This window comes from Gordonia sp. SL306 (genome assembly GCF_026625785.1).
GTDB lineage: Bacteria > Actinomycetota > Actinomycetes > Mycobacteriales > Mycobacteriaceae > Gordonia.
Map to the genome: position 1 here is coordinate 4,988,608 of NZ_CP113063.1, position 57,671 is coordinate 5,046,278.

General features: G+C 67.8%; 52 protein-coding genes and 1 riboswitch (1 of these 53 running past the window's edge). Of the genes, 38 read left to right on the forward strand and 14 right to left on the reverse strand.

Annotation, left to right across the window (positions count from 1 at the left end; genetic code table 11):
• A protein-coding gene (gene mshC, locus OVA31_RS22865; protein ID WP_267628814.1) for a cysteine--1-D-myo-inosityl 2-amino-2-deoxy-alpha-D-glucopyranoside ligase crosses the window boundary here: on the forward strand, positions 1-1,013 show its 3' portion. The gene continues 229 nt to the left of window position 1, outside the view; only the last 1,013 of its 1,242 coding nucleotides appear in the window; the start codon falls outside the window, past its left edge; its stop codon occupies positions 1,011-1,013.
• A 70-nt stretch (positions 1,014-1,083) separates the two neighbouring features.
• Entirely contained in the window at positions 1,084-1,392 is a 309-nt protein-coding gene (locus tag OVA31_RS22870) for a hypothetical protein (RefSeq protein ID WP_267628815.1), read from the forward strand.
• Positions 1,393-1,410: 18 nt separating this feature from the next.
• Here OVA31_RS22870 and OVA31_RS22875 read toward each other — a convergent pair whose 3' ends face one another.
• Positions 1,411-2,310 carry a PAC2 family protein gene (locus OVA31_RS22875; RefSeq protein ID WP_190268631.1) on the reverse strand — a complete coding sequence of 300 codons (900 nt, stop codon included), beginning with the start codon at positions 2,308-2,310 and terminating at the stop codon, positions 1,411-1,413.
• Positions 2,311-2,361: 51 nt separating this feature from the next.
• Here OVA31_RS22875 and metH point away from each other — a divergent pair, with 51 nt between their 5' ends.
• The 4 genes from metH to OVA31_RS22895 all read left to right on the forward strand — a co-directional run bounded on the left by metH (position 2,362) and on the right by OVA31_RS22895 (position 9,495).
• A complete protein-coding gene (metH, locus tag OVA31_RS22880; protein WP_267628816.1) occupies positions 2,362-5,946 on the forward strand; it encodes a methionine synthase in 3,585 nt (1,194 codons plus the stop codon).
• Between the two features lie 59 nt (positions 5,947-6,005).
• A complete protein-coding gene (locus OVA31_RS22885) occupies positions 6,006-6,470 on the forward strand; it encodes a MarR family winged helix-turn-helix transcriptional regulator (RefSeq protein ID WP_267628817.1) in 465 nt (154 codons plus the stop codon).
• Complete coding sequence (locus OVA31_RS22890; protein ID WP_267628818.1) at positions 6,467-7,930, forward strand: MFS transporter; 1,464 nt, start codon at positions 6,467-6,469, stop codon at positions 7,928-7,930. Before OVA31_RS22885 ends, OVA31_RS22890 begins: the two co-directional genes overlap by 4 nt.
• A 110-nt stretch (positions 7,931-8,040) precedes the next feature.
• Positions 8,041-9,495, forward strand: a complete 1,455-nt coding sequence (locus OVA31_RS22895; RefSeq protein ID WP_267628819.1) for a hypothetical protein — start codon at positions 8,041-8,043, stop codon at positions 9,493-9,495.
• Here OVA31_RS22895 and OVA31_RS22900 read toward each other — a convergent pair.
• Positions 9,396-10,244 (reverse strand): serine aminopeptidase domain-containing protein, encoded by an 849-nt coding sequence (locus OVA31_RS22900; RefSeq protein ID WP_267628820.1) that lies wholly within the window; start codon positions 10,242-10,244, stop codon positions 9,396-9,398. The two genes, OVA31_RS22895 and OVA31_RS22900, sit on opposite strands and share 100 nt — an antisense overlap.
• Positions 10,245-10,329: 85 nt before the next feature.
• On the opposite strand from OVA31_RS22900, the gene OVA31_RS22905 reads away from it, so the two are divergent.
• From OVA31_RS22905 to hisG, 4 genes are all read left to right on the forward strand, one after another.
• On the forward strand, positions 10,330-11,130 hold the full coding sequence (locus tag OVA31_RS22905; protein WP_267628821.1) for a helix-turn-helix domain-containing protein: 801 nt from the start codon (positions 10,330-10,332) through the stop codon (positions 11,128-11,130).
• Complete coding sequence (locus tag OVA31_RS22910) at positions 11,127-11,870, forward strand: HAD family hydrolase (protein ID WP_267628822.1); 744 nt, start codon at positions 11,127-11,129, stop codon at positions 11,868-11,870. Before OVA31_RS22905 ends, OVA31_RS22910 begins: the two co-directional genes overlap by 4 nt.
• Positions 11,871-11,876: 6 nt before the next feature.
• Positions 11,877-12,140, forward strand: a complete 264-nt coding sequence (locus tag OVA31_RS22915) for a phosphoribosyl-ATP diphosphatase (protein ID WP_164309662.1) — start codon at positions 11,877-11,879, stop codon at positions 12,138-12,140.
• An 80-nt stretch (positions 12,141-12,220) separates the two neighbouring features.
• Positions 12,221-13,066, forward strand: coding sequence for an ATP phosphoribosyltransferase (gene hisG, locus OVA31_RS22920; protein WP_267628823.1), 846 nt, complete (start codon positions 12,221-12,223; stop codon positions 13,064-13,066).
• Positions 13,067-13,068: 2 nt separating this feature from the next.
• On the opposite strand, the gene OVA31_RS22925 is transcribed toward hisG, so the two are convergent.
• Positions 13,069-13,779: a response regulator gene (locus OVA31_RS22925; RefSeq protein ID WP_267628824.1), complete on the reverse strand. Its 711-nt coding sequence runs from the start codon at positions 13,777-13,779 to the stop codon at positions 13,069-13,071.
• 2 nt (positions 13,780-13,781) lie between these two features.
• Positions 13,782-14,903, reverse strand: a complete 1,122-nt coding sequence (locus tag OVA31_RS22930; protein ID WP_267628825.1) for a sensor histidine kinase — start codon at positions 14,901-14,903, stop codon at positions 13,782-13,784.
• Between the two features lie 227 nt (positions 14,904-15,130).
• Between OVA31_RS22930 and OVA31_RS22935 the strand changes: the two genes are divergently transcribed.
• Positions 15,131-15,697 carry a hypothetical protein gene (locus tag OVA31_RS22935; RefSeq protein WP_267628826.1) on the forward strand — a complete coding sequence of 189 codons (567 nt, stop codon included), beginning with the start codon at positions 15,131-15,133 and terminating at the stop codon, positions 15,695-15,697.
• On the opposite strand, the gene OVA31_RS22940 is transcribed toward OVA31_RS22935, so the two are convergent.
• Both OVA31_RS22940 and OVA31_RS22945 read right to left on the reverse strand, forming a co-directional pair.
• Positions 15,637-16,482 carry a thioesterase family protein gene (locus OVA31_RS22940; RefSeq protein ID WP_267628828.1) on the reverse strand — a complete coding sequence of 282 codons (846 nt, stop codon included), beginning with the start codon at positions 16,480-16,482 and terminating at the stop codon, positions 15,637-15,639. The two genes, OVA31_RS22935 and OVA31_RS22940, sit on opposite strands and share 61 nt — an antisense overlap.
• 57 nt (positions 16,483-16,539) lie before the next feature.
• Positions 16,540-17,430 (reverse strand): RecB family exonuclease, encoded by an 891-nt coding sequence (locus OVA31_RS22945; RefSeq protein ID WP_420714105.1) that lies wholly within the window; start codon positions 17,428-17,430, stop codon positions 16,540-16,542.
• A 74-nt stretch (positions 17,431-17,504) separates the two neighbouring features.
• Here OVA31_RS22945 and OVA31_RS22950 point away from each other — a divergent pair, with 74 nt between their 5' ends.
• Together OVA31_RS22950 and arc are read left to right on the forward strand one after the other, a co-directional pair.
• Positions 17,505-18,350, forward strand: a complete 846-nt coding sequence (locus tag OVA31_RS22950; RefSeq protein ID WP_164309912.1) for a tRNA (adenine-N1)-methyltransferase — start codon at positions 17,505-17,507, stop codon at positions 18,348-18,350.
• Between the two features lie 291 nt (positions 18,351-18,641).
• A complete protein-coding gene (arc, locus tag OVA31_RS22955) occupies positions 18,642-20,369 on the forward strand; it encodes a proteasome ATPase (protein WP_420714230.1) in 1,728 nt (575 codons plus the stop codon).
• A 72-nt stretch (positions 20,370-20,441) separates the two neighbouring features.
• Here arc and glgP read toward each other — a convergent pair whose 3' ends face one another.
• Entirely contained in the window at positions 20,442-23,102 is a 2,661-nt protein-coding gene (glgP, locus tag OVA31_RS22960) for an alpha-glucan family phosphorylase (protein ID WP_267628830.1), read from the reverse strand.
• 67 nt (positions 23,103-23,169) lie between these two features.
• Here glgP and dop point away from each other — a divergent pair, with 67 nt between their 5' ends.
• From dop to OVA31_RS23015, 11 genes are all read left to right on the forward strand, one after another.
• The gene (gene dop / locus OVA31_RS22965) at positions 23,170-24,675 is read left to right on the forward strand and encodes a depupylase/deamidase Dop (RefSeq protein WP_267628831.1); all 1,506 of its coding nucleotides are present in this window, start codon (positions 23,170-23,172) and stop codon (positions 24,673-24,675) included.
• 141 nt (positions 24,676-24,816) lie between these two features.
• Complete coding sequence (locus tag OVA31_RS22970; RefSeq protein WP_161059114.1) at positions 24,817-25,008, forward strand: ubiquitin-like protein Pup; 192 nt, start codon at positions 24,817-24,819, stop codon at positions 25,006-25,008.
• On the forward strand, positions 25,005-25,892 hold the full coding sequence (prcB, locus tag OVA31_RS22975; RefSeq protein WP_267628832.1) for a proteasome subunit beta: 888 nt from the start codon (positions 25,005-25,007) through the stop codon (positions 25,890-25,892). Before OVA31_RS22970 ends, prcB begins: the two co-directional genes overlap by 4 nt.
• Entirely contained in the window at positions 25,889-26,713 is an 825-nt protein-coding gene (gene prcA, locus OVA31_RS22980) for a proteasome subunit alpha (protein WP_267628833.1), read from the forward strand. Before prcB ends, prcA begins: the two co-directional genes overlap by 4 nt.
• Positions 26,714-26,809: 96 nt before the next feature.
• Entirely contained in the window at positions 26,810-28,168 is a 1,359-nt protein-coding gene (gene pafA, locus OVA31_RS22985) for a Pup--protein ligase (protein WP_267628834.1), read from the forward strand.
• Between the two features lie 16 nt (positions 28,169-28,184).
• A complete protein-coding gene (locus tag OVA31_RS22990) occupies positions 28,185-29,177 on the forward strand; it encodes a helix-turn-helix transcriptional regulator (RefSeq protein ID WP_267628835.1) in 993 nt (330 codons plus the stop codon).
• Positions 29,174-30,148: a helix-turn-helix transcriptional regulator gene (locus tag OVA31_RS22995; protein ID WP_420714231.1), complete on the forward strand. Its 975-nt coding sequence runs from the start codon at positions 29,174-29,176 to the stop codon at positions 30,146-30,148. The genes OVA31_RS22990 and OVA31_RS22995 overlap by 4 nt, the downstream gene beginning before the upstream one ends.
• An 81-nt stretch (positions 30,149-30,229) precedes the next feature.
• A complete protein-coding gene (tatA, locus tag OVA31_RS23000; RefSeq protein WP_267628838.1) occupies positions 30,230-30,502 on the forward strand; it encodes a Sec-independent protein translocase subunit TatA in 273 nt (90 codons plus the stop codon).
• A 32-nt stretch (positions 30,503-30,534) separates the two neighbouring features.
• Positions 30,535-31,524 carry a twin-arginine translocase subunit TatC gene (gene tatC / locus OVA31_RS23005; protein ID WP_267628839.1) on the forward strand — a complete coding sequence of 330 codons (990 nt, stop codon included), beginning with the start codon at positions 30,535-30,537 and terminating at the stop codon, positions 31,522-31,524.
• Entirely contained in the window at positions 31,521-34,337 is a 2,817-nt protein-coding gene (locus OVA31_RS23010; protein ID WP_267628840.1) for a DEAD/DEAH box helicase, read from the forward strand. Before tatC ends, OVA31_RS23010 begins: the two co-directional genes overlap by 4 nt.
• 207 nt (positions 34,338-34,544) lie before the next feature.
• Entirely contained in the window at positions 34,545-35,513 is a 969-nt protein-coding gene (locus tag OVA31_RS23015; protein ID WP_267628841.1) for a DUF4333 domain-containing protein, read from the forward strand.
• A gap of 29 nt (positions 35,514-35,542) precedes the next feature.
• Here OVA31_RS23015 and OVA31_RS23020 read toward each other — a convergent pair whose 3' ends face one another.
• Both OVA31_RS23020 and OVA31_RS23025 read right to left on the reverse strand, forming a co-directional pair.
• On the reverse strand, positions 35,543-35,842 hold the full coding sequence (locus OVA31_RS23020; RefSeq protein WP_267628842.1) for a putative quinol monooxygenase: 300 nt from the start codon (positions 35,840-35,842) through the stop codon (positions 35,543-35,545).
• Complete coding sequence (locus tag OVA31_RS23025) at positions 35,839-36,822, reverse strand: 5'-3' exonuclease (protein ID WP_267631669.1); 984 nt, start codon at positions 36,820-36,822, stop codon at positions 35,839-35,841. Before OVA31_RS23025 ends, OVA31_RS23020 begins: the two co-directional genes overlap by 4 nt.
• Positions 36,823-36,874: 52 nt before the next feature.
• Here OVA31_RS23025 and OVA31_RS23030 point away from each other — a divergent pair, with 52 nt between their 5' ends.
• Positions 36,875-37,987 (forward strand): M24 family metallopeptidase, encoded by a 1,113-nt coding sequence (locus tag OVA31_RS23030; protein WP_267628843.1) that lies wholly within the window; start codon positions 36,875-36,877, stop codon positions 37,985-37,987.
• A gap of 159 nt (positions 37,988-38,146) precedes the next feature.
• Here the strand turns inward: OVA31_RS23030 and OVA31_RS23035 are convergent, their stop codons facing one another.
• On the reverse strand, positions 38,147-38,548 hold the full coding sequence (locus OVA31_RS23035) for a PPOX class F420-dependent oxidoreductase (protein ID WP_267628844.1): 402 nt from the start codon (positions 38,546-38,548) through the stop codon (positions 38,147-38,149).
• Positions 38,549-38,585: 37 nt separating this feature from the next.
• Between OVA31_RS23035 and OVA31_RS23040 the strand changes: the two genes are divergently transcribed.
• From OVA31_RS23040 to OVA31_RS23055, 4 genes are read left to right on the forward strand one after another with little or no spacing between them, the layout of a single operon-like run.
• Positions 38,586-39,353 (forward strand): SDR family NAD(P)-dependent oxidoreductase, encoded by a 768-nt coding sequence (locus OVA31_RS23040; RefSeq protein WP_267628846.1) that lies wholly within the window; start codon positions 38,586-38,588, stop codon positions 39,351-39,353.
• On the forward strand, positions 39,350-40,576 hold the full coding sequence (gene cbiE / locus OVA31_RS23045) for a precorrin-6y C5,15-methyltransferase (decarboxylating) subunit CbiE (protein WP_267628847.1): 1,227 nt from the start codon (positions 39,350-39,352) through the stop codon (positions 40,574-40,576). Before OVA31_RS23040 ends, cbiE begins: the two co-directional genes overlap by 4 nt.
• Complete coding sequence (locus OVA31_RS23050; protein ID WP_267628848.1) at positions 40,573-41,340, forward strand: cobalt-precorrin-4/precorrin-4 C(11)-methyltransferase; 768 nt, start codon at positions 40,573-40,575, stop codon at positions 41,338-41,340. The genes cbiE and OVA31_RS23050 overlap by 4 nt, the downstream gene beginning before the upstream one ends.
• 10 nt (positions 41,341-41,350) lie before the next feature.
• Positions 41,351-42,118 carry a cobalt-precorrin-6A reductase gene (locus OVA31_RS23055; protein ID WP_267631670.1) on the forward strand — a complete coding sequence of 256 codons (768 nt, stop codon included), beginning with the start codon at positions 41,351-41,353 and terminating at the stop codon, positions 42,116-42,118.
• A gap of 1 nt (position 42,119) precedes the next feature.
• Here OVA31_RS23055 and cobJ read toward each other — a convergent pair whose 3' ends face one another.
• Genes cobJ through OVA31_RS23070 form a run of 3 tightly spaced genes read right to left on the reverse strand, consistent with a single transcriptional unit; the run spans position 42,120 to position 45,415 of the window.
• Complete coding sequence (gene cobJ, locus OVA31_RS23060) at positions 42,120-43,613, reverse strand: precorrin-3B C(17)-methyltransferase (protein ID WP_267628849.1); 1,494 nt, start codon at positions 43,611-43,613, stop codon at positions 42,120-42,122.
• 5 nt (positions 43,614-43,618) lie between these two features.
• Complete coding sequence (locus tag OVA31_RS23065) at positions 43,619-44,242, reverse strand: precorrin-8X methylmutase (RefSeq protein WP_267628850.1); 624 nt, start codon at positions 44,240-44,242, stop codon at positions 43,619-43,621.
• A gap of 12 nt (positions 44,243-44,254) precedes the next feature.
• Positions 44,255-45,415 (reverse strand): precorrin-3B synthase, encoded by a 1,161-nt coding sequence (locus tag OVA31_RS23070; RefSeq protein ID WP_267628851.1) that lies wholly within the window; start codon positions 45,413-45,415, stop codon positions 44,255-44,257.
• Between the two features lie 39 nt (positions 45,416-45,454).
• Positions 45,455-45,591, forward strand: a riboswitch (cobalamin riboswitch).
• A 59-nt stretch (positions 45,592-45,650) separates the two neighbouring features.
• Between OVA31_RS23070 and cobN the strand changes: the two genes are divergently transcribed.
• The 5 genes from cobN (at position 45,651) to OVA31_RS23095 (ending at position 54,128) form a co-directional block, all read left to right on the forward strand.
• Positions 45,651-49,277, forward strand: a complete 3,627-nt coding sequence (gene cobN / locus OVA31_RS23075; protein ID WP_267628852.1) for a cobaltochelatase subunit CobN — start codon at positions 45,651-45,653, stop codon at positions 49,275-49,277.
• A 144-nt stretch (positions 49,278-49,421) separates the two neighbouring features.
• A complete protein-coding gene (locus OVA31_RS23080) occupies positions 49,422-49,922 on the forward strand; it encodes an FxsA family protein (protein ID WP_267628853.1) in 501 nt (166 codons plus the stop codon).
• A gap of 36 nt (positions 49,923-49,958) precedes the next feature.
• The gene (locus OVA31_RS23085) at positions 49,959-51,599 is read left to right on the forward strand and encodes an amidohydrolase (RefSeq protein ID WP_267628854.1); all 1,641 of its coding nucleotides are present in this window, start codon (positions 49,959-49,961) and stop codon (positions 51,597-51,599) included.
• Entirely contained in the window at positions 51,530-53,299 is a 1,770-nt protein-coding gene (lnt, locus tag OVA31_RS23090) for an apolipoprotein N-acyltransferase (protein ID WP_420714106.1), read from the forward strand. The genes OVA31_RS23085 and lnt overlap by 70 nt, the downstream gene beginning before the upstream one ends.
• A gap of 64 nt (positions 53,300-53,363) precedes the next feature.
• Complete coding sequence (locus OVA31_RS23095) at positions 53,364-54,128, forward strand: polyprenol monophosphomannose synthase (RefSeq protein WP_267631672.1); 765 nt, start codon at positions 53,364-53,366, stop codon at positions 54,126-54,128.
• A 95-nt stretch (positions 54,129-54,223) separates the two neighbouring features.
• Here the strand turns inward: OVA31_RS23095 and OVA31_RS23100 are convergent, their stop codons facing one another.
• Positions 54,224-54,568 (reverse strand): RNA polymerase-binding protein RbpA, encoded by a 345-nt coding sequence (locus tag OVA31_RS23100; protein ID WP_124707309.1) that lies wholly within the window; start codon positions 54,566-54,568, stop codon positions 54,224-54,226.
• Between the two features lie 232 nt (positions 54,569-54,800).
• Between OVA31_RS23100 and OVA31_RS23105 the strand changes: the two genes are divergently transcribed.
• The 4 genes from OVA31_RS23105 (at position 54,801) to OVA31_RS23120 (ending at position 57,583) form a co-directional block, all read left to right on the forward strand.
• Complete coding sequence (locus OVA31_RS23105; RefSeq protein ID WP_267628856.1) at positions 54,801-55,082, forward strand: hypothetical protein; 282 nt, start codon at positions 54,801-54,803, stop codon at positions 55,080-55,082.
• Positions 55,079-56,227, forward strand: coding sequence for a DUF475 domain-containing protein (locus OVA31_RS23110; protein WP_267628857.1), 1,149 nt, complete (start codon positions 55,079-55,081; stop codon positions 56,225-56,227). The genes OVA31_RS23105 and OVA31_RS23110 overlap by 4 nt, the downstream gene beginning before the upstream one ends.
• A gap of 81 nt (positions 56,228-56,308) precedes the next feature.
• Positions 56,309-57,139 carry an adenylate/guanylate cyclase domain-containing protein gene (locus OVA31_RS23115; RefSeq protein WP_420714107.1) on the forward strand — a complete coding sequence of 277 codons (831 nt, stop codon included), beginning with the start codon at positions 56,309-56,311 and terminating at the stop codon, positions 57,137-57,139.
• A gap of 222 nt (positions 57,140-57,361) precedes the next feature.
• Positions 57,362-57,583, forward strand: a complete 222-nt coding sequence (locus OVA31_RS23120) for a DUF3263 domain-containing protein (protein WP_267631674.1) — start codon at positions 57,362-57,364, stop codon at positions 57,581-57,583.
• The last annotated feature ends 88 nt before the right edge of the window (positions 57,584-57,671 follow it).

The following is a 57,671-nucleotide window of genomic DNA, read 5'->3' on the forward strand; positions in this document are numbered from 1 at the left end:
ACTACGTGCAGAACGTGACCGACGTCGACGATCCGCTCTTCGAGCGGGCCGAACGTGACGGCATCGACTGGCAGGACCTGGGTGCGCGCGAGACCCAGCTGTTCCGCGACGACATGACCGCGCTGCGGGTGCTCCCGCCACGCGATTACATCGGCGCCATCGAATCGGTCGGTGAGGTCATCGAGGTGGTCGGCAAGCTGTTGGCGTCCGGGGCGGCCTATGTCGTCGACGATGCCGAGTATCCCGACGTGTACTTCCGCACGGACGCGACCGAACAGTTCGGCTACGAGTCCGGGTACGACCGCGCGACGATGGAGAAATTCTTCGCCGAGCGGGGCGGCGACCCCGACCGGGCAGGCAAACGAGACCCGCTCGACGCATTGTTGTGGCGCGCGACGCGCCCCGGGGAGCCGTCCTGGGACTCGCCGCAGGGGCCGGGACGTCCGGGCTGGCACATCGAGTGCTCGGCGATCGCATTGAACCGCCTCGGCGTCGAATTCGACATCCAGGGCGGTGGCAACGACCTCATCTTCCCGCATCACGAGTTCTCCGCCGCCCACGGTGAGGCCCTGACCGACTCGCGCCGGTTCGCCCGGCACTACGTGCACACCGGGATGGTCGGCCTCGACGGCGAGAAGATGTCGAAGAGCCGTGGCAATCTGGTGTTCGTCTCCGGCCTGCGCCGTGAGGGTGTGGACCCGGCTGCGATCCGGGTCGCCCTGCTCGCAGATCACTATCGAGCCGATCGGATGTGGACGGATGCGGTTCTCGACGAGGCGCGCGAGCGTCTACAGCGGTGGCGCACCGCGACGTCGGCGCCCACCGGTCCGGATGCGGCACCGGTCATCGCGCGGGTGCGCCAGCACCTCGCCGACGATCTCGACACCCCGAAGGCACTGGCCGCGATCGACGCGTGGTGTCGCGATGTGGCCCAGGGGATCGGCGGATCCACCGGGGCTCCCGGAGAGATCGAGCAGGCCGTCGACGCATTGCTCGGCGTCGCCCTGTCCTAGCAACACGCGTCCGGGCAGGACGAGCCGACGTCGTCGCGAAGGTCGGAAACGGGATCGGTACAGTTCTCCCGTGGCACGCGCTCAGCAAATCGATCCCGACACCGCTGCCGGGGTGTGGACGGTGGTGACCCGCACATCGACCTACCTGCTGGACTTCGACGACATGACGTTGCTCAGGGCGCCGGGGGTGGGCGGCACCGAGAGTGACGAATGGGCCGTCAGCCGGCTGCGTCGTGATTCCGAAGACATCCCGCTCCTGGGCGTGAAGTCCTGCCGGGTCGGTGAATCCGCCCAGTTCTGGGTTCGGGCTGCCGACGATCCGGACGTGCGCACCTGGCGGATCACGACGCCGGTCGTGTCGATCGAGCGGATCGGCTGACGGCCGACCCGATGTCCCTCAGCTCCCGAACGACCCCTGGCCGCGGCCGGTCCCGCCCGGTCCGCGTCGCTTGAGGTAGCGCTCGAACTCGGCGGCCAGGGCGTCCCCGTCGATCTTGGCCATCACGTCGTCGGCGTCGATCTCGGCGTCGCCGCGCTCTTCGAGCCCGCGAACGTAGTCGGCGATCTCCTCGTCGTCCTCGGTCATCTCGGTGACCGCGCGCTCCCACTCCTCGGCCTGCTCGGGCAGCGTCGCCAGGGGTACTTCCACGTCAAGGACCTCCTCGACCCGGTTCAGCAGTGCCACCGTCGCCTTCGGATTCGGGGGAGTGGAGACGTAATGGGGCACCGCGGCCCAGAACGACACCGCAGGCAACCCCGCCTGGACGAACAGATCCTGGAGCACTCCGGTGATCCCGGTGGGCCCCTCGTAGCGGCTCTCCGCGAGGTTGAACTGTGCAGCGGACTCACTGCTGTAGGCCGTGCCGGTCACCGGAACGGGACGCGTGTGTGGTGTGTCGGCGAGTAGCGCGCCGAGCATGACCGTCGTCTCCACATCCAGCTGTCGGGCGAGGTCCACGATCTCCGCACAGAACGCCCGCCAGCGCATGTTCGGCTCGATGCCGCGAACGAGTACGATGTCACGGTCCGCACCTTGGGGGGTGCAGTAGGAAATGGACGTGGTGGGCCAGTCGATCCGTCGGGTGACCCCGTCGATCTGCTTGACAGTGGGTCGATTCACCTGGAAGTCGTAATAGTCCTCGGAGTCGATGTCGGCGAGCGGAACGGCATCCCAGGTGAGCGCCAGATGCTCGATCGCGCTGCTGGCAGCGTCCCCCGCGTCATTCCACCCCTCGAAGGCGGCCAACAGGATGGGCTTGCGCAGCTGGGGAAGGTTCGACCTCTGCTCAGCGTTCACTGAACCAGCCTACGACCGAACCCCGAGAGAGGGCGAACTACGCTGACAACCATGTCGACCCGCACCACCGACCCGGCCGCCTACGACACGACATTCCTCACCGCGATGTCGCGCCGTGTGCTGATCGGCGATGGGGCCATGGGCACCATGCTGCAAGCTGCCGATCTCACCCTCGACGACTTCAACGGTCTCGAGGGCTGTAACGAGATCCTCAACGACACCCGCCCCGATGTGCTCGCCGGCATCCACCGCGCCTACTTCGAGGCCGGTGCGGACGCGGTCGAGACCAACACCTTCGGCTGCAACCTCTCGAATCTCGGTGACTACGACATCGCCGACCGCATCCGCGAGCTGTCCTACAAAGGCACCGGCATCGCGCGTGGCGTGGCCGACGAGATGGGTCCGTCGGCCGATGGGACCGCGCGCTTCGTGCTCGGCTCGATCGGGCCCGGCACCAAACTGCCCAGCCTCGGCCACACGACCTTCGCCGTGATCCGCGACGCGTACTACGAGTGCGTCGCCGGGATGCTCGACGGCGGCGCCGACGCGATCCTGGTCGAGACGTCGCAGGATCTGCTGCAGGTCAAAGCGGCGATCGTGGCGGCACGTCGCGCCATGAACGATCTCGGGCGATCGATCCCCATCATCAGTCACGTCACCGTGGAGACCACCGGCACCATGTTGTTGGGCTCGGAGATCGGTGCCGCACTGACCGCCATCGAACCGCTCGGCGTCGACATGATCGGGTTGAACTGCGCGACCGGGCCCGCCGAGATGAGCGAACACCTCCGGTACCTGTCCAAGCACGCGCGGATTCCGGTGTCGGTCATGCCGAATGCCGGTCTGCCCGTGCTGGGCGCCAACGGCGCCGAATATCCCTTGCAGCCCGACGAGCTGGCGAACGCCCTGGGTGATTTCGTCTCCGACTTCGGACTGGCATTCGTGGGCGGCTGCTGCGGAACGACACCCGAACACATCCGCCAGGTCGCCGACCGGGTGGCCGACGTGACCGCGGCGCAGCGGAAACCCGAGCACATCGCCGAGACGTCGTCGCTCTACAGCGCGGTCCCGTTCGATCAGGATGCGAGCTTCCTGGTGATCGGTGAGCGGACGAACACCAACGGCTCCAAGGCTTTCCGTGAGGCGATGATCGCCGAGGACTATCAGAAGTGCCTCGACATCGCCAAGGATCAGACCCGCGACGGCGCGCACATGCTCGACCTCAACGTCGACTATGTGGGCCGCGACGGTGCGGTCGACATGACGGAGCTGGCCAGTCGGTTCGCGACGTCGTCGACGCTGCCGATCATGCTCGACTCCACCGAACCCCCGGTCATCAAGGCCGGTCTGGAAGCGCTGGGCGGCCGCTGTGCGGTCAACTCGGTCAACTACGAGGACGGCGACGGGCCCGAGTCGCGGTTCACCCGCATCATGGAGCTGGTGGTGGAGCACGGCGCCGCCGTGGTCGCGCTGACCATCGACGAAGAGGGACAGGCGCGGACCGCGGACTGGAAGATCCGGATCGCCGAGCGGCTGATCACCGACATCACCGAGAACTGGGGTCTGTCCGAGGAAGACATCATCATCGATGCCCTCACGTTCCCGATCTCCACCGGGCAGGAAGAGGTCCGACGCGACGGCATCGAGACCATCGAGGCCATCCGCCGCCTCCACGAGGCGCACCCGGACGTGCACTTCACACTGGGTATCTCCAACATCTCGTTCGGCCTGAACCCGGCCGCCCGGCAGGTGCTGAACTCGGTGTTCCTGCACGAATGTGTGCAGGCCGGGCTCGACACCGCGATCGTGCACGCGTCGAAGATCCTGCCGATCGCCCGGATCCCCGAAGAACACCGCAAGGTCGCGCTCGATCTCGTCTATGACCGGCGTCGTGAGGGCTACGACCCGCTGCAGAAGCTCATGGAGTTGTTCGAAGGGGTGTCGGCGGCGTCCGCACGCGAATCCCGCGCGGCCGAACTGGCGAAACTGCCGCTGTTCGATCGTCTGGAACGCCGCATCGTCGACGGTGAGCGCAACGGCCTCGAGGACGACCTCGACGAGGCGATGACCGAGAAGCCGCCGCTGGAGATCATCAACGAGACACTGCTCTCGGGCATGAAGACCGTCGGAGAACTGTTCGGGTCGGGGCAGATGCAGCTCCCGTTCGTGCTGCAGTCCGCCGAGGTGATGAAAACCGCTGTCGCGCATCTGGAACCGCACATGGAAGCGACCGGCGAGGACGGCAAGGGCCGCATCGTGCTCGCCACCGTCAAGGGAGATGTCCACGACATCGGCAAGAATCTCGTCGACATCATCCTGTCCAACAACGGGTATGAGGTGGTGAACCTCGGTATCAAGCAACCGATCAACACCATTCTGGAGGCTGCCGAGGACAAGCGGGCCGACGTCATCGGCATGTCCGGGCTGCTCGTCAAATCGACAGTGGTGATGAAGGAGAACCTCGAGGAGATCAACTCTCGCGGGGTCGCCACGAGCTTCCCGGTCCTGCTCGGTGGGGCCGCGCTCACCCGTACCTACGTCGAGAACGATCTGTCCGAGACATACGACGGCGATGTCCACTATGCGCGCGACGCCTTCGAAGGTCTGCGGCTCATGGACGAGATCATGGCGACCAAACGCGGTGAAGGTCCGGATCCGAACAGCCCGGAGGCGATCGCCGCCAGGCAGAAGGTGGAGGAGCGCAAGGCCCGGCACGAACGTTCGCGGCGGATCGCCGAGAAGCGCAAGGCCGCGGAGACCCCGGTCGAGGTTCCGGCCCGATCGGATGTGGCCGCCGACAACGCGATCCCGACACCTCCGTTCTGGGGCACCCGGATCGTCAAGGGCGTGCCGGTGGCGGACTATCTCCAGCTGCTCGACGAGCGCGCGTTGTTCCTCGGACAGTGGGGACTTCGCGGCGCACGTGGGGGAGAGGGGCCGTCGTACGAGGAGCTCGTCGAGACCGAGGGTCGCCCACGGCTGCGCTACTGGATCGACCGACTCGCAACCGAGGGCATCCTCCAGCATGCCGCCGTCGTCTACGGCTATTTCCCGGCGGTGAGCGAGGGCGACACGGTCCACGTGCTGGCCGAGTCGCGACCGGACGCCGAGGTGCGCCACAGTTTCGAGTTCCCGCGGCAGCAGCGTTCCAGGTTCCTCTGCGTCGCAGATTTCATCTCGTCGCGCGAGCAGGCGAAGGCCGCAGGCCAGGTCGATGTGCTCCCGTTCCAGCTCGTCACCATGGGCCAGCCGATCGCGGACTTCGCGAACAAGCTGTTCGCCGAGGACGCCTACCGCGACTACCTCGAGGTGCACGGCATCGGTGTGCAGCTGACCGAGGCGTTGGCGGAGTTCTGGCATCAGCGGGTGCGCAGTGAGTTGACCGTGGCGGGAACGTCGTTGGCGGGGGAGGATCCGGAGAACGCACAGGGCTTCTTCGACCTCGAGTACCGGGGCGCCCGCTTCTCGTTCGGCTACGGTGCCTGCCCCGACCTCGACGATCGCGCGAAGATGATGGAGCTGCTCGAGCCCGAACGGATCGGTGTGGTGCTGTCGGAGGAACTGCAGTTGCATCCCGAGCAGTCGACGGATGCGTTCGTGCTGCATCACCCGGAGGCCAAGTACTTCAACACCTGACCTACTTCAACACCTGACCTGAGTCGCGTGCGAGACAGTTGTGTGTATACAATCGTTGTATGCGTACAACTGATTCGCGGAAAGGCGCGCCATCGGTGGCAGCCGTACCGACTGCCACCGAACTCTGGTTCGCGATGAACAGCCTCGTACGCGACCACGCCGTGGAGTCGCGCGCCCGGATCGACGCGCGCGTCGACATGCCGTTCAGCCGATTCCGTGCGCTGCGCCGGATCGCCGTGCGCGACCTGACCCAGAGCGATCTGGCCAAGCGTCTCGGCATCGATGCACCTGCGACCAGTGGCATCGTCAACGACCTCGTCGACCGGGGGCTGGTCACGCGCGAGCCCCATCCCACCGACCGCCGATACAAGGTGGTCACCATCACCGATGACGGTCGCCGGATCGTCGATTCGGTCATCGCCGACCCGGCCATCGCCCCCACGATGTTCGCCTCGCTCGACGACGAGCAACTGCGCGATCTGGGCTCGCTGCTCGACGCCCTCCGAGAGGCGGCCGAATCATGAACCTTCCGACCATGGCCGGACCCGTGGCGGACATCTCCGAGCTCGGTACGCGCCGCCGCATGGCGATCCTGGCGACGTGCTGTCTGAGCCTGTTCATCGTCGGGATAGACACCTCGGGCGTGAACGTCGCCCTACCGGCGATCGGCTCCGAACTCGGCGCGACGGCATCCCAACTGCAATGGGTGATCGACGCCTACACCCTGGTGCTCGCCAGCCTGCTGATGCTGGGCGGGTCATTGGGCGACCGACTGGGTCGCAAACGAGTCTTCCAGGTGGGACTCACCGTCTTCGGGCTCGGTTCCATCCTCTGCTCATTGGCCGTGTCGCCGGAGATGCTCATCGGTGCGCGCATGCTCCAGGCTGTCGGTGGCGCGATGATGAACCCCGTCGCGATGTCGATCATCACCAACACCTTCACCGAGCCGAAGGAGAGGGCACGGGCGATCGGCATGTGGGGCACGGCAATCGGCGTGAGCATGGCACTCGGCCCGCTCGTCGGCGGTGCGCTGGTCGATGGCATCGGCTGGGAGGCGATCTTCTGGCTGAACGTCCCGGTCTGCCTGGCCGCCTGCATCCTCACCGCGATCCTGGTGCCGGAGTCGAAGGCGGCCCGTGCGCGCAGGCCCGATCCCGCCGGTCAGTTCTTGATCCTCGTCTTCCTCGCCACCCTCACGTACGGCATCATCGAGGGCCGCGGTCTCGGATGGGACTCCGGTCTGGTCGTCGGCGCGTTCACCGCCGCGATCGTGGCGCTCCTCCTGTTCCTGCTCGTCGAATCGCGCAGGCATGAGCCGCTCCTGGATCTTCGCTTCTTCCACAGCGTCCCGTTCAGCAGCTCGGTGATCGGCGCCGTTCTCGCGTTCAGTGCGATGGGTGGATTCCTGTTCCTCAACACGCTCTACCTTCAGCAGGTGCGCGGGTTGAGTCCACTGCAGGCCGGGTTGATGACGTTGCCGATGGCGGTGGCGAACGCGGTGTTCTCGCCGCTGTCGGGCCGACTGGTCGGCGATCGGGGCGCGCGCGTGCCCATGGTCGGGGCCGGTGTGATGGTCCTGGCGAGCGGCGTGATGCTGACGCAGGCCGGTCACGACACCAGCATGTGGTATCTCGGTGTCGCCTACCTTTTCCTCGGGGTGGGTATGGGATTGGTCAACGCCCCGATCACCAATGCGGCCGTCTCGGGTATGCCACGATCGCAGGCAGGCGTCGCGTCGGCGATCGCCTCGACCAGCCGACAGGTCGGGATCTCGTTGGGCGTCGCGATCTTCGGTGCCGTCGCGTTCGCCGGCATCGAGGGTCCGGTCTCCGACGGACTGGCGACGGCGTCACATCCGGCGTGGGTCCTCATGGCGCTGTGCGGTGTCGGGATCATCATCGTCGGCTTCGTGTCGACGGGTCGCTGGGCCGCACGTACCGCCGAGCGAACCCGGGAGCAGATCGTCGCGACGACCGCCCCGTGAACGATCCGATGTCATCGATTCGGGGCGGACGCTCCGGCGTGGGCGAGTCCGCGTGAACCTCCCAGCGGGCTGACACCGGGTCCACAGCTTCGCCACCCACAGTGGTGACCATGACCTTGGCTGCCCCTGCCCTCACGCCTGTACCCGACGACACGGTCGAGTCGCGCGCCGTCACCGGGACACCGCGATGGATGCGGTGGCTCGTGCTCGGCGCGATCATCGCCGTCGCCATCGGAATCCGTTGCTGGTTCCTCGATGTCGAGACCCTCGACTACCGAGCGTTTCTCAGCCGGTGGTACGACACCCTCGACACGCAGGGTTTCGGCGCGTTCCGTGAGAAGTTCGCCGACTACAACTATCCGTACCTCTATCTGATCTGGATCCTCACCGCCCTCAACATCCCGGCGCTGGTGGGCATCAAGGCGATCTCGATCATCTTCGATTTCCTGCTCGGGTTCTTCGCGTACCGTATCGTCGGCCTCCGCACCGACCGATTCTGGTTGCGCGCCTTGGCGTTCGCGGCGATGGTGCTGTTGCCGTCGGTGATCGCCAACAGCGCCTATTGGGGTCAGGCCGACGCCATCTACTCGGCGTTCGCGCTCGGCGGCGTGTACTTCCTGATGAGAGCCCGGCACGAGTCGTACCGCTGGAACTCCTTCTGGGCATGCGTCCTGTTCGGCCTGGCCATCTCGTTCAAGTTGCAGGCCGTCTTCGTGCTGCCGGTGCTGGCCTGGATGCTGCTCCGGCGCCGCGTGCCGTGGTATGCGTTGGCGGCCATCCCGGTTGTCTACCTGCTGCTCGACGTCCCGGCGCTCATCGCGGGCGCCCCGTGGCAGACCGCACTGTCGGTGTATCTGGATCAGACCGACAGCTATCAGCAACTGACCCTGGGTGCCGCGAATCTGTATCAACTCATCCCGATCTCCGGGGATGCGACCTGGCTCGCTCATCTCGGGATCGCTGCTGCGGCCGCCGTCATCGTGGTGTTCCTGGCCTGGTCGGTCTGGAAGAAGCCCGAGGTGACCCCGACCTCGATCCTGGTGGTCGCGACCGCCTCATCGGTGATCGTGCCGTTCCTGCTCCCGGCAATGCACGATCGCTACTTCTTCACGGCGGAGATCCTGAGTGTGGTCATGGCCTTCTACCTGCCGCTTCGCTTTGTCGTGATCCCGATCCTCATCCAGGCGGCTGCGATCGGTGTGTACCACTCCTCGCTGACCGGCGACCAGGGACAGGGGATGGGTGGTCCCGGCGGCGGCGGGCATCCAGGCGCGCCGGGTGGCGGCCAGGGGGTTCAAGGTGGGCAAGGCGGCGGCCGGGGCACTGGCGGCCACGGCCAAGGTGGCGGCACCGGCGGCGATCCGGGATCCGGCCACGGCGCCCGCGGTGACGCAGCGCAGGGCGGCGGACCCGGCGGGGGTGGTGGCGGCTACAGCTCGGGCCGTGGCGATACCGCATTGTCGATCTACGCGTCGATGATGGGCCTCGCCGCGCTCGGTGTCGTCGTCGCCGTGATCGACACGTTCCGGCGGGGGCGTCTACGGGTGACGTCCTCCCCGGGCTGAGACGTCCACCAGTCGACGACCCGATCGACCACCGCGTCCGGTGTCCGGGCCCACTGGACGTGGCCCACCGACCCGCCCGGCGGGCAGTCCTCTGCCGAGTAGGTCCACGTGGTGCGGGCGGCCGGATGAAACGCGCGCTCGAAGCGTTCGGCCGCTCGCGCGGTGACCAGGCGGTCGCCGGCGAGACGGACTGCGAGCGTGGGGATCTCGATCGGATCGCCACCGTCGAACGGGGTGACTCCGGTGCGAACCATGCGAGCCCACTCGCGCATCAGCGTTCGAGGTGCGGGGGCGCCGAAACCCGGGGTGGGCCAGTGGCCGACCACCGCGGTGATGATCGGGACGGCTGCCGCGGTGCACCACTCCACCACACCGCCCCGCGCGTAGTGACGGAAGTAGGGGACCGAGGCGGCGACCGTGGCGATGGCGTCCGGGGCGCCCTCGTCACCGCGCTGTCCGAGGACCGCACACAACTGGGCACCCAGACTGTGCCCGAGGATCATGACCGGTGCTCCGGGCGTCTGCGCACGCGCACGGCGAACCGCCGCGGAGAGATCGTCCGCCTCATCGGCATAGGTCCAGTCCTCGGCCCGCGAGGGCGCACCGGTGCCGGCGTCGATCCCACGTCGCGGAATCGTCGTCGCAGACCACCCGCGCCGCGCGAAGGCGTCGACGACCGGTTGGTAATAGCGCGACGGCACCGCCATCGCCGGGGAGATCAGCACGTTCGGTGAGGTGTGGTGGGTCATGGGTGCAGCCTGCTCGTCGTCGTGCGGCGAATCCACTACCTCCGAGGTAGTCGGATCCGATCCCCGCCCGCTCTAGGATGGCCAGATGGCGGCCGATGCGGGAACGATGTTGCGGCAGTGGCGTTCGCAGCGGTCGATCAGTCAACTCGACCTGGCCTACGACGTCGGTGTCTCACCGCGGCATCTGAGCTTCGTCGAAACGGGGAAATCGCGACCGAGCCCGGCCTTGCTCGAGGCGCTGTCCACCCGCCTCGACATCCCTCTGCGGGAACGCAACGCGCTCCTGCTCGCGGCCGGGCATGCGCCGCGATACTCCGAGGAGTCGCTCGATGCGGTCGCGATGCAGCGGATTCGGGCCTCCGTGCAGCGAATTCTCGATGCGCACAATCCCAATCCGGGCCTTGCGCTCGATCGGAGCTGGAACGTCGTGTTGGCCAACGACTCCGCAGCATCGCTCGCCGCTCTGCTGCCGGCACACCTGCAGGGGCCGCCGTTCAACGTGTTCCGTGCGTCCCTGCACCCCGATGGTTTCGCCCGCATGACGGAGAATCTCGACGTCTGGGCGTCGTACCTGATGGACACTCTTCGTCGGCTGGTCCGGATCACCGGCGATCCTCGCCTCGCCACCATCGAACGTGAGGTGGGGGAGTACTCCACGGTTGCCGACCTCGACCGCCGCGCGATGCGATCAGCGGAACGTAGTGGTGCCGAACCGCCCCTGCTGGTGCCGTTCGTACTCCGCCTGGGCGACGACGTGTTGTCGTTCTTCACCACGCTCACCACCTTCGGGACGCCCCGCGACATCACACTCGAGGAGCTGACCATCGAGCTGTTCTACCCGGCGGACGAGGCGACCGAGGAGGCGGTTGCGAGAATGCAGGGGTGAACAGCACTCCGAGCGTCTCCTCGTCCCGTACCGCCCGTTCGGGTCCGGCCGCCGTGCTCTGGGATATGGACGGCACGCTGCTCGACTCCGAGCCGTTGTGGGACATAGCGATGGCTGATCTGGCACTACGGCACGGCATCATGATGTCGCCCGCCCTGCGGGAGTCGACGCTGGGTAACTCACTTCCCGATGCGATGACGAAGGTCTACGACGCCGCCGACATCGCCGAACCGGACCGGGACCGGGACGGCGACTATCGGTGGCTGCTCGACCACGTCGCCGGACTCTTCGCCGCCGGGCTGCCGTGGAGACCGGGCGCGGCGGCGGCGCTGGACCTGGTGGCCGGGGCGGGACTTCCGATGGTGCTGGTCACGAACACTGTCCGCGAATTGACCGACACCGCTCTGGCGACTCTGGGGCGCGACCGATTCACCGCGACGGTCTGCGGCGACGAGGTCCCGGTCGGGAAGCCAGCGCCGGACCTCTACCTGCGCGGGGCGGCACTGCTCGGCCTGACGCCCGACGAATGCCTGGCCGTCGAGGACTCGCCGACCGGCACCGTCGCGGCGACCGCGGCCGGGTGTCCGACGCTGGTCCTCCCGTCGGCGGCGCCGGTGCCGTCCGGGAATCTGCGTACCTTCCGGGAATCGTTGGTGGGTCTCACCCTCGACGACCTCACCGATGCCTGGACCGGGCAGCACCCCGGCCATCGTTCCGACCACCGTGACATGCCAAGATAGGGGATCGTGAAGACATTCGAGGAGCTGTTCGCCGAACTGAGCGACAAGGCGCAGCATCGACCCGCCGGGAGCGGGACCGTCGCGGCCCTCGACTCCGGGGTGCACACCCTCGGCAAGAAGATCATCGAAGAGGCCGGCGAGGTGTGGCTGGCCGCCGAATACGAGTCCGACGAGTCGCTGGGTGAGGAGATCTCCCAGCTGGTCTACTGGCTGCAGGTGATGATGATCAAGCGTGGACTCTCGCTGGAGGACGTGTACCGCCATCTGTAGGGGTCGGCATCGGATGTCACGTACCGGCCCCCGGATCGCCTCCACAGATCACTCGGCAATCAGTTAGGACACCACAGAACATGTTGCGCGTAGCCGTGCCCAACAAGGGATCGCTCTCCGAATCGGCGGGGGCCGTGTTGGCCGAAGCCGGATATCGCAAGCGTTCCGACCCCAAGGATCTCACCGTCCTCGACAACGCCAACGACGTCGAGTTCTTCTTCCTGCGGCCCAAGGACATCGCCATCTACGTGGGGTCCGGCACGCTCGACCTCGGCATCACCGGACGGGACCTCGCACTCGACTCGGGCGCCACCGTCGACGAACAGATCTCGATGGGCTTCGGCTCCTCGACCTTCCGGTACGCCGCCCCCGCCGGGAAGGGCTGGACCGTCGAGGAACTGGCGGGCAAGCGGATCGCGACGTCGTACCCGAATCTGGTGCGTGCCGACCTCGGCAGGCGCGGGCTCGACGCCGAGATCATCCGTCTCGACGGAGCCGTCGAGATCTCGATCCAGCTCGGAGTGGCGGATGCGATCGCCGACGTCGTGGGATCGGGCCGCACGCTGCGCCAGCACGGATTGGCCGCGTTCGGCGACTCGCTGTGCGACTCGGAGGCCGTGCTGATCTCGCAGGGTGGCGCGGAGCGGACCAGGGCCGCCAAGCAGTTCATCGCCCGCGTCCAGGGCGTCGTCTTCGGGCAGCAGTACGTGATGATCGACTACGACTGCCCGCGCACCATCCTCGAAGAGGCGTCTGCGCTGACTCCGGGACTGGAATCGCCGACCGTGGCACCCATGGCGGATCCGGACTGGGTGGCCGTGCGCGCGATGGTGCCACGCAAGGAACACCAGGGTCTCATGGACGAGCTGTCCGAGCTCGGGGCGAAAGCGATTCTCGCCACGGACATCCGATCCTGCCGGTTCTGACGTCAGCCGCCACCGAGGCCGTGATCGATGGCGATGCGCATGGCGTGCGCGCGGTCGCGAAGCGCAAGTTTGGCAAACAGATTGTTGATGTGGGTCTTGACGGTGGCTTCGCTGATCACCAGGCGGCGCGCGATTTCCCTGTTCGTGAGCCCCTCTGCGATCAAATCGAGGACCTCGGTCTCCCGTGCAGTGAGCGCGTCTAGAGGCGACTGAGCGTCAGGGTTCGGGGAAGCGCCGGTGGCCGAGATCGAACCGGAAGGCTGCTGGCCGATCGCGGCGATCAGCCGTGTCTGCACAACCGGGTCAAGCACGGACTGGCCACCTGCAGCGACCCGGATGGCGGTGGCGATCTCGTCGCGTCCCGCGTCCTTCGTGAGATATCCGCGTGCCCCGGCCTGGAGGGCCGACAAGATGGACGTCTCGTCGTCGTAGGTGGTGAGCAGGACAACGACGGTCTCGGGAAAGTGCGCGCAGACCTCGGCGGTGGCGGTGGCGCCGTCCATCACCGGCATCCGCAGGTCGGTCAGTAGGACGCGGGGGCGGTGCTCGGCTACCGCGGCCACCGCTTCCTGGCCGTTGCTCGCCGTCGCGAGCACGGTGATGTCGGCGACGAGATCCAGCATGGTGGCCAGAGCGTGGCGGATCGTCGTCTGGTCGTCCGCGACGATCACGGTGATCGGCTCTGCCGCGGCCTGCGAATCGCCATCGGTCATCGTTACTCCTCGTGGTTTGCACACGGAACACGCAGTCGTACAGACCAACCGCCTGGGTACCCGTGGTCGTCCGCGGGCAATGGGCCCACGTCCAGGGTGGCCCCGATCGACTCGGCACGCTCACGCATGCCGACGAGCCCCAGGCCGGAACTCGCGGTCGTATGCTCGGCCGCCTCGCGGGGTCGTGCGCCGCTGCGCGCGGTGAGGTCGATGGTGGACGGAGCGAAGGTGAGTGCGACATGCAGTGGTGCTCCGGGTGCGTGGCGGCGGGCGTTGGTCACCGATTCCTGCGCGATGCGCACCAGGGTGTGTGCCCATCGGCCAGGCATCGGGCGGGCGGTGCCGATCACGGTGAAGGTCTCGGTCGGACCGGAGACGATCCGGCTGATCGCGGAGACCGGGTCGATGGTGTCGCCGCGCAGGGTCTGGACCGCCGCGCGGGCCTCGTCGAGACCGCTGACCACCAGCTGGCGGGCCGTGCGCACTGCGACACGTCCCTCGTCGGTACGGTCCGAGTCGAACAGCGCATCGGCCAGCGACAATTGCATGCTCACGCCGGACAGGGAGTGGGCCAGGACATCGTGGATGTCTCGGGCGATCGCGGCACGCTCGCCGAGCGCGCGTGTCCGGGCCTCGGACTCGGCGGCGCGTTTCGTTTGTCGCACAACTTCATCGGCCGCGGCGAGTGTCTGCCGCCTGGTGTACCTGGCCATCCCGGGAATCACGCTCACGAAAACGAGCAGATTCGCCCACCACGGTGTGATGTCCACGGGCGCCCAGGACAGCTGGACGACGATCGCGACGGTCACGTTGAGCGTGATGATCGCAGCGGCGATCCGCGGCTGGAAGCGAATGCTCGCGTGTAACGCAACCATGTACGAGAACGTGCCGGGCCACCCTTGTCCCCCGATACCCATGATCACGCCTGCGCAGATCGCGGCCAGGATGGCGATGATCAGCCGGGACCGGCTGCCGATGACCGAATCGGGCACCGTGACCGTCAGCAGCAAGCTCGCCGACACGACGATCAGCACCACCTGGAAGGCTCCGCCCTCTGCGTCTCTCTGGCGCAGGGTCACGATCGTCGCGAAGGCGAATGCGACCACCAAGAATGGTTGGAGCACCCGCGTCGCGCGATCCCACTCGGTCTCGCCTGGGATCCCGCTCTCGAATCTCTGAACCTCCCACCAGCGCATTGTTCCATCGTCTCAGTCGATCCGAATGGCGGCCAAGCATCCGTGGGTGGAGAGCGATCTCCACCCAATCTCTATCTCCACGCCGATGTCTCCGATCGCGGCCGCGAGTTCACTCATGTCAGCAGACAAACACACACCTCCCGAAAGGTACGACGATGTCGGAACTCGCTCAGGCCGCACTCATCAGCGGCGGGATCTTCTTCGTGGTGACGGCCCGCGGTTACGGTCGCCGTCCCTTCGATCGCCGCACGCTGGTGCTGCCGTTGGTGGTGGTGGCGATCTTCGGTTGGGCGTATCTGAAGAATGCGCCGGTCGGCAGTGTCAACGACTGGGCGGTCTACGGGGTCGCGGTGGCGATCGGCCTCATCTTCGGTGGCATGGCAACGCTGGTCACACACATCGAGACCGACGAGCGCACCGGCACGACGATGACCGTCACCGGGCCTGCTTTCGTCGCGGTCTGGCTGCTCGCGGTGTTGATTCGCCTTGCCTTCGTGTGGGCTGTCACCGATAACCCGAGCGCACGGATGCACTTCGGCGAGTTCATGATCGGACATCACCTGGAGATGGCGACCATCGCGCCGTTCTTTCTGCTGTGGGCGCTGACCATGGTGCTCTCGCGAATGGTGGCACTCAAGGTCAGGGAGCGCGTGCTGATTGCTCAGCGACGCGAGAGCAACACTGTCTGCGCCGACCGGCCAATGAACCCTTCGGTGTCGTAGAGGTCACCGAAAGTCGCTCCGAAACCCTCCGGGCCCTGCACCATATCGGCGTCGATGCCCACCCACGGCCCGCTGGGCGTCCGGGTGAGGTGCACGGTGGTGTCGGTGTTCATCCACGTCCACTCGTCGGTACGCAGACGGGTACCCATACCGTTCGCGATATCGATGACGCTGAAGACCGACTCCAGATCGGAGATCTCCTCACCGCCGACGAGCGGGATCGCCGGTCGGATCCACACCGCCGGGGTGTCGCCGGTACGGCCGGCAATGGTTGCCGATTCGATCGAACCAATGAAACCCGTTGTGCCCCAATCGACTCCGAGGTCCTCATTTCCGGTGACGCCCGCGACCGGAGTCAGCTCGGCAGGTAGCGGGGTCAGTGGGGCGGGCTCCTCGACGATCGCCGAGGTGTCGGCCGTGCGTAACCGCCAGCCGACCGACCGCGCGGCGAGCCGGAACGAACCGTCGGACTGCCGCACCTCCAGATCGGTGCCCACCAGGCTGATCTGCCGTCCCGGGCGGATCACCTGGGCGCGGATTCGGTTCACCCCGAGCCCGATCGGACCGAGGATCTCGGTGGTCACCCGCGTGAACCGCTGTCCCGGGTCCGGGTCGCACCGCAACAGTGACCGCATCATCAGTCCCGACGGCGGTCCGCCGTGCTGCATCGTCGCCGCCCACACGCTCTGTGTCGCCTCGGTGGGCTGGAAGTACTCGACACCTGCCCCGGCCTCTGGTGTCTGTGTCTCCGGGCGGTCGATCGGCACGTAGTAACAGCTCTCCACACAGCCACCGTATGCCAACCGTCATAGTGGGCGGTAGAAGGGGTCAGTGGCCGGCGATCAAGGGGTGAATCCCGGTGGCGGCCCCGGGTAGGGCGGCACCTCGCCGCCGAACTCGGGACAACGCGCCTTGTGCTCACACATGTTGCACAGCCGCGAACGGCGCGGACGGAAATCGCCACTGGCGACCGCCGACCGGATCGCCGACCAGATCGCTTTCAGGGTGCGCGAGAATCGTTCGAGCTCGGCCCGGTCGGGCTCGTAGACGAGCTGCTGACCGTCGGACAGGTACATCAACTGGAGCCGCTTGGGCACCACGCCACGGGTGCGCAGGATCGCGAGCGCATAGAACTTCATCTGGAAGAGCGCTTTGGCCTCGTAGGCCTCGCTGGGTGATCTCCCCGTCTTGTAGTCGACGACCCGGATCTCTCCGGTCGGTGCGACGTCGATCCGATCGATGAATCCGCGCATCAACACGTCGTCGACGTCGATCTCGACGTGTTCTTCGCAGGATTCGGCCTCGAAAGCAGTCGGGTTCTCCATCGTGTAATACGTCGCGATGAGTTTCTGGGCCTCGGCCACGAACCGCCCACTCTGGCTCTCGTCGACCACATCGGACAGCTGCGGATCGGCCTCGCACATCGCCGCCCATGCGCCCTCGACGAGCAGGTCTGCGGACTCCTGGGTACGCAGCTCCGCCGGCATGTCGAAGAGATTTTCCAATGCGGAATGCACCACCGTCCCGCGCGTCTGTGCCTGCGTCGGGGTCTCCGGGAATCGGTCGATCGCCCGGTAGCGGTAGAGCAGCGGACACTGTTTGAAGTCGGCTGCGCGCGAGGGGGACAGGGCCAACGGGCGCCCGACCAGTCCTCTCGGCGACGGTCCGCTCTCGGTGGGGCCCGCGGTCTCCGCGGACCCGGGAACGGGCCCGGCTTCGGTTGTCGTACTCACAACTGGCAGGGTAGGTCGCGACAGTGACAGGTTCAGGGAACGACACCCTGACCAGCCGGAAGGACTTCAATCCGATGCCGACATCCGGCCCCTTCACCGTAGGTGACCGCGTACAGCTCACCGATGCCAAGGGACGCAAGTTCACCGTGAACCTCGAGGAGGGGAAGCTCTTCCACACCCACCGTGGCGCGATCGCCCACGACGATCTGATCGGCTCCCCGGAGGGGAGCATCGTGTCGGCGACCAGCGGGACACAGTATCTGGCGCTGCGACCGCTGCTGGTGGACTACGTCCTGTCGATGCCGCGGGGCGCGCAGGTCATCTATCCGAAGGACGCGGCGCAGATCGTCACCGAGGGCGACATCTTCCCCGGTGCGCGGGTCCTGGAGGCGGGGGCAGGCTCTGGCGCACTGACCTGTTCATTGCTCCGTGCCGTCGGACCCGAGGGCACGGTCACCTCCTACGAGGTCCGGGACGATCACGCCGAACATGCCGTCCGCAACGTCGACACGTTCTTCGGCGGCAGGCCTGCCAACTGGGATCTCGTGATCGACGATCTCGCACATCTGGACACGTCCGGACTGTCTGCCGACGGCCGTTTCGACCGCATCGTGCTCGACATGCTGGCCCCGTGGGAGCCCCTCGACGTGGTCCGGGACGCGATCACCCCTGGCGGCGTGCTGATCGTTTATGTGGCGACGGTCACGCAGTTGTCGCGCGTCATGGAGGCGATGCGTGAGCAGGAGTGCTGGACGGAGCCACGTGCCTGGGAGTCCCTGGTGAGGGACTGGAGTGCCGTCGGGCTCGCGGTGCGTCCGGAACACAAAATGCAAGGCCATACGGCCTTTCTCATCACGACGCGACGGCTCGCGGACGGGGTCACGACGCTTCGTCCGCAGCGTCGGCCGTCGAAAGGGTGAGCGTGTTGCGTTCGTCGCGCATCTAAGGGGTTTACCGCGCGAAACGTCGCGAATACGTTGCGAATACGTAGATTTAACAGACCGTCAACACCGTGAATCGCGCGGTGCACGGCGTTTTCCGGTCCACACCGGTAGCGTGGTGTTACGGCGCAAACACTCCATGAGAGAAGTGTTTGCCGGGGAGAGGAGTCAGCAATGACCGAATCTGACCGCCAGGGCGCCAGCGGCGCCGACCGCCTCGGGTCCTCGGGTGCGCACGACGACGGATCCGACCGCGACGAGTCCGCACAGATGCCCGAAGAGAGTTTCATCCCCGCGTATGCGTCGCCGGTCGCGCGTCCGGACTCGCAACGCTCGTCATTCGCACGACCGGCCGACTCCAAGGACCTGCAGGAACGGGTCGACAACCTGACTGCGCGCAATGCGAAGCTGCTCGACACCCTCAAGGAGGCCCGCCAGCAACTCGTGGCCCTCCGTGAGGAGGTCGACCGGCTCGGACAGCCGCCGAGTGGCTATGGCGTGCTCCTCGACATCCACCCCGACAGCACCGTGGACGTCTTCACCTCTGGTCGCAAGATGCGGCTCACGTGCTCGCCGAACATCGACGTCGAGTCGCTCAGCAAAGGGCAGACCCTGCGGCTGAACGAGGCACTGACAATCGTCGAGGCGTGTGAGTTCGACTCCGTCGGCGAGATCAGCACGCTGCGGGAGATCCTCGGCGACGGTAGCCGTGCGCTCGTCGTCGGCCATGCCGACGAGGAACGCGTCGTCTGGCTGGCCGAACCGCTGATGGGTGAGGTCGACGGCGAGGACGGCAAGCGCCGCAAACTGCGCCCCGGCGATTCGCTGCTCATCGACACCAAGGCCGGCTTCGCCTTCGAGCGTGTGCCCAAGGCCGAGGTGGAGGATCTGGTCCTCGAAGAGGTCCCCGACGTCGGCTACGAGGACATCGGCGGACTCGGTCGCCAGATCGAGCAGATCCGCGATGCCGTCGAGCTCCCGTTCCTGCACAAGGACCTGTTCCGCGACTACGCACTGCGCCCGCCCAAGGGTGTGCTGCTCTACGGCCCGCCCGGATGTGGCAAGACCCTCATCGCCAAGGCGGTCGCCAACTCGCTGGCCAAGAAGATCGCTCAGGTGCGTGGCGACGACGCGAAAGAGGCGAAGTCGTACTTCCTCAACATCAAGGGCCCCGAGCTGCTCAACAAGTTCGTGGGCGAGACAGAGCGTCACATCCGACTGATCTTCCAGCGCGCCCGTGAGAAGGCGTCCGAGGGCACCCCGGTGATCGTCTTCTTCGACGAGATGGATTCGATCTTCCGGACCCGTGGATCCGGCGTCTCGTCGGACGTGGAGACCACCGTCGTGCCGCAGCTGCTCAGTGAGATCGATGGCGTCGAGGGCCTCGAGAACGTCATCGTGATCGGCGCATCGAACCGTGAGGACATGATCGATCCGGCGATCCTGCGTCCCGGCCGGCTCGACGTGAAGATCAAGATCGAGCGCCCCGACGCCGAGTCTGCGATGGACATCTTCTCCAAGTACCTCACCGAGCAGCTGCCGGTGCACGCCGACGATCTCAACGAGTTCGGCGGCGACCGCACCGCGTGCGTCAACGCGATGATCGAGCGGGTCGTGGAGCGGATGTACGCCGAGAGCGACGACAACCGGTTCCTGGAGGTCACCTACGCCAACGGCGACAAGGAGATCATGTACTTCAAGGACTTCAACTCCGGCGCCATGATCCAGAACGTCGTCGACCGGTCCAAGAAGTACGCGATCAAGTCACAGCTCGACACCGGCCAGCCAGGTCTTCGGGTGCAGCACCTGTTCGACTCGATCCTCGACGAGTTCGCCGAGAACGAGGACCTGCCGAACACCACCAATCCGGACGACTGGGCCCGGATCTCGGGCAAGAAGGGCGAGCGGATCGTCTACATCCGCACGCTGGTCACCGGCAAGAGCGCAGGCGCGAGCCGTGCGATCGACACCGAGACCAACACGGGCCAGTACCTGTAGGGCCGGTTCCCGGCCGATCGATTCCGACGACGAGGGCCCCACGCATCCGATGCGTGGGGCCCTCAGTCGTCGTCAGGAGTGTGCGCCGGAGACCGGGCTGGTCCCGGCCCATGCCGGTCCCGCGTCGGCGGCCGTCCCGACGGGATAGCGCACCAGACCGAGTTCGGCGTCGTCGGAGAGTTGCGGATGCCGGGGCAGGACCCGCGCGGTGTATCCGTGGCGGCCGGATCGGGCGGGGGACACGGTCGACACGAACAGCGTGCGCCCGGAGGGGTCGGTACCGGCCGTCGGGGTCATCTCGGCGATCACGGGATCGATGATCTCGCCGTCGTCGGTCACCCGGCCCACCAGCGCCTGGACGCGTACCCGGTCGGCCGTCAGCTCGCCGAGCGCCACGTGGGCGGTGAGCGTCAGGCTCACCCGCTGCGGGCTGTCCTCGACGAGGGAGTCGCCGGACCCCGACTCGTCGATGCCGGCGATCTGCACCGCAGGCCAACTCCGATCGAGCAGGTGCCGGTAGTCGGCGAGATCGTGCGCCGGGGCGAACTCGTCCGCGCAGATGGAGGCGAACTGTGTGGCCGCCGGGCCATAGAGGGCGGTCGTGTAGTCCCGCACCATCCGCGACGCCTGGACCTTCGGCCCGAGGCGGTTCAGCGTATGCCGGACCATCTCCACCCAGCGGTCGGGCACACCCGCGCCCGACCGGTTGTAGAACATCGGGATCACGGTCTCCTCGAGCAGCGAATAGAGCGCCTCCGCCTCGAGATCGTCGCGTCGGTGCTCGTCGGCGACCCCCTCCGCGGACGGGATCGCCCAGCCGTTCTCGCCATCGGCCATCTCGTCCCACCAGCCGTCGAGGATGGACAGGTTGAGTCCGCCGTTCATGGCGGACTTCATCCCGGATGTCCCGCACGCCTCCATCGGACGAACCGGGTTGTTGAGCCAGACGTCACAGCCGGCGTAGATCTCGCGCGCCATCGAGATGTCGTAGTCGGGCAGGAAGACGATCCGGTCCCGGAGGTCGGGGTCGTCGGTGAATCGGACCACCTGCTGGATGAGTGCCTTGCCGCCGTCGTCGGCTGGGTGGGCCTTACCCGCGATGACCAGCTGTACCGGGCGATCCGGATCGGTGAGGATGCGTCGCATCCGCTCGGGGTCGCGCAGCATCAGGGTGAGTCGTTTGTAGGTCGCCGCGCGGCGGGCGAAGCCGATGGTCAGGGCGGTCGGATCGAAGATGTCGCCCGTCCACCCCAGTTCGGCGTCGGTGAACCCCCGGTCCCGGCCGCTGGCGTGCGCCCGTCGACGCACCTCGTCGACCAGCCGGGCCCGCAGAGTCGAACGGATCTCCCAGATCTCGTCGGCGGGCAGCTCCGCGACGACCCCGGCGGCGCCGTCTCCGTCGTCCACAGCCAGTTCCTGCCAGCGCCGGGCCGTCCAGGTGGGTCCGTGCACCCCGTTGGTGACGGCTCCGATCGGCACCTCGCCTGCGTCGAAACCCGGCCAGAGGTCGGCGAACATCTCACGACTGACCGCACCGTGCAACTGTGAGACCCCGTTGCTCCGCTGGCCGAGCCGAAAGCCCATGTGGGCCATGTTGAACACGCCGGGATCCGCCTCGTCGCCCAGGTCGAGAACGGTGGCCACCGACAGCCCCGGCACCAACCGCGAGTTCCCTGCGTCGTCGGCGTCGAGGTAGTAGCGCACCATGTCGAGCGGGAATCTGTCGATGCCGGCAGGCACCGGGGTGTGGGTGGTGAAGATGTTGGACGCCCGCACGACGGCCTCCGCAGTGTCGAAGTCGAGGGGGCCTGTCGCTCCCGGCGCCGGATCGCTGCAGAGTTCCCGGATCCGCTCGACGCCGAGGAACCCCGCGTGTCCCTCGTTCATGTGGAACACCGTCGGGACGGCGTGCCCGCTGATCCGGACGTACTCCCGTACTGCGCGTACGCCCCCGATGCCGAGCAGGATCTCCTGCTTGATGCGGTGGTCCTGATCGCCGCCGTAGAGCCGGTCGGTGACGTTGCGGAGTTCCTCGTCGTTGGTGGGCAGATCGGAGTCGAGCAGCAGGAGCGGGATCCGGCCGACCGTCGCCACCCATACCTGGGCGTCGAGGGTCCGGCCGCCCGGCATGGAGATCGTCACGACGACCGGACCGTCGTCGTCGGCGAGGATGCTCAGCGGCAGTGACGTCGGGTCGTTGACCGGATAACGCTCGACCTGCCAGCCGTCGTGGGACAGACTCTGGTGGAAGTAGCCCGACCGGTAGAAGAGGCCGACGCCGACCAGGGGCAGACCGAGGTCGGAGGCGGCCTTCAGATGGTCGCCTGCGAGGATGCCGAGTCCGCCGGAGTAGATGGGTAGCACCTCGGAGATGCCGAACTCCATCGAGAAGTAGGCGATGGCTTGCGGTGCAACGGCTTCCGGCGCCAGGTCGGCGGCATAGTCGCCGAACCACCGGGGTCGGCTCGTATAGCGTTCGAGGTCCTCACGCACGATCGCGAGCCGGTCGAGGAAGGCATGATCCCGGGCCAGCTCCGCGATGCGGTCCGGATCCACCTCCGCGAGCAGTCGCAGCGGATCGGCCGTGTCGTGCCAGAGCGCCGGATCGATCGCGGCGAACAGCTCCTGGGTCGGGGCGTGCCATGCCCAGCGCAGGTTGTGGGCGAGGTCGGCGAGGTCGGTGAGCTCGGCTGGTAACGGCACCCGAACGGTGAACCGGCGGAAGGCTTTCACCGCGTTGACGCTACCGAGACGGGGGCGAGGGTGCGACCGCAGCACGATGAACATCTACGCTCGTACCATGCAGCGAATCATCGGCACCGAGGTCGAGTACGGGATCTCAGCTCCCGGCGACCCGACCGCGAACCCGATCATGACCTCCACCCAGGCCGTGCTGGCGTATGCCGCGGCCGCGGGTGTGCCCCGCGCGAAGCGCACACGCTGGGACTATGAGGTGGAATCCCCCCTGCGCGATGCCCGCGGATTCGACCTCGGGCGGGGGTCGGGTCCAGCTCCCATCATCGACGCCGACGAGATCGGCGCGGCGAACATGATCCTGACCAACGGCGCCCGCCTCTACGTCGACCACGCGCACCCCGAGTACTCGGCTCCCGAGGTCACCGACCCGATGGACGCGGTCATCTGGGACAAGGCGGGGGAGCGGGTCATGGAGGCGGCCGCCCGGCATGTGGCCAGTGTTCCGGGCGCACCTCGCCTGCAGCTCTACAAGAACAACATCGACGGCAAGGGTGCGTCCTACGGCACCCATGAGAACTATCTGATGAACCGCGAGACCCCGTTCACCGCGGTCATCGCCGGTCTCACCACGTTCTTCGCGTCGCGGCAGGTGATCACCGGGTCGGGTCGGGTCGGCATCGGCCAGTCCGGCGACGAGGCGGGTTACCAGCTGTCGCAGCGCGCGGATTACATCGAGGTCGAGGTCGGCCTCGAGACCACCCTCAAGCGGGGCATCATCAACACCCGCGACGAGCCCCATGCCGATCCGGAACGCTACCGCCGACTGCACGTCATCATCGGCGACGCGAACCTGGCCGAGACCGCGACCTACCTCAAGGTCGGCACCACGGCCCTGGTCCTGGATCTCATCGAGGCGGGCGTCGACTTCTCCGACATCGAGCTGGCGCGACCGGTGCAGGCTGTACACACCATCAGCCACGACCCCGGCCTGACCACCACCGTCGCGCTGACCGACGGCCGGGAACTGACCGCGCTCGCGTTGCAGCGGGAGTATCTCGAGCGGTGTATGAAGTTCCACGAGACCGAACGCAGCGACGACACCCGCGCCGCGCACGTCCTGGAGACCTGGGCCGACGTCCTCGACCGGCTCGAGCGGGACCCGATGGAGTGCGCCGACATCCTCGACTGGCCCGCCAAGCTGCGCATCCTCGAGGGATTCCGCCAGCGCGAGGGTCTGGGATGGTCGGCGCCGCGACTGCAGCTGATCGATCTGCAGTACTCCGACGTCCGGCTGGACAAGGGTCTCTACAACCGGCTCGTGGCGCGTGGATCGATGAAGCGCCTCGTCGACGAGAACGACGTGATGCGGGCGATCAATCAGCCCCCGGAGAACACCCGCGCGTACTTCCGGGGCGAGTGCTTGCGGCGCTTCGGTGCGGAGATCGCGGCCGCCAGCTGGGATTCGGTGATCTTCGACCTCGGCGGCGATTCGCTGGTCCGGATACCAACACTCGAGCCGCTGCGGGGGAGTCGTGCCCACGTCGGGGAGCTCCTGGATTCGGTGAATTCCGCCGCCGAGCTCGTCGACCAGCTGACGACGACCACCTGACGCGGCCGCGCGGCGGGCGTGTTCGCTTCCGCCCCTGCGGGCGTGCGCACCGGTAGTGTGTGGAGTTACACGATGTGGAGTCCGGCAACGATCTGCCGGATCTCGGCCCCAGCGGGCCGAATCGGTTGAAGGAGGCAGCAGATGGCGCAGGAACAGACCAAGCGCGGTGGCGGCGACGACGATGACGACATCGGTTCGGACGGCGGTGCCGGCCAGGAACGCCGCGAGAAGCTTGCCGAGGACACCGACGACCTGCTCGACGAGATCGACGACGTGCTCGAGGAGAACGCCGAAGACTTCGTGCGTGCCTACGTGCAGAAGGGCGGCCAGTGAGCGATCGGTTCGGATCACTGCACCCCTACCAATCCGCGCGGCCCACATCTCCCTCCTCGTCATTGATGGGGGCGGACATCTCGTCGTTCACCGAGTACGTCCGGGCGCACGCGCCCGAGCAGCTTCCGCAGCACCGGGCTGAACGCATGAGCATCAGTGGCGCGGGCACCGCCGACGAGATCCCGCACGGCACCACGATCGTCGCGGTGTCGTATCCGGGTGGCGTCGTGCTCGCCGGCGATCGACGTTCCACCGCGGGGAATCTCATCGCCAATCGCGACGTGCAGAAGGTCTACATCACCGACGAGTACTCGGCCGCCGGCATCGCCGGTACCGCCGGGATCGCGATCGAGATGGTCCGGCTGTTCGCGGTGGAGCTCGAACACTACGAGAAGATCGAGGGCGTCTCGCTCACTCTCGACGGCAAGGTGAGTCGTCTCGCCTCCATGGTGCGCGGCAACCTCGGCGCCGCCATGCAGGGGCTGGCGGCCATCCCGCTGCTCGTCGGTTACGACATCGATCACGACGATCCGTCCGAACGCGGCCGGATCTTCTCCTTCGACGTCGCAGGCGATCGGCACGAGGAGCTCGGCGGCTACCAGGCGATCGGATCGGGATCGGTGTTCGCCAAGTCGTCGCTCAAGAAGCTCTACCGCAACGACCTCGATGGCGTATCGGCATTGTCGATAGCGATCGAATCGCTCTACGACGCCGCCGACGACGACTCGGCCACCGGCGGCCCCGATCTCATCCGCAAGATCTTCCCGACCGCGGTGATCGTGGCGGCCGACGGGGCGCGCGAGGTCGCACCCTCGGAGATCGAGGAGGCGGCACGGGCCATCCTGGACCGGCGGGCCGCCGAGCACGAGGGGGATCCGCGATGACGTTCCCGTATTACGCCAGTGCCGAGCAGATCATGCGCGACCGCTCGGACCTGGCGCGCAAGGGTATTGCGCGTGGCCGCAGTGTGGTGGCCCTGACATACGCCGACGGGGTGCTCTTCGTCGCGGAGAACCCGTCGAACACCTTGCGCAAGGTCAGCGAGATCTACGACCGCATCGGCTTCGCCGCAGTCGGCAAGTACAACGAGTTCGAGAGCCTCCGCAAGGCAGGCATCCAGCTCGCGGACATGCGCGGTTACAGCTACGACCGTGCCGACGTCGCGGGCCTCTCGCTGGCCAACGCCTACGCCAACACCCTGGGCGCCGTGTTCACCGAACAGGCCAAGCCCTACGAGGTGGAGTTGTGCGTGGCCGAGGTGGCCAAGCCGGGAAAGCCGGGCCAGTCGCAGCTCTATCGCATCAGCTACGACGGTTCCATCTCGGACGAGACCCGGTTCCTGGTGATGGGTGGCGCCAACGAGGCGATCACCACGGCGTTGCGCAGCAGCTACGAGCCTGATCTCGAGCTCTCGGCGGCCCTCGCGGTCGCCGTGGGGGCCTTGGCGACACCACCCGAGGCGAGCGGCAACGGATCCGGACCGTCGTCGACGGCCACCGCGACGTCGGCGCCGCCACGGGAGCTGACCGCCAACGATCTCGAGGTGGCGATCCTCGATCGGAATCGTCCCCGCAGGGCGTTCAAGCGACTGAGCAACACCGCGTTGACGGACCTGCTGCCCAGTGTCGCCCCCGCGGCCGACTCACCGGCCGGCGACGGCGACGGGAACGACGCGGCGTCCTCCCCAGGGGACACGGAATCCTGACTGCGCCCGGGCGGTGACCGGACCGGACCATCCGGTCGGGTCACCGCCCGTCGCGTCGCCGGGTCCACGGGGTGTTCCGCGAGTAGGGTTGACGATGTGCAGCGTCGAATCATGGGTATCGAGACCGAATTCGGTGTCACATGTACCTTTCACGGTCATCGTCGATTGAGTCCGGACGAGGTGGCCCGCTACCTCTTCCGGCGGGTTGTCTCCTGGGGACGTTCGTCCAACGTCTTCCTGCAGAACGGGGCGCGCCTCTATCTCGACGTAGGATCACACCCCGAATACGCGACCGCCGAGTGCGACAGCCTGATCCAGTTGATCAACCATGACCGGGCCGGTGAGCTCGTCCTGGAGGATCTCCTGATCGACGCCGAGCAGCGGTTGGCCGACGAGGGGATCGGCGGCGACATCTACCTGTTCAAGAACAACACCGACTCGGCGGGCAACTCCTACGGGTGCCACGAGAACTACCTGGTGGTGCGGGCCGGCGAGTTCTCCCGTATCTCCGACGTCCTGCTGCCCTTCCTGGTCACCCGGCAGCTGATCTGCGGTGCGGGCAAGGTCCTGCAGACCCCGAAGGCCGCCACCTTCTGCCTCTCGCAGCGAGCCGAGCACATCTGGGAGGGCGTTTCGTCGGCGACCACCCGGTCACGACCGATCATCAACACCCGCGACGAACCGCATGCGGACGCAGAGAAGTACCGACGGCTGCACGTCATCGTCGGGGACTCGAACATGTCCGAGATGACCACGATGCTCAAGGTGGGCTCGGCTGCGCTCGTGCTGGAGATGATCGAGGCCGGTGTCGCGTTCCGCGATTTCGCCCTCGACAACCCGATCCGCGCCATCCGCGAGGTCAGCCATGACCCGTCCGGTCGACGACCGGTGCGCCTGGCAGGCGGCCGACAGGCCAGCGCGCTGGACATCCAGCGCGAGTACCACGCGCGGGCCGTCGAGCACATGGCCAACCGTCGCCCGGATCCGGAGATGGAACAGGTGGTCGACCTGTGGGGCCGGATGCTCGACGCCGTCGAGGCCGACGACTTCTCCAAGGTCGACACCGAGGTCGACTGGGTGATCAAGCGCAAGCTGTTCGACCGGTACCAGGACCGGTACTCGATGGATCTCTCAGACCCGAAGATCGCGCAGCTCGACCTCGCATTCCACGACATCAAGCGGGGTCGCGGGGTGTTCGACGTGCTGACGCGCAAGGGGTTGGTCACGCGGGCCACCACCGACGAGGCGATCGCGAACGCGGTGAACGAACCGCCGCAGACCACCCGTGCGAAACTCCGCGGCGACTTCATCTCCGCCGCGCAGAAGGCGGGTCGGGATTTCACCGTCGACTGGGTGCATCTGAAGCTCAACGACCAGGCGCAGCGGACGGTGTTGTGCAAGGACCCGTTCCGCAGTGTCGACGAGCGCGTCGATCGACTCATCGCGTCGATGTGATGCGTAAGCTGTTCCGGTGTCAACCCCGAAAGTCGAACGCCTGCTGAACCTCGTGATCTGCCTGCTGTCGACCAGTCAGTTCGTGACCGCGGAGTACATCCGTCGCAACGTCAAGGGCTACAACGACGACGGGCAGTCTGTCGAGGCCTTCAACCGGATGTTCGAGCGCGACAAGACGGAGCTGCGCGACCTCGGCATCCCGCTGGTGACCGGTCGCGAGCGCCTGTCGGGCGGTGCCGACGGGTACCGGATCAACCGCGACAGCTACGAACTGCCCGACATCGAGCTCGACCGTTCGGAGGCCGCTGTGGTCGCGATGGCAGCGGCTCTGTGGGATGCCCCGGAGATCGCCGCGATCTCACAGACGGCCGTACTCAAACTCCAGGCCGCCGGGATCGACGTCCGCACCGACGACGAGATCGGCTTCTCCGCCGCCCTGTCCGCTCGGTCGGTCGGCTCGGAATCGGCTCTGGCGACACTGTTGTCGGCGATCGGGGCGTCGCAGGCGGTGACGTTCACCTACCGGTCGGGCGCGGCCTCGACAGCGGCGACCCGAACCCTGGAGCCCTGGGGTGTGGTGACCCATCGAGGGCGCTGGTACGTCGTCGGGCACGACCGCGATCGCGCGGCCACCCGCACCTTCCGACTCTCGCGGATCTCGGATGTCACCGCGGTCGGCGCCGCGGGGACCGTGACCGTCCCGGACGACACCGACCTCCAGAGCATCGTCTCGACCGCCGTCGAGTCCGCGGCCGGATCCGACGGCCGGACCGCCCGGATCTGGGTGGCGGCCGACCGTGCCGCCGGACTACGACGTCTCGCCACCCAGGCGGCCGCCCACGACCACGACGGCGAGGCCGGCGATGTCCTGGAGATCGAGATCCGGTCGATGTCCACCCTGGCCCGCATGGCGCTGGGCGCCGGCGCCGACGCCGTGGTGTTGTCGCCTCCCGAACTGCGGGACATGGTGATCGCATCGCTGGACCGACTCACCGGGGTGAGTGCCTGATGGCCCCGCGTCCCGATCGGTTCAGCCGCCTGCTCGCCCTGGTCCCGTACTTCGCCGCCCGACGCGGTATCGCTCTGGAGCAGGCCGCCCGCGACCTCGGCATCACCCCGAGGCAACTGACCAAGGATCTCGAACTCCTCTTTGTCTGTGGCCTGCCCGGGCACTTTCCCGACGACCTCATCGATCTGCAGTTCGAACAGGGCTATGTGGAGGTCGGGTTCACCGCCGGGATGAATCGTCCGCTGAGTCTGACCAGCACCGAGGCGAGCACCATGCTCGTCGCCCTACGTGCCCTGCTCGACATGCCCGGCGCGGTCGACCGCGCGGCCGCGCGGCGCGCCATCGCCAAGATCGAGCAGGCCGTCGGGGCTTCGGAGAAGCGCCTGCCGGTACCCACCGGCGGCGGTGACGAGGGCGGCGACACCGACAACCCCACCTACGCGACCATCCGCGACGCGGTCCGAGCCGCACGGGCCCTCGAGATCCGCTATTACTCCGCCACCCGCGACAGCGTGACCGAACGCGTCGTCGATCCGATTCGGCTCCAGACCATGGACGGCAACACCTACCTCGAGGCCTGGTGCCGGAGCAGCGACGGCGTCCGGTTGTTCCGGTTCGATCGGGTCGAGACCGCGACCATCCTGGACGAACCGGCCGCTCCGCCCGCCGAGGCTGTCGCACATCCGCAGTCGGCGATCCTCTCCGACAATCCGGACCTGCCGTCGGCCGAGATCGAGATCGACCCGGACGAGCTCTGGATCCTCGATTACTACCTCGTCGAGCCGCTCGAGCCGGTCGAGAACCGCACCGACCCGGACGCGCCGCTGCGCGCACGCCTCGTCTACGGTTCGGCCGACTGGCTGTCGCGGTTCCTGCTGGGTTTCGGGGGTCGCGTCAGACCTGTCTCGGACCCCGGCATCGCTGATATGGTCGCCTCGACGGCCGCGGCAGCTCGAGGACGCTATCAGTGAGGTCGCGGCGACCGGCCGTGCACTCGGCTACCCGCCTTCGCTCGGGTAGCATTGGCAATGTCGCGATTCGGAGGTAGAAACATGGGCGCTTTGTCCTGGTGGCACTGGGTGATCGTCTTGCTCGTGGTGGTGATCCTGTTCGGCTCCAAGAAGCTGCCCGACGCCGCCCGCGGACTGGGCCAGTCGTTGCGGATCTTCAAGAGCGAGGTCAAGGAGATGCAGAACGACGGCAAGGACGCCGACGAGCCTGCCGCGCCGACCACACGCGAGCTTCCCCCGGGCGAAGCTCCCACGAACTCCGCGCCGACCAACTCCGCGCCGAAATCGCCCGATGACGTGAAGAAGTCCGCGTAGGCGCTCGGCGGAACCGAGGCCAGGGCACCCGCGTGCGAATTTCTCTCGACCCGAGACGCCGTAAACGCAAGCTCAACCCCGATGGCACCATGCCGTTGGTCGAGCATCTCTACGAACTCCGGACCAGAGTCGTCATCTCCATGCTCGCTATCGTCGTGACGACGATCATCGGCTTCATCTGGTACACGCACGGCTTGTTCGGCACCCCGTCATTGGGCGAGTTGCTGCGCGGGCCGTACTGCGATCTGCCCGCGTCCTCACGAGCGACGCTCACCGACGACGGTTCGTGCCGTCTCCTGGCAACAGGTCCATTCGATCAGTTCATGCTGCGGCTCAAGGTCGCGTTGACCGCAGGCGTGGTGCTCGCCTGCCCGATCTGGCTCTATCAGATCTGGGAGTTCATCACCCCTGGTCTGCACTCGAACGAACGCCGCTACGCGGTCGGTTTCGTGTCTGCCGCCGCGACTCTCTTCGTGGCCGGTGCGGTCCTTGCGTACCTCGTCGTCTCGAAGGCCTTCCACTTCCTGCTGACGGTCGGCAACGACGTGCAGGTGACCGCGTTGGCGGGCGATCAGTACTTCGGGTTCATGCTCCACCTGCTGATCATCTTCGGCGTCAGCTTCGAGTTGCCGCTCCTGATCGTCGCGCTGAACGTCATCGGCGTCCTGACCTATGAGCGTCTCAAGTCGTGGCGTCGTGGGCTGGTCTTCGCGTTGTTCGTCTTCGCGGCGATCGCGACCCCCGGGCAGGATCCCTTCAGCATGCTCGCGCTGTCGGTCGCCCTGACGGTGCTCCTGGAGTTCGCGATCCAGTTCGCGCGGATCAACGACAAGCGGCGCAAGCGGCAGGCGGCAGCGGACTGGTCCTCGATACCCGACGACCAGGCGAGCCCGCTCCCGGCGACAGGGCCAGCACCCACGGCGTCACGGATCGCATCGTCGCAGTCGGCTCCCGACCGCCAAGGCGCTTCCGCAGCCCGTACCTCGGTACGCGACCGCGACACCTTCGACGACATCCTGTGACCCGGCTCGACGACTTCACCGACCGGCTCGCCTTCCGGCTCGACGACTTCCAGCGCCGGGCCTGCGTCGCACTGGAGGCGGGGCACGGCGTCCTCGTCTGCGCGCCGACCGGCGCGGGGAAGACGATCGTCGGTGAGTTCGCCGTCCACCTCGCGCTCGCGGGCGGGACGAAATGTTTCTACACGACGCCGATCAAGGCACTGAGCAACCAGAAGTACGCCGACCTGGTCGCGATCCACGGTGCGGACTCGGTCGGTTTGCTGACGGGGGATCAGTCGATCAACTCCGACGCGCCGGTGGTGGTGATGACCACCGAGGTCGTGCGGAACATGATCTACGCGAATTCACGTGCGCTGCAAGGACTTTCCCATGTGGTGATGGACGAGGTGCATTTCCTCGCGGACCGGTTCCGCGGTGCGGTGTGGGAAGAGGTGATCCTGCACCTCGAACCGGCGGTGAGGGTCGTGAGTCTGTCCGCGACAGTCAGCAATGCCGAGGAGTTCGGCGACTGGATCCAGACGGTCCGCGGCGACACCACCGTCGTCGTCGACGAACACCGCCCGGTACCGCTGAGTCAGCACATGCTGGTGGGTACCCGGATGTTCGACCTCTTCGACCCGGCGGCCGACGCCCCGAGCCCGTCGAAAACGGTGCGTCCGCAGGTGAACCCGGAACTCAAGCGCTACATCCGACACCGGGTCCTGATGGCCGACGACCGGGACGACCGCGGTCGGGGCCGAGGTCGTCGCGGGCCACCGCCACGGGGCGGACGACGAGGCGGAGGTGCCCGGCCGCCGTCCCGGCCCGATCTGGTCGCGCGTCTCGATCGAGAAGGTCTGCTGCCTGCGATCGGCTTCATCTTCTCCCGCGCAGGCTGCGATGGCGCCCTCGCACAGTGCCTGCGGTCGGGGCTGCATCTGCTGACCCCGCAGGAGTCCCAGGCGGTCGACGAGGTGGTGGACCGGCACCTGACCGAACTGTCACCCGCGGACGAAGAAATCCTCGGGGTCGCCGAGTGGCGGGCGGGTCTGCGTCGGGGCTTCGCCGCCCACCACGCTGGACTGCTGCCGACCTTCCGGCACACCGTGGAGGAACTCTTCACGCTCGGTCTGGTCAGAATGGTCTTCGCCACGGAGACCCTCGCGCTCGGTATCAACATGCCGGCCCGCACCGTCGCCCTCGAGCGGCTGATCAAGTTCAACGGTGAAGCCCACGTCGACCTGACGCCCGGTGAGTTCACCCAGTTGACCGGTCGGGCCGGTCGGCGCGGGATCGACGTCGAAGGGCACGCAGTGGTCGTGTGGACGCCCGACCTCGTGCCCGAAGAGGTCGCGGGTCTGGCCGGCGCCCGGACCTTTCCGCTGCGTAGCTCGTTCCAGCCCGAATACAACATGGCGGTCAACCTGATCGGCCGCCTCGGCCTCGCCGGCTCGCGTGAACTCCTGAACCGGTCCTTTGCCCAGTTCCAGGCAGACCGATCGGTGGTCGGTCAGGCGCACAAGGCCGACGAGGCCCGTCGGCGGTTGCGCAAGCTCGACATCGAACTGACCGGGGCGGCCGAGAACCGTGGGATCGAGCCGGGCGTCCTCGACGCCGACGACAATCCCGACAGCCAGGAGATCTATGCGGGGTTCCTCGGCTATGTGCAACTGCGCGAGGACATCCGGCGCCGTGAACGAGAACTCAAGTTCGAGCGCCGCACGGCCAACACGCAGTCGACGGTTGCCGATCTGGCCGCCTTGAAGCGAGGGCACGTGATCGGCCTCCACGGTGGTCGCCACCGAGGTCTCGCGGTGGTCCTCGAACCCGCGGCGCAAGCGGTGGACCCCAAGCCGTTGGTGTTGAGCGAGGATGCCTGGTGCGGCCGGGTCGGCACCCGCGACTTCGTGAATCCGCCACAGGTTCTCGGCAACATGCGGTTGCCCAAACACGTCGACCGACGGACCGGGAAAGGGCGTCGCGACCTCGCGTCCGCACTGCGATCGACCGGTATCGAGATGCCGCGTGGTCGGTCGAAGAAGCAGCGTGCGGTCGCCGCCGACGATCGTGAACTCGGCCGTCTGCGTTCGACGTTGCGCAATCACCCCGCACATCGTCTCGACGGAAACGACGAACTGTTCCGTCTCGCGGAGCGACGCAATCGGGTGGTCCGCGAGATCGCGTCCGCCGACCGCGCGATCGGGGAACGCACCTCGACGCTCGGGGTGCAGTTCGGCCGGATCGTCGGCGTCCTCGCCGAACTGGGGTATCTCGATGCCTCCGATGGACCCGGCGGCCGGGAGACATCGGTGACCGCGGCGGGTCATCTACTCAGCCGAATCTACAGCGAGAGCGACCTGCTGGTGACCGAGTGCATCAGGGCCGGGATCTGGGACGCGTTGGCTCCGCATGAACTGGCCGCAGTGGTCGCCGCGATGGTCTTCGAGGCCCGCCGGGAGAGCTACTCGGGCATCGACGCGATGCCCGGCAACGCCGCGCAACGCGATGCTCTCGCCCGCACTGTCGAGATCTGGCGGGAGGTGACCGCCGTCGAGTCCAGGCATCGCGTCGACCCCACGCGGGAACCGGACACCGGATTCTCGGTTGCGGTGTCGCTGTGGGCATCTGGGCGTTCGCTCACCGAATCCCTCGCCGCTGCGGGCGAGCGCGGTCAGTTGCTGTCGCCGGGTGATTTCGTCCGGTGGAATCGTCAGGTCATCGACCTCCTGGAACAGATCCGGCTCGGAGTGGGGGCCGATACACGGCTCGCCGGTTCGGCACGCGCCGCCGTCGGCGCGATCCGGCGTGGCGTGGTGGCTGCGGAGCTGCGCTGAGGGCGACCTCGACGGCCTTACCACACACGCGTCAGGAGCACACTGGGCTCCCGACGTGTGAGGTAACGTTCTCCACGCGGTCGGGAGTACGGGGTGGGCCGGTTCGACCACCCGCCGTGGGACCCGCGGCGGGGCACGTTCCTCCCTCGACGACCACCATATCCAGGCGTAACGGTGCCCAGACACCGGGCAGAGCGGGAGAGACGCATGAGCGAGCCGAACGATCCGAGCCGTCCGAGCGGACAGCAGCCGGAGTCGGATGGATCGGACCCGGCGACGGCAAAGGATGCCTCGACGCCCGACGCGGCACCCGCGCCGCACACACAGCAACCCGAGTACCCGCAACCGGGTTTCTCCCAGACCGGCCATCCGGATCAAGCCCCCGGACCGGCCGGCCCTCCACAGCCGCATGGCCAACCAACCTACGGTCAACCCGCCTACGGGCAACCCACCTACGGGCAGCCGGCCTACGGGCAGCCGGTGTATGGCCAGCCGGTGTATGGCCAACCCGGCCAGGGGGAGCAAGTCCCGGGTCCGCAGGGCTACGGCCAGCAGAGCTACGGCCAGCAGAGCTACGGTCGGCCGCCCGTCTACGGCGCGCAACAGCCGGCCGCGGGCGACTTTCCGCCTGCCCAGGGGTTCGCGCCCGGGCAGCCCGGCCAATACGGTGCACCGGGTCAGTACGCGGGTCCCGGGCAGTACGCGGGCTCGGGTCAGTACGGTGATCCATCCCAACAGAGTGGAGGGTACGGTCCGCCGCCCGGCGATCAAACCCAACAGCAGTACCCGGGTCCGCCGCAGTACGGCCAGTTCGGGGGCGACCAGTTCTCGTCGATGGCCACCCCTCAAGGCAAGTCGGGGCGCCGCCGACTGCTGCTGTTCGGCGGCGGGGCTGCGATCCTGATCGCGGCGATCGTTCTGATCACCGCATTCGTCGTGCCGGGCTGGGCGCCGAAGACGATCTCACAGGACGCCGTGCAAGAGGGCGTCAAGAAGGTCCTCACCGAGGACTATCAGGCCAGCGAGGTCTCCGACGTCGCGTGCCCGTCCGGCGAACGCGTCGAACAAGGGGCGTCCTTCACCTGCAAGGCCACCGTCGGCGGCCAGCAGCAGACCGTCACGGTGACCTTCCTCGACGATGACGGCAAGTACGAGGTGTCTCGCCCGACCAGCTGAATGAAGCGCGTTCTCGAACGTGCGCGAATTCAGGCCGGGTCGGTGGTGATCGTGTACTCGCGGTGGAGGTGACGAGTGGCGACGCCCCATTCCGACGTCGCGATCCGACGTTGGTGGGCGTCGAACGCCGCCTGATCCGTGAAGCATTCGTCGACCGTCATCCGGTCCGGGGGATCGGGACTCGGAGTGACCGAGAAGGCGACACACCCGGGCTCGGCCAGCGTCAGCCGGCAGTGCCGCTCGAGCAGTGCGTGCACGCGTTCGCGTTCTTCGGCAGGGACGAGAATCCAGCCGGTGAGGCGGATCTCGCCACCTCGTCGTGGGGTCATCGCTCTGATCGGGCAGGCCAATCGAGGGCTTTGGCCAAGCGAGCAACCGACGCCCCGATACCGAGTTCGTCGATCAGATCGGCCAGTCCGCCGGGGTCTGCGGGGGCGTCCGGCAGCCGATCGTCGTCGGTGCTGTCGATGGTTTCGGCATCGGTGCGAACCAGCACCACCGTGCGAGCGGCCGTCAGATACTCCGCGGACGCCAGCAACGACTTCCGTGCTCGGGTGGCGAGCGACGATGCGCCGGCCGCCGCGGCGGCCTCCAGTGCATCGAGACTCCCGAACTCGCGGATCAGTTTCGCCGCGGTCTTCTCGCCGATGCCGGGGACGCCCGGCAGCCCGTCGGACGGATCGCCGCGCAGCATCGCCATCTCGGCGTAGGCGACACCGGCCCGGTCCTCGGGAACCGAGTATTTCTCGGCGAGTTCGACCGGACCCATCATCTCCGCCTTCGACAGGCCCCGGCCCACGTAGAGCACCCGGACCTCGACCGGATCGTCGGAGACGACCTGCAGGAGGTCTCGATCACCGCTGACCACGATGACCGGGTCCGTCGACTCGTCGTAGGCCAGGGTGCCGATCACGTCGTCGGCCTCACAGCCGACCGCGCCCGACGTAGCGATCCCGGCGCAGCGCAGCACGTCGAGGATCATGTCGACCTGCGGGGTCAACGTGTCCGGGACCTCCTCGACGTCGGTGAGGGGTCCGCCGTCGGAGTCCGCGCCGCCGCCCGGGGTGTGTGGAACCTCTTCGGCCACCCGGTGCGCCTTGTACGAGGGGATGAGGTCGGTGCGGAACGCCGGCCGCCAGTCGAGGTCCAGGCAGACGACGAGCCGGGTCGGCCGTTCCCTGGTGACCAGGGCCGCGATGGTGTCGACGAAACCCCGGACCGCGTTGACCGGGCGGCCATCTGGCGAGGTCATCTTCTCCGGCAGGGCATAGAAAGAGCGGAACCACAGACTCGCCCCGTCGAGGAGCATCAGCGAACCAGCCATGCCCCAACTCTGTCATTGTCCGGCGTAGGCTGCGCTCATGGCCTACCGGTTCTCCTCCGACGTTTACCGCAATCGCCTCGAGAAGGCCCGACAACTCACCGCCGATGCGGGCCTCGACGCGCTCCTGGTGTCCACCGGCCCGGACCTGCGATACCTCACCGGCTCACGCGCCGACACCTTTGAACGCCTGACCGCACTGGTCGTCCCGGCCGACGCCGATCCACGACTTGTCGTCGCCCGCCTGGAACTGGCGTCGGTCCGCGACTCGGCCATCGCCGACCTCGGGATCGAGGTCGCGGACTGGGTGGACGGACAGGATCCCTACGGGCTCGCCCTCGCCGGATTGCGGCCGTCGTCCAAGCTCGCCGTGTGCGACACGATGCCCGCACTGCATGTGGTCCCGATCGCCTCGCACATCGGCTCCACCCCCGCGCTGGCCACCGACGTCCTGCGTGAACTCCGGATGATCAAGGACAACAGCGAGATCGACTCGCTGCGGGAGGCCGGAGCGGCGATCGACAGGGTGCACGCGAAGATGGGGGAATGGCTGCGGCCCGGCCGTACCGAGCGCGACGTCGCCGACGACATCCGCGCCGCGATCCTCGCCGAGGGCCACACCGAGGCCGCCTTCATCATCGTCGGGTCCGGCCCGCACGGCGCGGACCCGCATCATGAGTATTCCGACCGCGTCATCGAGGCCGACGACATCGTCGTCATCGATATCGGCGGTCCCGTCGATCCGGGATACAACTCGGACTCCACCCGCACCTACTGCTTCGCCGAACCGGCTTCGGACGTCGCCGAGGCCTATGCCGCGCTGCACGATGCACAGCGAGCAGCTGTCGAGGTGATCCGTCCCGGGATCACCGCCGAGCAGGTCGACGCGACCGCGCGAGATCACCTGCGCGAGTTCGGTCTCGCCGACAACTTCATCCATCGGACCGGGCACGGCATCGGGTTGTCGGTGCACGAGGAGCCCTACATCGTCGGCGGCAACAGCATCACGTTGCGGCCCGGGATGGCGTTCAGCGTCGAACCTGGTGTCTACTTCGACGGTCGGTGGGGGGCACGCATCGAGGACATCGTGGTGGTCACCGACGACGGCTGCGAGGCGATGAACACCCGTCCGCACGAGCTCGCGATCCTCTGATCCGCCGATCGGGCACAGATCTTCAGCGATCGGGCACACATCCGCGCCGATCGGGCGCGAACTCGACCCACGGTGCCCGATCGACGCGAATCTGTGCCCGATCGACGGGAAGGCGGGCCCGGTCGATGACGATGTGCGCCCGAGGGGAGGCGGCGGAGATCAGCCCAGGAGTGTCTTCGAACCCATGACGCGCCGGACCGCGATCTCGATGACCACGCGTCGCGGATTGGGTTTCGGCTCGCGGTAGCGCAGGCCGTAGCGCTCCTCCGCATCCCGGACGTCGTCCGGTTCCCGGCGAATGGTGGCCGGTCCCTCGAGAGTCAGCCACCGCGGGCCGTCGACATTGGTCACCGATGCGTACCCACCGCGCTCGACGTTGCGGACCTTCTGCTTCCCGTCTGTGGTGATCACCCGGGCGAGCCCGTGCTCGCCATCCCACGTGAAGCCGACGGCGACGACGTGCGGTGTGCCGTCGGCGCGCGCAGTGGCCAGCGTGGCGAGATGGCGTTCGCGGAGGAATTCGGCCGCGGCCGGGCCCAGATCGGCGGGGGTACGGGTCATGGCGGTCACGTTAGCGGTCGATGCGATACTGACAGCCATGGCCCTGCCACCGACGACCGGAACCATCGTGCTGTTCGGCGGCCGAAGCGAGATCGGCGTCGCGCTGACCCGACGACTCGCTCAGGGGCGCACCGTGGTGCTGGCCGCGCGACGCCCCGACGATCTCGGGGCAGAGGCGTCCCGATTGATCGAGGCAGGTGCTTCCCAGGTGCACACCGTCGCCTTCGACGCCGACGATACCGCGTCCCACGGAGCGCTCATCGACTCGGTGATCTCCCGATTCGGTCCGATCGAGGCGGCCATCGTCGCGTTCGGCATCCTGGGCGATCAGGTCCGCGCCGAGACCGACGTCGAACATGCGCTGCAGATCGCGCACACCGACTACCTGGCCCAGATCAGCGTCCTGACCCCGCTCGCGACCGCGCTGCGTGCGCAGGGTTCCGGAACCATCGTCGTCTTCTCGTCGGTGGCGGGCATCCGGGTCCGCAAGGCCAACTATGTCTACGGATCCACCAAGGCAGGCCTCGACGGATTCGCCAGCGGACTGGCAGATGCACTCCACGGCAGCGGAGTTCACCTCTTGCTCGCCCGGCCGGGGTTCGTCGTCGGCGCGATGACCAAGGACCTCATGGAGTCGGGCGTCACACCGGCACCACTGTCGGTCGACGCCGAACAGGTCGCCGACGCCGTCGCGCGCGCGTACCGACGGGGCAGAGGCGAGGTATGGATTCCGTGGGCCCTGCGACCATTGTTCGTCGGCATGCGGCTCATCCCTCGCCCGATCTGGCGACGGCTGTCTCGATGACGGATCGGTTCGTGGTGATCGGGATCGGCGCCGACGGCTGGGACGGCCTCGGACGCCGGGCCCGCGACGAGCTGTCCGGGGCCGCGACGATCTACGGGTCGGCCCGGCAACTCGACCTGCTGCCCGCGCTCGTCGCGGATCTCCGACCGTGGGATTCGCCGATGAGCACACACCTGGCCGCGGTCCTGGCGACCACGGCGCCCATCGGCACCGACGGGGATGTCACCGAGCAGGACGGCACAGTCCACATCCTGGCGAGCGGTGACCCGATGTTCCACGGTATCGGCACCACGATCGTGCGCGCCGTCGGTGCGTCCCGCGTCGACGTGATCCCGACCGTGTCGAGCGCGGCGCTCGCCTGTGCCCGACTGGGATGGGATCTCACCGACGTCGGGATTCTGACGACGGTCGCCCGCGACCTGGATTCGGTTGCCGACGCACTCACCGACGGCCGGAACCTGGTGATCCTCAGCCGCGACGAGACGACCCCGGCACAGCTCGCACAGCTGTTGACCGACAACGGGTTCGGCTGGTCGTCGATCACCGTCCTCGAGCAGCTCGGCGGCCCCGCGGAACGGATCGTCCGGGGAATCGCCCGCACCTGGTCCGAGCCGGCAGGCGATCCGCTCAACGTCGTCGCCGTCAGCTGCATCGGACCTCATCGGAGCCGGGCGCCCGGGCATCCCGACGACGAGTACGCCAACGACGGCCAGATCACCAAGCAGCCGATCCGCGCGCTGACCGTCTCCGCGCTCGCGCCGAGCCACCGACAACTCCTGTGGGACATCGGCTCCGGATCCGGCAGCATCTCCATCGAATGGCTGCGGTCAGAACCCACCGGACGGGTCGTCGCGTTCGAGCGCGACGACACACGCAGTGCGCAGCTGATCGCCAATGCCACCCGTCACGGTGTTCGCGGCCGGTTGACGGTGGGCGGCGCCGCACCGGAGTCCCTGTCGACGGCACCCGAACCCGATGTCGTCTTCATCGGAGGCGGGCTCAGCACACCCGTTCTCGAGGCCGCATGGGCAGCGCTGAGCGAGGACGGCCGGCTCGTCGCCAACGCGGTCACCCTGGAGAATCAGCATCTGCTCACCGAATGGTATGGCCGCCATGGCGGTTCGCTGCGTCGCCTGTCCGTGGAGACAGCGGCCCCACTGGGCACGATGACCACGTGGCGCCCGGCGTTGCCGATCGTTCAGTGGGTGGTGGACAAATCATGACCGTGTACGTCATCGGTGCCGGACCTGGCGCTCCGGACCTGATCACCCTGCGCGGAGCCGAGATCCTCGGCCGTTGTCAGACCTGCCTGTACGCGGGATCGCTGGTTCCCGCCGAGCTCCTCGACCGATGCCCGCCGGACGCCGTCCTCATCGACACCGCCCGGATGCCGCTCGCGGAGATCATCTCCCACATCGTCGCGGCGGATGCCGCCGGACATCACGTGGCGCGACTGCATTCGGGCGACCCGTCGTTGTACTCGGCGATGACCGAGCAGCGCCGGGAGCTCGCGGCCCGCGGGATCCCGGTGGAGGTCGTGCCCGGCGTCCCCGCGTTCGCGGCCGCGGCGGCCGCTCTCGACTGCGAGCTGACCGCACCCGGCGTCGGACAGAGCCTGCTGCTCACCCGGGTCTCGACACTGTCGACGGACATGCCTCCGGGCGAGGAACTCGACCGCCTCGCCACCACCGGTGTGACCCTGGCCCTTCACCTCGCCGCACACCGTGCCACCGAGCTCACCGCTGTCCTGACGCCGTATTACGGGGCTGACTGTCCCACCGCCACCGTGGCGTTCGCCAGTCGGCCGGATCAGCAGATCGTGCGCTGCCGCCTCGCCGACCTACCGGTGACCCTGGCCGACGCGGGCATCCGGCGCACCGCGGTGATCTTCGTCGGCCGGGTTCTCGATCCGTCCGCCCATCCCGCCGTCAGCGACAGCTACCTCTACTCGGAGGCCCGCATGACAAAGCTCCGGCGTGATGGATGACGCCGTTGCGATGAGTTCCGGGCCGATCCTGCTGCTCGGGGGCACCGGCGAGGCTCGCGCGGTGGCCGAGCATTTGGTCGCCGCCGATATCGCGGTGATCAGTTCGCTGGCCGGCCGAGTCCGTGACCCGCGCCTGCCGGTCGGGGACGTCCGGATCGGCGGGTTCGGGGGAATCGACGGCCTCGCCGACTGGATTCGGACCCATCATGTCGTCGGCGTGGTCGACGCGACGCACCCCTTCGCCACCACCATGACCGATCACGCCGCTACCGTTGCGGACCGAATGGCCCTGCCACTCTTACGAGTTCGGCGACCGGCGTGGACTCCAACCGCTGACGACAGCTGGGTGACGGTGCCGGACATGCGTGCTGCGGCCCGAGAGATCGAGACACGCGCCGCCCGACAACGAGATCTGCGGGTGTTCCTGACCACCGGTCGCCAGGACGTCGGGGTGTTCGCCGGCATCACCGACGCCAGATTTCTCATCCGGGTGGTCGATCCGCCGACGTCCGACCTACCCGCGCTCCACCGGATCCTGCGCTCGCGGGGTCCCTACGATCTCTCGAGTGAGCGGGAACTGATGCGTGCGAACGAGATCGACGTGCTGGTCACCAAGAACAGCGGGGGAGAGCTCACCCGGGCGAAGCTCACCGCGGCCGCTGCGCTCGGTGTCGACGTGGTGATGGTGGACCGTCCGGCCGAACCGGCGTCGGGAGATTCCGTCGATTCGGTGGCCGCCGCGATCGACTGGGTTCGCGACCACCTGACCGGGGGCTGACTCAACCCGGGTGATGCCGCGGCGTGTACACGAGGTCGCCGCCCGCACGCGTCACCGCGGTGGTCGCCGACGACCCGATGATGAGCAGGGTGCGCATGTCGACGGTCTGGGGATCGAGTTCGCCGACCGAGATCGTCCGCAGGCTCTCGGTCGGTCCGCCCACATCGCGACCCACGACCAGCGGCCGGTCCGGTGAGACCGACTCCAGCAGGATCTCCTTGAGCTTGCCGACCTGCCAGGTGCGGTGGGACGACCCGGGGTTGTAGATCGCCACCACGAGATCCGCTGCCACCGCGTGCTGGATCCGGTCCGCGATCACCTCCCACGGCTTGAGGCGATCCGACAGCGAGATGATCGCGAAGTCGTGGCCCAGCGGCGCACCCACGGCCGCGGCCACCGCGCTCGCAGCCGTCACCCCGGGGGCCACCCGCACCGCGACATCGTGCCAACGTGGTTCGGCGGCCACCTCGGCGACGGCCGCGGCCATCGCGAAGACGCCGGGATCCCCGGACGACACGACGGCGACCCGAGCGCCCCGGGCGGCGAGATCGAGGGCGAACTCCGCCCGCTCGGCTTCCACCCGGTTGTCGCTCGCGTGGACTCGTTGCCCGGGGCGCGCGGTCACCCGCGACAGGTAGGTGGTGTAGCCGACGAGATCGGTGGCGCGGGCGAGTTCGAGTTGGACCTGCGGCGTCGTCTGATCGTCGGCGCCGGGGCCCAGTCCGACCACCACCACCTCGCCGCGCTCCGCGGTGACCTCCGGCGGGCGATTCGGGTTGTTCAGCGGCCCGGGTACCACGATCATCGAGAAGTACGGCACCTCATCGGGATTCACGTCGCGCAGCGGGATGACCCGCTGGGCCGGAGTGGACGCCCGCTCCACGTACCAGGCCTCGTCGGCCCGGCCTGCTGATACCAGGGCGTCACGAACCCGGACAAAAGTGCGGCCGAGCTTCAGGACGGCGATGGCCTCCGCGGCGCGGAAACGCGCGACCAGCTCCGCCGCCGGCAGCGTGCCGGGTACCACGGTCAGGGTCTCGTCGGCTTCGACCAGTGGGATCCCGAGGGCGGCCGACGACGCACTCACCGACGTCACGCCCGGCACGATCTCGGCATCGAACTCGCCGACGAGCCTCTTGTGCATGTGCATGTACGAGCTGAAGAACAACGGATCACCCTCGGCCAGCAGCGCCACGTCGCGGCCCGCGCGCAGATGCCCGGCGAGGCGGGCGGCGCTCTCGGCGTAGAAATCGTGCAGCGCCCCTGCGTACCCGCCCGGATGATCGGTGGACTCGGTTGTCACCGGATACATCAGGCGTTCTTCGATCTGTCCCTCGCGCAGGTACGGCGCCGCCACCGACCGCGCGATGCTGTTCCCGTGTCTCGCACAGTGATACGCGATGACATCGGCAGACCCGATGATGCGGGCCGACTTCACCGTGACCAGGTCGCTGTCCCCGGGCCCGAGGCCGATTCCCCAGAGCTTTCCACTCACCGACGTCACTCCTCCGGACTGGCCAATGCATTGATCGCGGCGGCGGTGATCGCCGATCCACCGCGCCGCCCGGTCACCGTGATGAACTCGAGGTCGCTGCGGAGCGCCAGGGCCGCGCAGGATTCGGCGGCACCGACGAAGCCGACGGGTGCGCCGACGATGGCCGCCGGACGCGGTGCCCCGTCGTCGATCATGTCCAGCAGTGCGAACAGTGCCGTCGGGGCATTGCCGATCGCCACCACTGCTCCGTCGAGATGAGGACGCCAGAACTCTAGCGCGGCAGCCGTTCTGGTGGTGCCGAGGCGTTCAGCGAGTGCAGGTAGCGACGGTTCGGAGAGGTGGCAACGTACGACGTTGTCGGCGGGCAGACGTTTACGGGTGACCCCCGCGGCCACCATCGAGGCATCGCAGAGAATCGGTGCACCCGTTCCGAGTGCCGCACGGGCGGCCTGCACGACACCCTCGGTGGCCGCCACGTCCTCGGTGAGGTCGGTCTGCCCGCAGGCGTGGATCATGCGCACCACCACCTGCGCCACGTCGGGTGCGAAGGCCGTCAGATCCGACTCGGCACGGATCGTGGCAAAGGACTGGCGATAGATCGCGGCGCCGTCACGCAGGTAGTCGCTCATGGTGCGGCCAGCCTATCGACGGTGCGTCACGTACCCACCGTCGGGAGTCGCCTCGACACTGCGATGGGGACCGCTGGGGGAGCCGCATCGACGGCCGCACCCCACCCAGTGTTCGCGCTCGGTCACCGGTTCACCGTCCCGGATCCGTACCAGCAGATCCTCGCGGACCGGGGCCAGCGACTTTGCGCATCCCGGGGCTCCGACACAGCAGCTGACCGTGGCCCAGGGGGAGCCGGCGTCGAAGATCAGGCCCATCGGCGCCAGGACCCGCACCACCGTCTCGGCGACACCTTCGTCCAGATCGCAGATGAGGATCTCGCGGTCGGGGGTCACGACGATCGGTGCCTGCACGGCGGCCACGAACTCGGCGAGCCGCGCGGGCAGGCGGCCGAGCTCGACGACGGCGCCGAGCAGTACACGGCCGTCGTCCTGGTCGAACCAGCCGACGATCGGGTCGGCAGGCCCCGGGTCGGGACCTCCGACGGCCGGCGCCAGCCGCGCGCGAACCCGGTCGTCGAGCTCGGTTCGCTGCGCCTCGGTGAGATCGCTGACCCGCCACGCACCGGGGCAGATGGCGATCATGTCCGTGGCGACGGCCAGGAGTTCCGCGCTGATCGCGTCGTCGCCGCGGGCCGAGCCGAGGGCTGTGCCGCCCACCAGCACGTCGACGACGATCTCGCCGGACCCATCGGCCGACCGGACGATCGCACAGGCATCGGGTTCCCGGCGCGCGATGTCGCCGCGGCCGTCGTCGAGGCCGAAGAGGAAACGGCCGGAGAGCGCCGCCGACACCTCGGCCGCCTGCAGCCGGTCGTCGAGCAGATCCGCGAGCGGCCGCACGTCGGCGATGCCGCCGATCCGGCCGGTCAATGCACTGACCTCGATGTTGCGGACCTTGTCGTGCGTCGAGCTCGGGGCAAGCCCTGCCTCGACGACCGCGTCCGCCACCGCATCGACATCGGTGAGTCCGCGCAACTGGAGATTGGCCCGCGCCGTCAACTCGAGATATCCGTCGCCGTGCGCGGTCGCGGCCTGGGCGAGGAGTTCGAGCTGAGCGGGCCGAATACGCCCGCCCGGGAGCCGCACCCGGGCAACCGCGCCGTCGGCGGCGGCGTGGGTGCTGAACACGCCGGGACAGCGGTCGGTGGCATCGCGCCGGACAGCTTCGGTCACCTCTCCCAGGGTAGGCCCCCGCCGCAGGGCCGCGACGCCCGCGCTGACTAGGCTGAACGCACCGAGGAGCGGCAGAAGCCGGTGCAAATCCGACGCGGTCGCGCCACTGTGACGGTGTTCGCCGGTAGACGACCGAGGACACCGAAGCCAGACCTGCGCTCCGGTAACCCCCGACACGCACGACAGACGGCACCACCGACGACACACCGGGCGCGCCATCCCGGCGAGGAGAACCATGATCCTGCTGCTCTCGACCTCCGACACCGACCTCATCACGGCAGCGGCCTCCGACGCCGACTTCTCCGGCGCCAACCCGTCGCGCATCCTGGTCGACGACATCGGCCCGCTGGCCGCGGACGCCGACATCGTCGTCGTGCGCATCCTGGGTGGCACACGGGCCTGGGAGGACGGGCTCGCCGCGGTGGCGGCGACCGGCAAACCGCTGGTGGTCTGTTCCGGCGAACAGCAGCCCGACCCCGACCTGATGGCGCACTCGACCGTGCCGGCAGGCGTGGTCGCCGAGGCGCACAACTATCTCGCGGCGGGTGGCGTGGAGAACGTCGTCAACCTCCACAACTTCCTGTCCGACACCGTTCTGCTGACCGGTCTCGGCTTCGATCCGCCGCAGCAGACCCCGGCGTGGGGTGTGCTCGAGCGCCCGGCGCAGGCCGCCGTCACCTCTGCTCCCACCATTGCCGTCCTCTACTACCGCGCACAGCACCTCGCCGGCAACACCCGCTACGTCGAGGCGCTCTGCGCGGCGATCGAAGATCGCGGCGGGCGCGCTCTGCCGATCTACTGCGCGTCGCTGCGCACCGCGCCCGACGATCTCATCGAATTACTGGGTACCGCCGATGCGCTCGTGGTGACCGTCCTCGCCGCCGGCGGCGCCACACCGGCGACGGCATCGGCCGGTGGCGACGACGACGCGTGGAACATCGAACGGCTCGCTGCGCTCGACGTCCCGATTCTGCAGGGCTTGTGTCTCACCGGTTCCCGCGCCGACTGGGCGGCGACCGACGACGGCCTCTCGCCCCTGGACGTGGCCACGCAGGTGGCCGTACCCGAGTTCGACGGGCGCATCATCACGGTGCCGTTCTCGTTCAAGGAGTTCGACGAGAACGGCCTGCCCTGGTATCAGCCGGATCCGGAACGCTGCGCCCGGGTGGCCGGGATCGCGATGGCACACGCCCGATTGCGACGTACTCCTCCGTCGGATCGTCGTGTCGCACTGATGCTTTCGGCGTACCCGACCAAGCACGCCAGGATCGGCAATGCCGTCGGGCTCGACACCCCGCGAAGTCTGCTCCACCTCCTGGTCGCGTTGCGGGCAGCCGGCTACGACATCGGACCAGACGCCGGTCCGGACGCGATACCCGGACTGGCCGAAGAGGATTCCGATGCCCTCATCCATGCCATCGTCGAGACGGGCGGGCAGGACCCGGACTGGCTGACCGAGGAGACGCTGGCGGCCAGCCCGATCCGCGTCGCCGCCGACGACTACCGCCGATGGTTCGCAACGCTGCCCGACGACCTGCGGAGCTCCGTCGAACAGCATTGGGGAGCTGCGCCGGGTGATCTGTTCGTGGACCGGTCGTCACGCCCCGACGGCGAGATCGTGGTGTCCGCCATGCGCTTCGGCAACATCACCCTCATGGTGCAGCCGCCGCGCGGGTTCGGCGAGAACCCGGTCGCGATCTATCACGATCCCGATCTGCCTCCGTCGCACCATTATCTGGCGTCCTACCGCTGGTTGACCGGTCGCGGTGCCGGTGTCGCCGACATCGACGGGTTCGGCGCCGACGCGATCGTGCACGTCGGCAAGCATGGCAATCTCGAGTGGCTGCCCGGCAAGACCCTCGGGATGTCGGCCGCGTGCGGTACCGACGCCGCTCTCGGCGACGTCCCGCTGATCTATCCGTTCCTGGTGAACGATCCGGGGGAGGGCACGCAGGCCAAAAGGCGTGCCCACGCGGTGCTCGTCGACCATCTCATCCCTCCGATGGCGCGCGCCGAGTCCTATGGCGACATCGCCCGGCTCGAGCAACTGCTCGACGAGCACGCCAACATCTCCGCGCTCGACCCCGCCAAGCTGCCCGCGATCCGTCAGCAGATCTGGACGTTGCTGACCGCCGCCAAGATGGACCACGACCTCGGGCTGTCCGAACGTCCCGACGAGGACGTCTTCGACGACATGCTGCTGCACGTCGACGGCTGGCTCTGCGAGATCAAGGACGTTCAGATCCGCGACGGTCTCCACGTCCTCGGCCAGGCACCCGAGGACGAGAGCGAGGTCGACCTCGTCCTGGCGATGCTGCGAGCACGTCAGCTGTGGGGCGGCACGCAGGCACTACCCGGCCTGCGCGAGGCCCTCGGTCTCACCGAGGACGGCAGCGCGGCCCGCAACTCGGTCGACGACGTGGAGACCACCGCCAGAGAACTCGTCGCCGCCTGTGCGAAGGAGGGCTGGACGCACGCGGCCGTCGACGCCGTGGCCGCCGGTCATCCGCCTGCGGTGGCCGATGTGCTCGGATTCGCGGCGCGCGAGGTGGTGCCGCGCCTGCGGCAGACCGGCCGCGAGATCGACCAGATCCTGCACGCCCTCGACGGCGGATTCATCGAGGCAGGCCCCAGCGGGTCGCCGCTGCGCGGGCTGATCAACGTGCTGCCGACCGGACGAAACTTCTACTCGGTGGATCCCAAGGCCGTCCCGTCCCGTCTCGCCTGGGAAACCGGTCGCGCCCTGGCCGATTCGCTGGTGGAACGGTATGTCGGCGAGCACGGCCACCATCCGGCGTCGGTCGGCCTGTCGGTGTGGGGGACCAGTGCGATGCGCACCTCCGGTGACGACATCGCCGAGGTCCTCGCACTTCTCGGTGTGATGCCGGTGTGGGACGAGGCGTCCCGACGCGTCGTCGATCTGGAGTTGATCGACCTCGCCGAGCTCGGCCGCCCGCGCATCGACGTCACGGTGCGCATCTCCGGGTTCTTCCGCGATGCGTTCCCGCACGTGGTCACGATGCTCGACGACGCCGTCGCGCTGGCCGCCGCGGCCGACGAACCCGACGACCGGAATTACGTCGCCGCCCACGTGCGCTCCGCGATGACCGAGCACGGCGATCGGCGACGCGCGTCCACCCGGATCTTCGGTTCCAAGCCGGGCACGTACGGGGCCGGGCTGTTGCAGCTGATCGACTCGCGCGAGTGGCGTAGCGACGCCGATCTGGCGCAGGTCTACACCGAATGGGGTGGCTACGCGTATGGACGGGACCTTGGTGGCATCCCCGCGGTCGACGACATGAGGACCGCCTACCGACGCATCGCCGTCGCGGCGAAGAACACCGACACCCGCGAGCACGACATCGCCGATTCGGACGACTACTTCCAGTACCACGGGGGCATGGTGGCGACCGTGCGCGCGCTGACGGGGTCGTCGCCGGACGCGTACATCGGTGACAGCACCCGCCCGGACTCGGTGCGCACGCGCACCCTGTCGGAGGAGACCAGCCGGGTGTTCCGGGCGCGCGTGGTCAATCCGCGCTGGATCTCCGCCATGCAGCGGCACGGATACAAGGGCGCATTCGAGATGGCGGCCACGGTCGACTATCTGTTCGGATACGACGCCACGACCAACGTGGTGGCCGACTGGATGTATGAGAAGCTCACCGAGTCCTACGTCCTCGACGAGGACAATCAGCGTTTCATGCAGCAGTCGAACCCCTGGGCATTGCACGGTATCGCCGAACGCCTGCTCGAGGCGGTCGATCGGGACCTGTGGGAGGAACCGCCTGCCGACATGCTCGATCGGCTGCGGCAGGTCTATCTGCAGGCCGAAGGAGATATCGAGGGTCGCGCCGAGTGACGTGATCACGGCGACGGCCGGGCCGGAAAGAAATCCCGCGGATTCGGGAGAAAACCGGCACGCTCGATCGTTGGACAGGGCAGAGACAGGGCGACACCGACCATCTCGGCGGTGGACGAGGTCTCGGAAAGGCGGAGATCCCCAATGCGGATGATCTACGTGATCGCCTACTTTGCGGTCGAGATCGGTGCGTTCGTCGCGATGGCACACTTCCTCGGATTCGGATGGGCGGTGTTGATCACCCTGGCCGCGGTCGTGGCCGGGTTCGCGCTGCTCCAGCAACAGGGTCGCAAGGTCTTCGCCGAGCTCCGACGTGCATCGCGCAACGAGGTCGACCCGCGCGGTCCGCTCACGGATACCGCACTTCTCGCCGCGTCGAGCCTTCTGCTCGTCATCCCCGGGATCGTGTCCACGATCATCGGTCTGGTGCTGCTGGCGCCGCCGGTACGTCGGATGATGCGTCCGGTGGTCGCCGCCGCCGGTGCCCGCCGGTTCGCCGCGACCATGGACCGCGCGGGCATCTATGCCAGCGGCATGTACGTCGGCCGCGGCACCGTCGTCGACGGCACGGTGGTCGATGTCGACGGGACCGTCGTCGATCCGACACCCGGGCCTGCAGATCGCGGGTTGCCCCGGGGGCGATAGTCCGAGCGCCCGCTCGTCAGGGCACACTGGACCACCGTGACCACGGAACTGCTACTCGGTGGCGTCGTCTATTCACCGGCCGCCCCGGATGCCACTGCCATGGCCGTGACCGACGGCACCGTTGTCTGGGTTGGCAGTGACGACGTCGGCAAGGCTCTGCACCCCGATGCCCGGGTCACGGACCTGCAGGGCCGCTTCGTCGGACCGGGATTCGTCGACTCGCATGTCCATCTCACCTCCACGGGCCTGGCACTCGCCGGCCTCACCCTCAACGAGGCAACGGACCGGTCGGACTGTCTGCGTCGGGTGGCCGCATTCGCTTCCGTCACCGATGAGGGTGAGCTGATCTGGGGCCTCGGCTGGGACGACTCCGGCTGGCAGGGTGCCGATCCCGATGATCGCCGGTTCCCGACGACCGCGGAGATCGACGCGGTGGTCGGCAATCTGCCGGTTTACCTGGCCCGTATCGACGAGCATTCCGCCGTCGCGTCGACCGCGCTACGGCGTCTGGTGCCCGACCTCGAGGCCGCCGTCGGCTACCACCCAGACGAACCGCTGGTCGCCGAGGCCCATCACCTCGTGCGCGGTGCGGCCCGTCAGCTGGTCACCGCGGCACAGCGCACCCGCGCCCAGCGCCGCGCTCTCGACACCGCGGCCGCACATGGCGTGGTCGCCGTCCACGAGAACGGCGGCCCGGACATCAGCGGTCTCGACGACTTCCTCGCCCTCGCCGACCTCGACCACCCGGTCGAGGTGCGTCGCTACTGGGGCCAGGCTGTCCAGAGCGCCGAGCATGCCCGCGAACTCCTGGCGATCAGCCACGCCGACGCCCTGGCAGGCGATCTCTTCATCGACGGGGCGATCGGCTCGCACACCGCCTGGCTGACCGAGCCGTACACCGACCACCCCGGCCACACCGGCATCAGCTACCTCGACTACGAGACCATCCGCGACCACATCCGGGCCTGCACCGAGATCGGCATCCAGGCCGGGTTCCATGTGATCGGCGATGCGGCAACGGCTTCGGTGGTCGCAGCATTCCAGGAACTCGCCGCCGAACTCGGCACCCCGGCACTGGCCCGGTGTGCCCATCGACTCGAACACGCCGAGATGGTGTCGACCGAGCAGGCCGTGACCTTGGCACGTTGCGGCGTCGTCGCGAGCATGCAGCCGCTGTTCGACGCGGAATGGGGCGGGCCGGGCGAGCTCTACGAGCAACGTCTCGGAGTCCCGCGCACCGCCGGCTTGAACAACTTCGCCGGACACGCCCGCGAGGGGGTGATCCTGGCCTTCTCGTCCGATGCGCCGGTGACACCGATCGACCCGTGGTCGTCCATCCGGGCGGCCGTGCACCACCACCAACCCCGCAACGCGATCTCCGCCCGCGGCGCCTTCGCCGCGTCCACCCGAGGTGGCTGGCGGGCCGCAGGCGTCAACGACGGGCTCACCGGAACGCTCGTCCCCGGGGCTCCTGCGAGCTACGCGGTCTGGGACATCGACGATCTCGTGGTCGCCGGATCCCACGCCGGGGTGCAGCGCTGGTCGACCGATCCCCGCTCGCGGGTGCCGGCCCTTCCGGACATCGCCCCCGGCGCACGACTGCCGAGATGCGTCCGCACCGTCCACCGCGACACCGTCCTGTTCGACGGCGGGGCGCTCGACGGCGGCCCCGCGTGAGTTCGCCCCGGTCCGCGTGGACCGTGCTGTCGGTCCAGACGATCGTCGCCGTGGTCGCGGGCATCGCCATGTGGGCAGCCTTTCCGCCCCGCAACCTCTGGTTCCTCGCGGTCGTCGGCCTCGGCCTGATGGCGGTCCTCCTGGGCGCCGGTCGCCCACGGGTCCGCACCGGGGCGTGGCTCGGCTTCGTCTTCGGACTGGCATTCTTCGTACCCCTGCTCCCGTGGATCGGCGTGTACGTCGGGCCGCTGCCGTGGCTGGCGCTCGCCGCGGTGCTGTCGGTGTACCTCGCGTTGTTCGGGGTGATCGCGGTGCTCACCATGCGGCTGCCGGTCCCGCCCGTCTGGTTCACCCTGTCCTGGGTGGCGGTCGAGGGTGTGCGATCGGCCTTCCCATTCGGCGGATTTCCTTGGGGGAGAGCGGCATTCAGTCAGGTCGACGGACCGTTGCTACCCATGGCATCGGTCTTGGGCGCGCCTGGGCTCTCGGCCGCGGTGGCGCTCCTGGGTGCGTCGATCGCGTGGTTGTGTCAGATCGCCTTCAGGGCTGTCCGCGACGGCGAGTACCACGGTCGAACGGTGGTCCGCGGAGCCGCACTGGCCGTGGTCCTCGCCCTGATCGGCCCGGTCTCCGCCATCGCACTGACCCCCGGCACCGTCGACCGCAACGTCGCGTCGTCGTCGGCACAGGTGTCGGCGGTCCAGGGCAATGTGCCCCGGCTCGGACTGGAGTTCAACGCACAGCGACGCGCGGTTCTCGACAACCATGTCCGGCAGACCGAACGACTAGCCGACGCCATTCGGAGCGGCAACGCCGAGCAACCCGACTTCGTGGCGTGGCCGGAGAATGCCTCGGACATCTCACCGCTGACCAACCCGGACGCCGCGCAGGAGATCACCGCGGCGTCGGTGTCGGTCGGCGCGCCGATCCTGGTGGGCACCCTGGTGATGAATCCCGACGGTCGGCCGACCAACACCGTTCTGGTCTGGGATCAGGAACGCGGCCCCGTCGATCGCTACGACAAGCACATCATCCAGCCCTTCGGCGAGTATCTGCCGTGGCGCGGCTTCTTCCGGAAGTTCTCCTCGTATGCGGACATGGCAGGCAACTTCCGGCCGGGTTCCGGATCGTCGACGCTGACCGTGCCGGGGCGGTCGGGACCAGTGCAGGTCGGCGTCTCGACGTGCTGGGAGGTCGCCTTCGACAGATCGGCGCGCGCGGCGGTCGACGACGGCGCCCAGATCCTCTATGTGCCGACCAACAATGCGACGTTCGGCCGCACCGAGATGACCTATCAGCAGCTCGCCATGTCGCAGGTGCGAGCAGTCGAACACGGACGTGCCGTTGTGGTCGCCGCCACCAGCGGTGTCAGCGCGATCATCGATCCCGACGGGATGATCACCGCTCAGAGCGGCATCTTCAGCCCTGCGGTGCTGTCGAGCCGGTTGCCCTTGCGCAGCGACACCACGCCGGCGACGCGGTTGGGGAGCTGGCCGCAGACCGTGGCGATGATCATCGCGGCGGTGGGGCTTTTGTTCGCGGTGGGACGGCATACTAGGTTCTCATTCAGGCAACGCAGCCCACATCGCCGAGTCACAGACCCCGCTTCCGCGGACCTGGCGCAGCCCGTCGGCCAGGCAGTGACGAAGGACCACGCGGGGCCCGAAGATCAAGCGAAGGAGCTCGGTGGCATTGGGTAGTCAGACACCCGGGAATGAGCAACCGGGGAACAATCAGCCGGCGGGCAGGGCCTCCCACGAGGACATGCAGGCCGTTGTCGGGGCGCAGGGCGAACGCGCCCTGGTCGTCATCCCGACGTTCAACGAGCGCGAGAACCTGCCCGGCATCGTCACCCGCCTGCACGCGGCTCTTCCGGGTGCCCATGTCCTCGTCGTCGACGACTCCAGTCCGGACGGCACCGGCGACGTCGCGGAGAGCATCGCCGCGCAGGACACGGCCAAACGCGTCCATGTCCTGCACCGCACGGAGAAGGACGGTCTGGGCAAGGCCTATCTGGCCGGATTCGCGTGGGGTCTCGCCCGCGAATACGCGGTCATCATCGAGATGGACGCAGATGGCAGTCACGCGCCCGAGCAGCTCGGTCGATTGCTCGAAGCGGTCAATGCCGGTGCCGACCTGGTGATCGGGTCACGGTATGTGTCGGGCGGAGAGCTGGTGAACTGGCCGAAACGTCGGGAGTTCCTGTCCCGCGGGGCCAACACCTATGCGCGTCTCGCGCTCGGCGCGAAGGTGCACGACATCACCGCCGGATTCCGCGCCTATCGGAGAACCGTCCTGGAGAAGATCGATCTGGGATCGGTTGAATCGGCCGGTTACTGTTTTCAGATCGACCTGGCGTGGCGGGCGGTCCGGGCCGGCTTCGACGTCCGAGAGGTCCCGATCACCTTCACCGAACGCGAGGTCGGCGAATCCAAGATGAGCGGTGGCGTGATGACCGAGGCGTTCCTGATGGTCGCGCGGTGGGGACTGGAGAGCCGGCTGGAACGGTTCGGACTCCGTAAGAACTGACGTCGGGCGTCACCCGACACCGGGGGATCACCGACAGGCTGCAGACGAGAACGGCCGGATGAGACGAGGTCTCATCCGGCCGTTGTCGACTGCGATCAGTTCGTGACGCCCTTGCGGCGCTGCTTGAGCAGGTCGAGGCGCTCGTTGAGCAGCACCTCGAGCTCCTCCTCGGAGCGGCGTTCGAGCAGCATGTCCCAGTGGGTGCGCGGCGGCTTGGTCTTCTTCTCCTCGGGCTCAGCGCCCTCGAGCAGAGTGCCTTCCATGCCGTTCTTGCACGGCCACTTCGACGGCACCTCGGCGTCGTCGGCGAATGGGACGTCGAAGATCTCGCCGTTGTCGGTGCGGTACTGGACGATACGTCGTGGTGCGAGGTCGTGATCGCGATCGGTCTCGTAGCTCACCGCACCGAGGCGGCTACCTCGAAGTACTCGATCTGCCATGGACAATTCCTCTCAAACATTTCGTCGGGCGCTGACGCTGACAAGCGGGCCCATCGCTATCGGGCACCGGGAGTGCGTGCGGCACCTCGGCACTGAACACAAATCATTCTACGCGTCCGTCAGGGCTCGCCGGGCGAGCCACGGACGGCGACGTCACGGGGCCCCGGGTACGGTCATAACCGTGGACGACCCTCGCCGACGCCCGTACTCGTGCGCATGGTGTGGGCGCAGCATGATCGACTCGAACCAGGGCAGGCGACGCAAATACTGCAAGCAATCCTGCCGTCAACGCGCCTATGAACAGAGAGCGCTCACGCAGGGCACTTCTATTCCCGTCGACGCGGTGATCTTGACGGCCGCCGAGGCCGACGCGTTCGGTGATCGGATGTTCGCGCTCCGATGCGCCGCCGAAGACCTGGTCACCGCAGTCTCGGAACGCGCGGACGTGGCCACCCTCAACTCGCTCGGCGACGATCTGCTGTCACTCGCACGTGAAGCCGAGCGACTACGGTGATCCTCCGGATCTTCGGGCTGTCCGCGCTGGTCACTCTCGCGGCGCTGCTGGTGGCGTATCTGTACCAGGGATGGACCGGTCTGGCCCTCTGCGCGATCCTCGGCATCCTCGAGGTGTCGCTGTCCTTCGACAACGCGGTCATCAACGCGACGGTGCTCGAGCGCATGAGCCGGTTCTGGCAGCGGATGTTCCTGACCGTCGGTGTGATCATCGCGGTCTTCGGGATGCGGCTGCTGTTCCCGCTGGCGATCGTGTGGATCACCGGCGGGCTCAATCCCGTCGAGGCCTTTCGCCTGGCCATGAATCCGCCTGCGGGTGACGCGGAGTACTTCCCTGACGGCACCCCGAGCTACGAGACGATCCTGCTGGAGGCGCATCCGCAGATCGCGGCCTTCGGAGGCATGTTCCTCCTCCTGTTGTTCCTGAACTTCGTCCTCAGCAACCGCGAGATCACCTGGTTGTCGTGGATCGAGAAGCCACTGGGCCGGCTGGGCCGACTCGATCAGCTGTCGATCGTTCTCGCGGCCATCACGCTCGTCGTCGTCGGGGAGTACCTGGTGCCCGACGACGGTCGTGCCACCGTGCTCATCTCCGGCCTGCTCGGCATGATCACCTACATTCTCGTCGACGGCCTGAGTTCGCTGTTCGAGAGTGAACAACCGGGCAGCGACGATCACCTGTCGTCCGCGGAGGCCACCATGGCCGAGGCGGGCTCGGCACGACGACCGAGCCCGGTGACCGTGGCCGTCGGCAAAGCCGGCTTCTTCCTGTTCCTCTACCTCGAGGTGCTCGATGCGTCGTTCTCCTTCGACGGGGTGATCGGAGCCTTCGCGATCACACCCGACCCGATCATCATCGCCCTCGGCCTCGGTTTCATCGGCGCCATGTTCGTCCGGTCGATCACGATCTATCTGGTCCGTCAGGGCACGCTCGGTCAGTACCGCTACCTCGAGCACGGGGCGCATTGGGCGATCGGCGCTCTCGCGGCGATCCTGCTGCTCAGCGTCCACATCCACATCAACGAGGTCATCACCGGCCTGGTGGGCGTCGCATTCATCGGTGCGTCGCTGGCCAGCAGTATCTGGGCCAATCGCCGGGATCAACGCCGCAAGGAACGCAGGACGCAGGTCGGGGTCGCGCAGTGAGGCGACCCGCGATCGAGTCACGCCCCGGGCGGAGCGTCCGCGTCCGCGGTGGCCGTCGGGTACCGGGCTAGACTTCACGTCGTGACCGGTACGGACGGAGACGCGGTGGCATCGGGGGAGCAGCGGGACGATCGACCTGCGGCCGCGCGCCCGAGCCGGCGGGCGGCCGACGCTCTCGCGAGATCCGATGCGAACGCCGGCGCGGTACGTGCCGCACGAGCGGCACGCAGCCTCATCCCGGATTCCCGGTCCGCCCCGCCGGGTGGCCGCGCGTCGGATCGGGTCGCCCGCCTGATCGGTGAATCCCGTCCGGACCGCCCCAGTGTGCTGCGGGAACTGGGCCTCGGCGCGGTTCAGGTGTGGCAGGCGCTCGTCTCCCGTCGTCCTTTCCGCGACGACGACCCGGTACCGGCCACGATCCTGTTCACCGATCTGGTGGGGTTCTCCACGTGGGCTCTCGATGCCGGAGACGACCAGGTCCTGCGACTGCTCGCCCAGGTGAACGACGTGACCGAATCCGTGGTCACCGCTCGCGCCGGCAGTGTCGTCAAACAACTGGGCGACGGTTCGATGGCGGTCTTCCTCGACGGGACCGAGGCCATCGAGGCCGCGTACGAGGCCATCTGTGCGGTGAGCGCGTTGACCATCGACGGTTATCGTCCACAGCTGCGGGCGGGGCTGCACACCGGGACACCGCGCGCGGTCGGCGACGACTTCCTCGGCGTGGACGTCAACATCGCGGCGCGGGTCGCCGACGCCGCCGGCCCCGGCGAACTCCTGGTGAGCGATGCCACCCTCGCATCCGCGGACGCCGAGAAGTATCACCGGCGCAGGCGCAGGTTCAAGGCGAAAGGCGTACCACGCGATCTGGAGGTCTTCGCCGTGGTGCCCCGCTATGACGCCGGTACTTGACGCCGGTGCCTGACGCCACGCGTCGTAGCGGGCATCGAGTTGGTCATCTGCAGATCGTGGACCATTCGCTCACAGGTCACTTCGACGTCTGCTCATCTGGTGACACTGGTCGGTGACTCGGCGCACAATGGGTTGGTGCCTGTACGGGCGACCGCGTCGAGTCGGCGGCGCGGGTCGCCGCGGGTGGCAGTGTCCGGAAGACAATCGCGGGACGTGATGGCAATGGACAACAAGCAGCAGCAGATGCTGGCATTCGAAACTGATTGGTACCAACTCGGCGGCGGCTCGTCGCGCGTGATCACCGAGCGGTTCGGCCTCACCGATCGCGACTTCTTCAGTGAGGTCGACCGGATCGTCGCGTCGGATCCGCCTCCCTCGCTGACGCATTCGGAGTTGGGCAGGATGCGCAGTGTGATCCGTCGCCGACTGTGGATGGCGCGCTGAACCCAGCTGTCGGCACGGGTGCCCGACGGAAGTGCTCGACTCCGGGCCTCTCGGACGCTAATCTGACAACAGCAGTCCTCAGAATGCT

Coding starts and splice junctions, on each gene's coding strand:
- arc (WP_420714230.1), top strand. CDS start 18,642: ATGCCCGAAGAGAGTTTCATCCCCGCGTATGCGTCGCCGGTCGCGCGT.
- OVA31_RS23065 (WP_267628850.1), bottom strand. CDS start 44,242: ATGAGCGACTACCTGCGTGACGGCGCCGCGATCTATCGCCAGTCCTTT.
- OVA31_RS22895 (WP_267628819.1), top strand. CDS start 8,041: ATGACCTTGGCTGCCCCTGCCCTCACGCCTGTACCCGACGACACGGTC.
- OVA31_RS23040 (WP_267628846.1), top strand. CDS start 38,586: ATGGCCCTGCCACCGACGACCGGAACCATCGTGCTGTTCGGCGGCCGA.
- OVA31_RS23025 (WP_267631669.1), bottom strand. CDS start 36,822: ATGCTCCTCGACGGGGCGAGTCTGTGGTTCCGCTCTTTCTATGCCCTG.
- OVA31_RS22900 (WP_267628820.1), bottom strand. CDS start 10,244: ATGACCCACCACACCTCACCGAACGTGCTGATCTCCCCGGCGATGGCG.
- OVA31_RS22950 (WP_164309912.1), top strand. CDS start 17,505: ATGCCGACATCCGGCCCCTTCACCGTAGGTGACCGCGTACAGCTCACC.
- OVA31_RS23055 (WP_267631670.1), top strand. CDS start 41,351: ATGAGTTCCGGGCCGATCCTGCTGCTCGGGGGCACCGGCGAGGCTCGC.
- OVA31_RS22935 (WP_267628826.1), top strand. CDS start 15,131: ATGTCGGAACTCGCTCAGGCCGCACTCATCAGCGGCGGGATCTTCTTC.
- OVA31_RS22890 (WP_267628818.1), top strand. CDS start 6,467: ATGAACCTTCCGACCATGGCCGGACCCGTGGCGGACATCTCCGAGCTC.
- OVA31_RS23080 (WP_267628853.1), top strand. CDS start 49,422: ATGCGGATGATCTACGTGATCGCCTACTTTGCGGTCGAGATCGGTGCG.
- OVA31_RS22905 (WP_267628821.1), top strand. CDS start 10,330: ATGGCGGCCGATGCGGGAACGATGTTGCGGCAGTGGCGTTCGCAGCGG.
- metH (WP_267628816.1), top strand. CDS start 2,362: ATGTCGACCCGCACCACCGACCCGGCCGCCTACGACACGACATTCCTC.
- tatA (WP_267628838.1), top strand. CDS start 30,230: ATGGGCGCTTTGTCCTGGTGGCACTGGGTGATCGTCTTGCTCGTGGTG.
- OVA31_RS23050 (WP_267628848.1), top strand. CDS start 40,573: ATGACCGTGTACGTCATCGGTGCCGGACCTGGCGCTCCGGACCTGATC.
- OVA31_RS23095 (WP_267631672.1), top strand. CDS start 53,364: ATGCAGGCCGTTGTCGGGGCGCAGGGCGAACGCGCCCTGGTCGTCATC.
- cbiE (WP_267628847.1), top strand. CDS start 39,350: ATGACGGATCGGTTCGTGGTGATCGGGATCGGCGCCGACGGCTGGGAC.
- OVA31_RS23120 (WP_267631674.1), top strand. CDS start 57,362: ATGGACAACAAGCAGCAGCAGATGCTGGCATTCGAAACTGATTGGTAC.
- hisG (WP_267628823.1), top strand. CDS start 12,221: ATGTTGCGCGTAGCCGTGCCCAACAAGGGATCGCTCTCCGAATCGGCG.
- OVA31_RS23030 (WP_267628843.1), top strand. CDS start 36,875: ATGGCCTACCGGTTCTCCTCCGACGTTTACCGCAATCGCCTCGAGAAG.
- OVA31_RS23105 (WP_267628856.1), top strand. CDS start 54,801: ATGATCGACTCGAACCAGGGCAGGCGACGCAAATACTGCAAGCAATCC.
- lnt (WP_420714106.1), top strand. CDS start 51,530: ATGCGTCCGCACCGTCCACCGCGACACCGTCCTGTTCGACGGCGGGGC.
- OVA31_RS22970 (WP_161059114.1), top strand. CDS start 24,817: ATGGCGCAGGAACAGACCAAGCGCGGTGGCGGCGACGACGATGACGAC.
- OVA31_RS23020 (WP_267628842.1), bottom strand. CDS start 35,842: ATGACCCCACGACGAGGTGGCGAGATCCGCCTCACCGGCTGGATTCTC.
- OVA31_RS22925 (WP_267628824.1), bottom strand. CDS start 13,779: ATGACCGATGGCGATTCGCAGGCCGCGGCAGAGCCGATCACCGTGATC.
- OVA31_RS23035 (WP_267628844.1), bottom strand. CDS start 38,548: ATGACCCGTACCCCCGCCGATCTGGGCCCGGCCGCGGCCGAATTCCTC.
- OVA31_RS23015 (WP_267628841.1), top strand. CDS start 34,545: ATGAGCGAGCCGAACGATCCGAGCCGTCCGAGCGGACAGCAGCCGGAG.
- prcA (WP_267628833.1), top strand. CDS start 25,889: ATGACGTTCCCGTATTACGCCAGTGCCGAGCAGATCATGCGCGACCGC.
- OVA31_RS23100 (WP_124707309.1), bottom strand. CDS start 54,568: ATGGCAGATCGAGTACTTCGAGGTAGCCGCCTCGGTGCGGTGAGCTAC.
- dop (WP_267628831.1), top strand. CDS start 23,170: ATGCAGCGAATCATCGGCACCGAGGTCGAGTACGGGATCTCAGCTCCC.
- OVA31_RS22885 (WP_267628817.1), top strand. CDS start 6,006: ATGCGTACAACTGATTCGCGGAAAGGCGCGCCATCGGTGGCAGCCGTA.
- cobN (WP_267628852.1), top strand. CDS start 45,651: ATGATCCTGCTGCTCTCGACCTCCGACACCGACCTCATCACGGCAGCG.